This window comes from Arthrobacter sp. MP_M4 (assembly GCF_035984855.1).
Classification (GTDB): domain Bacteria; phylum Actinomycetota; class Actinomycetes; order Actinomycetales; family Micrococcaceae; genus Arthrobacter.
On sequence record NZ_JAXCHX010000025.1, the window covers coordinates 1 to 57,671 of the forward strand.

Below are 57,671 nucleotides of genomic sequence, written 5' to 3' on the forward strand. Positions count from 1 at the left end.
CGAAGAAGAACGCGATGGTCAACGGGGTGTTCCGGACAATTTCCACGTACGTCATGCTGAAGCCGCGCAGGGCCGCGGCGGGCGCGTACCCCGGCAACCGCCACACCAGGCTAGTAGCGGTTGATCGCGGGAAGTTCGGGCGCGGTCTTGATGACGGCGCCGGCGGTGGCTTCCCAGGCCTTCTTGTAAGACCCGTCCTTGGCGAAGGCTTCCAGCTGGTCATTGATCCAGTTGCGGAAAACGGTGTCGTCCTTCTTCAGACCGATGCCGTAAGGCTCCTTGGTGAACGTCTGGTCCGAGGCCAGCTTGAAGGCGTCCGGTTCCTTGTTCACGAAGCCGGCGAGGATGACGTTGTCGGTGGTGATCGCTTCAACCTGCTTGTTGCGCAGTGGCTCGAGGCAGGCGGAGTAGGTCGCGGCCGGAACCAGGACTGCTCCGTACTTCTCCACGATCGTCCCGGCCGGGGTGGACCCGGTGACGGAGCAGACGTTCTTGCCCTTGACGTCCTCCGGCTTGGTGATGGAGGTGTTGTCCTTGTTCACCATGAGCGCCTGACCGGCCTCGTAATACGGGCCAGCGAAGTCGACTTCGGTTTTGCGCTTGTCATTGATCGTGTACGTCGCCACGATGATGTCGACGTCGCCGTTCTTCAGGAACTGCTCGCGGTTTGCGGATACCGTTTCTTTCCATTCGATCTTGTCCGCGGGGATGCCAAGCTTGCCGGCGATCAACTTGCCCATTTCGACGTCGAAGCCGACGGGCTTGCCGTCGAGGCCTTTCTGGCCGAAGAGGGGCTGGTCAAACTTGGTGCCGATGACGATCTTGCCGGCTGAGGAAAGCTTCGCCATGGTGGTGTCGGCAGCGAAGCTGGGCTTCTCGGCCACGGGCGGGTTGGTGGTGGAGGAGCTGCCGCCGCAGGCGCTGAGGCTGAGAGCCAGGGCTGCGGACGCGGCCACCAGAAGGGACTTCCGTCGGGTCAAAAATGTCATGAGGACATTCCTTTCATTGGTCGGCCGCCTTGCGGCGGCCGGGATGCGATCTCGTCAGGGATCAGTGGGTCAGCAGCTTGGAAAGGAAGTCCTTCGCCCGGCTGCTCTTAGGGTTGGTGAAGAACTCTTCGGGAGTGGCGTCCTCGACGATCTGGCCGTCGGCCATGAAGACCACGCGGTCCGCAGCCTTCCGGGCGAAGCCCATTTCGTGGGTGACCACGATCATGGTCATGCCTTCCTTGGCCAACTGGATCATGACGTCGAGGACTTCGTTGATCATCTCCGGGTCCAGGGCGGAGGTGGGCTCATCGAAGAGCATCACCTTCGGCTTCATGGCCAGGGCGCGGGCGATCGCGACGCGCTGCTGCTGGCCGCCGGAGAGCTGGGCAGGCAGTTTCGGTGCCTGGTGCCCGACGCCGACGCGCTCCAGGAGAGCCATGGCGTCCTTGTCCGCTTCGGCTTTGGACATGCCTTTGACCTTGATGGGCCCCAGGGTGACGTTTTCAAGAATCGTCTTGTGGGCAAAAAGGTTGAACGACTGGAACACCATGCCGACGTCAGCCCGCAACTTGGCGAGTTCCTTGCCCTCTTCGGGCAGTTCTTTTCCGTCAATCTTGATGACGCCGTCGTCGATGGTCTCAAGACGGTTGATGGCGCGGCACAGCGTCGACTTGCCAGAACCCGAAGGTCCGATGACGACAACGACCTCGCCCTTGCGAACATGCAGGTTGATGTCCTTGAGGACGTGCAACTGGCCGTAATGCTTGTTCACGGCATCCAGGGAGACGAGGGCATCGCCGGGCACTTGAGTAGTCATAAGAAGAATCTAGCGAACATCGGCGTCTTATGACGGCAATCACTCTGAGTTCCTGGAGATCGTGATTCAAGAGATACCTGCCGGTCAGGGTCCTGGCGGCAGACTCGGGTAGTCTTCGGCGCTGCCCGGACATTTGCTGGGTGTCACCGCGCCGGTGCCGCGCCCGGAGCGGTGCGGGCGGGCATCCGCGCTACCCTGTGGGCATGAGTACCGAACCGCAGCACAACAGCGATCCGGCCGCCGCCGGAAATTCAGCCGGAAATCCAGCCGGGCAGGCAACCGGACAGGCGGGCGGCAAGGCTGCCGGAAAGGCGACCGGGCGCGCAGCCGTCGAGTCCCGCGAGACGCCGCCAGCCCCGGCGATCCGGCACAAGGGTCCGTTGGAGCTGCGGCGCAAGGCTGCCAAAGTCACAATGTCCGACCGGACCCTGCTGGACACCAAAGGACCCGGTCAGTTCGTCCACACCGACCCGTGGCGGGTCCTCAGGATTCAGAGCGAGTTCGTGGAAGGCTTCGGCGCCCTCGCCGACCTGGGCCCGGCGGTCAGCGTATTCGGCTCCGCCCGGACCCGGCCGGGCAGCCAGAACTATGAACTCGCTGTTGAAGTGGGGCGCCAACTGGCCGAAGCCGGGCTGGCGGTGATCACCGGCGGAGGGCCCGGTTCGATGGAAGCGGCCAACAAGGGGGCCGTCCAGGGCAATGGCGTGTCGGTGGGCCTCGGCATCGAGCTGCCCTTCGAACAGGGGATGAACCAGTGGGTGGACCTGGGCATCAACTTCCGCTACTTCTTCGCCCGCAAGACCATGTTCGTGAAGTACGCCCAAGGTTTCATCGTGCTGCCGGGTGGACTCGGGACTCTCGACGAACTCTTTGAAGCGATGGTCCTCGTCCAGACCCGTAAGGTGACCTCCTTCCCCATTGTCCTGATTGGCACGGCGTTCTGGAGCCCGATGCTGGAGTGGATTCAAGGCACGCTGGTGTCGGAGGGAATGATGTCCGAGGAGGACCTGGACCTGCTGCAGGTGGTGGACGACCCGGCGCTCGCCGTCGAGCTGGTGGTTGAAGGTGCCGCCCGGCACCGTAACCCCAACGGGACCGGCAACGGAAACGGGACCGGGAACGGGACCGGCAATGGGAACGGCACCGGGGACGCGGGCGGAAAGCGCGCCTGAGCGCCACGCTCAGGACCCCCCCGTCGTCTGGCACGATGGGGGAGTGAGTTTCTTCCTGGTTTTCCTTGCGATCGCGCTGGCTGGTGCCGCTTTCCTTTTCGGCACCGGCAGGGCGTCAAGAGTCTTCCGCGGACGCCGCGGAAGTGACCACGACGCGCTCGAGGCCCTCAATGACGGGTTCGACCAGCCGGTAGCCAACCTTCCGCCGGTGCTGCTGCCCGCGGAGGCGGTAGCTTCCGACGTCGACCGGCTGCGCTTTGCTGTCGGCTTGCGCGGCTACCGGATGGACCAGGTGGACCAGGTGCTGGACGAGTTGCGGGAACAGATCACCGTCAAAGACAGAAAGATCGCGGACCTTGCCGCCGAACTCGCCCGCCTCGAGCGAAAACCGGAGCAGGCTCCGTGAGCAGTGCACCCGCCAGGGCCCCGGCCCGGGCAGGTATCCGGGTAACGCGCTGGCCCTGGTGGGTGCAGGTCGCGGGACTCTATGCCGCCGCCCGTTTCATCAGTGCCTGCATCTTCATGGCCGCGGCACTGCACCAGGACGTGAACCCCTGGTTTCCCGCCAAACCGGACTACTGGTCCTTCATTAATATCTGGGACGCCCGCTGGTACGGCGAGGTCCTTCAGAACGGGTACCCGGAGGTTCTTCCCACCGACGGCGCCGGAAACGTCCAGGAGAATCCCTGGGCGTTCTACGCCCTCTTTCCTTTGCTGGGCCGGGCGGCCGCCGCTCTGACCGGCATGCCCCCGGCGTTCGCACTGACCCTCATCGCCATGCTGAGCGGCCTGGCGGCGGCACTGGTCATCTACCGGCTGTTCCGCCTCAGAGCCGGACACCGTCCCGCGCTTTGGGGAACAGTGTTTGTCTCAACTTTTCCCGTCTCGCCGGTACTCCAGGTGCCCTACGCGGAATCGCTGAACCTGTTGCTGCTCGCCGCTGCCCTGCTGCTGGTAATGCAGCGCCGCTATCTGTGGGCCGTGCCCGCGGTTGTGCTGATGTGCTTGTCCCGGCCTACCGGCGTGCCGTTCGCGGCAATGCTCGGGCTGCTCTTTCTTTTCCGGCTGCGGAAGCACTATGCCGCGGCGCGGGCGGACGCCACCCGGCTGGGACCCGCCAGCGCCGAAGCGGCGGGGCTGACAGAGGATGTGCCGCACAGCAGGACCCAGCTTTGGTGGCTCGGCGGGCTCACTGCAGTGAGCGGAGCCAGCGCGTTGCTCTGGCCCGCGATCGCCTGGGCCGTGACGGGAGACATCCGCGCGTACACCAAGACGGAAACCGTCTGGCGGGGCGAGGACCTGGTGCCGTTCAAACCGTGGTTCGACGCCGGCATCCAGCTCTTCGGACCCGTCCTGGGAGTGCTGGCACCCTTCGTTTTTGTGGCGCTTTTCGCGGCAGCCATGCTGTGCCGGCCGGTGCGGGCGCTGGGCCCGGAACTCCGGCTCTGGTGTGTTTGCTATCTGGGTTATCTGCTGGTTTTCCTGCACCCCCAGACCAGCACGTTCCGGATGCTGCTCCCGCTGTTTCCGCTGGCCCTCAGCGCCGCCGTGGTTTCCCGGTCCCGGGCGTACCGCGGCACCGTGGTCCTCATGTTCCTGCTACTGCAGATTGTCTGGATCGTGTGGCTGTGGGCGTGGGCCCCGCTGCCCGGCGGAGGCGACTATCCGCCGTGACGCGCGACACCTTTAGCGCCTGCCGCCCCAGCGCGGCGCGGCGCGTCGGAAAGTCCAACGATTAGCTACAGCCGCGTTGTTACGCGATAATAGGTGGTAAGCAAGGACAAGAAGCAAACTGAGTATATGGCCCTGATGGCACTCCATCACGGCCGCCGGGCAGCTTGATTGACTAAGCGGACGCAGCCCGGCCGGGCTGCTAAGTCACTGGACTAATGGAGGGGATATTCCTTATGGCGGCTATGAAACCACGCACCGGCGACGGCCCGATGGAAGTTACCAAAGAAGGACGAAGCTTGATCATGCGAGTGCCGCTCGAAGGCGGCGGCCGGCTCGTGGTCGAACTTAACTCCGCTGAAGCTACCAACTTGAAGGAATGCCTCGTCGGCGTTACCGAGTAGCTTCACCGAACTTTTTCACAGCGGGCGGGGTCCGTGGCCGGATGGCTGCGGGCCCCGCCCGCTGTTGTCGTTCGGGGCAGGCCGGAAACCCCCGGTGGGAGGCTGCCGGAGGCCGGCTCCCCGCTCCGCTATTTCTTGACGGCTACCAACAGACCGTCGCCGGTCGGCAGCATGGCAGACGAGAGCCGGTCATCATCACGGATGGACCTGCCCACCTGGCGGAGGATCACAGTGGTCGCCTCCCGCGCGGCAGGATTGGCAACGCGGTCCTTGTCGAGCGCGTCGTTGACGATCAGCAGGCCGCCGGACTTGAGCAACCGGATGGCCTGCTCCACATAGCCGGGATAGTTCGGCTTGTCGGCGTCGATGAAGACAAGGTCGTAGGCGCCGTCCGTCAGCCGGGGCAGGACATCGCGTGCCCGCCCGGAGATCGTCCGGGTCCGGTTGGCCGGGCTGCCGGCCTCCTGGAACGCCTCGCGGGCGGCCTTGAGGTGCTCTACGTCGACGTCGATGGTGGTCAGCACGGCCTGCGGGCCCAGGCCGCGCAGGATGCAGACACCCGAGACGCCCGCGCCCGTACCGATTTCGACTGCCGTCTGTGCTTTGGACGCGGCAGCCAGGACGGTCAGGACGGCACCGACGCCCGGACCGACCGGGTTGACGCCGAGCTCGAAGGACCGTTCGCGCGCGTGCAGCATGACCTCATCCTCGGCAGGCAGATCTTCTGCGTAGGACCAGCTCGTGGACTTATCGGCGCTCATGGATATCGCTTTCTGGGCGGCAGGGAGGATGGTTCCCTCCAGCGTACTGTGTCAGGTGCGGCCCCGAAGTCAGGCGCCCCCGCGGTGGCGGTCACAGTGCCCCGCCCTACCCGGGCTGTTGCTGTGAAGTGACGCCGGATGCCGCCGTTTCAGCCGTCGGCGGAAGGGCTGCCGGCGTCAGGAAATTCCCAGATTCTTTTGAAATGATGGTCATCCGCTCATCCGCGTGGTGATCGGCGCCGAATTCAAAGTGCAGGCGCTTGCAGCCGCAAGCACCGTCCACGGCGTAAGCACCATCCACGAGGGGAGCGGACAATGTCGATAGTGGCAGCTGTCCCTACAACTGAAGAGTCCCGGCCCGAGGCGGAAACCGAATGGGTGCGTCCCACCTGGGAAGAAGTGGTCACCAACCATTCCGCCAAGGTCTACCGCCTTGCATACCGCCTGACCGGCAACAAATACGACGCCGAGGACCTCACCCAGGAAGTTTTCGTCCGGGTGTTCCGCTCATTGGAGAACTTCAAGCCAGGCACACTGGATGGGTGGCTGCACCGGATCACCACCAACTTGTTCCTGGACCAGGCGCGGCGCAAGAGCCGCATCCGCTTCGATGCTCTGGCCGAGGACGCCGAATCCCGCCTTCCGGGGCGCGAACCCGGACCGGAGCAAAGCTTCGAGTTCAACAACCTTGATATCGACGTGCAGGCCGCCCTCGAAGAGCTTCCGCCGGACTTCCGCGCCGCCGTCGTGCTGTGCGACCTTGAAGGACTCTCCTATGACGAGGTCGCTGTCGCCCTGGGCATTAAGCTCGGAACCGTCCGCTCCCGGATCCACCGCGGCCGGACGATGCTGCGGGAGAAGCTTGCCCACCGGGACCCGCGGCCGCCGCAGTCCGCCAAGGCGTCAATCAAGCCGCGCCTGAAGATGCCGCGCATCGCCGGTCTCCTCTGAACCAGGCGATGCGTCTGCTGAAACGACTGCTGCTCGCCCTGCACCAGCGGCGCGGCCGGCATCCTGATTCGTGTGGTGAATGCCTGCTTCAGCAACGCCGGGAACGCCAATACCTGGAGCGGCTGCGCAGGGCAGATGTTCCTGCGGCCAGCGACGACCTGACCGCGCGCCTACTGGCCCGTACCGAAGAATTGGCCCGTGCCGGAGAGCCCGCACGACCGGGGGAGCCGACTGGGGCACCGCAACCGGGCGCCGCCCCACGGCGCGCGGCGCGCGTCCTTCCCCCGGCCCTTCGCGCATCCGTGGTCACGGCTGCCGGCGCAGTGGCCGCTGCGGCCCTGCTCGGCGGATCGGCCTACCTGATGGGTGCCACCCCGGCCCCGTTCCCGGCGGCGACCGGCGCAGCGGACTCCGCCCTCCTGCCGGGGGAGTCCCCGGATTCCCCGGCGGACGCCGTCGAGGCAGGGCCGGGCGCACCGGCCGGATGGAGCCTCACTGGTGAACCGGACTTCACCCCTTCGGGCTCCCTCACCGGGCAACAACTCATTGCGCTGCGCGCGGCGGGCTGGACGTGCCCTGAGCTCCGAGAACTCGGCTACCATCTGGTCTGGGCACGCAGCCGTGTGATGGCCGGCGGCGATCTCCTGGAACTGCGACTCACCGACGGACAGCACTTCGCCACCGTGTTCGAACAGCACGGCGGCACGAAACCGAACCATCCCCCTGAGCAGAACAGCGGCCAACCGGCACCCCTTAATGTCGTCACCGGCCATCTGGCACCCGCAGATGGCTTCAGTGCCGTCCCGGTAACGGCCGGGAACGGCGTCCCGGTGCCGGCGGCCGGGAGTTTGTGGGTGCATGCTGCGGCGCCCTTTGCCGCCATCTATCAAACGGACGGAACCACCTTCACGTACATCTCGGACCTGCCCCCGGAGCAGGCCGACGACGGCGTCGCGGCTCTGATCCGGGCGCGCACCGCGGCGCCGGGGACGGCGGGTACCGCCGGGCAGGGACCGGAGGGCGCCGCCGGCGGCACCGGAGGATCCGACCGCGGCGGGGCCGGTCCAGCGCCCGACTTCACTGCCCGGTTGGAGCGCGGCCTGGGCAGGATTGTGGAGATGCTGGCCCCGTGACAGCCCGATCCGGCGCGGCACGCGTCCGTGTGTCTTCGCCGAATCGTCCCCGTTCCGATTGAGAGGGTAATCTTCCTACAGTGCTTGGAATCAACGGACCGGAGTTCTTACTTCTGCTGATCATCGGCCTTCTGGTGATCGGTCCCAGTAGGCTGCCCGAATACACCCAAAAACTCGCCAATATTGTCAAGGAAGTCCGCCGGATGGCCTCCGGGGCGCGGGAGCAGATCAAGGATGAAGTCGGCATTGACATCGATGACGTCGACTGGAAGAAATATGATCCCCGTCAGTACGATCCCCGCCGGATCATCAAGGAAGCGCTGCTGGAAGATGACACCAAGCCCGTCAGCGCCGGGGCACCGGACGCCGTCGCCACCGTAGCGGCGGCCTCAGCGGCCGCCTCGGAGCGCCGGCCCGTCCGGGCGGCTGAGCGCCTTCCCGCGGGTGAGCCGGCGCCCTTCGACTCGGAAGCCACCTAGCGGGGCTGCAGTCCCAGTGCCTTTCCCTGCAGCCCGCGCGGGACCGTCGCGAGCCTCCCGGCGATCTGCAGCAGCGCCGCGGCCGCCGGCGTCTCTGGCCGGCCCAGTACCAAGGGGACTCCGGCGTCGCCGCCCTCCCGCAGCAGGATGTCCAGCGGGATCTGTCCCAGCAGCGGAACGTCCGTACCGACCGTCGCCGTCAGCCGCTCGGCCAGCACCGTGCCGCCGCCGCTGCCAAACAGCTCCATCCGGCCGCCGTCGGGCAGCTCCAGGTACGACATATTTTCGACGACCCCGGCGACGCCCTGGCCGGTCTGGGTGGCAATCGCTCCGGCCCGCTCCGCCACATCCGCTGCCGCAGTCTGCGGCGTGGTGACCACAAGGATCTGCGCTTGCGGCAGTAATTGGGCCACGGAAATGGCGATGTCGCCTGTTCCGGGCGGCAGGTCCAGGAACAGGGCGTCCAGATCGCCGAAGTAAACGTCGGTGAGGAACTGCTCCAGGGCCCGGTGCAACATGGGTCCCCGCCAGGCGACCGGCTGGTTGCCGGTGACAAACATGCCGATTGAAATGACTTTGACCCCATAGGCGACCGGCGGCAGGATCATGTCATCCACCCGGGTGGGCGCCTGGGTGATACCCATCAGTGCCGGGACGGAGAAGCCGTAGACGTCCGCGTCCACGATGCCCACGCGCAGGCCTTGCGCGGCAAGCGCACAGGCGAGATTCACCGTCACGGAGGATTTTCCGACCCCGCCCTTGCCGCTGGCCACGGCGTACACCTTGGTCAGTGAGCCGGGATCGTTGAACGGTATTCCGCGCTGCGCGCCTGCGCCGCGGAGCCGGTCCTTGAGCGCGTCGCGCTGTTCCTGCGACATGACCTTCAGGTCAACCGCGACGCCCGTGACCCCCGGCACCGCTGACAGCGCGGTTTCGCAGTCCGCGGTGATGGTTCCGCGCAACGGGCAGCCTGCGATGGTCAAAAGTACCGCAACCCTTACCTTGCCGCCGTCGGAAATCTCAACGGTGTCCACCATGCCGAGCTCCGTGATGGGACGGCGGAGCTCGGGATCGATCACGGTCGCGAGGGCGGCGTGCACAGCCTCCGCGGGTGGTGACGCTGGCGGCGTTCCCGCGCCCGGGGCGCCGGGGCTCAGGCTGCCGGCGCTTGAAATGTCAGGGCGGGCACCCTCAGGGCTGGCACTGTCCGGGGCGGCGTTCACCGGGGTGGCGTTCATGCGGGGACGGCTCAGTTCTCTGGGGAGGTGGAATGTGCGGCGGTGCCGGCGGTATCCGCCTCGGTGGCCGGCGGCTGCTCGGGCGCCGTGCGGTCCATTCGGGCCGCCTTCGGGCTGGTGTCGGATTTGACCCGGGGACTTTGCTGCGTCCGGGGGCTGCGCTGCTTGTCGCGGCGTTCCTTCAGCTTTTCCTTGACCTTGTCCCGCGGAGACTCGTGGACTCCGGCGGAGGGATCGTGGGTGCGCAGTTCCTCCTGCGCCTCGAGCATGTCCTCCAGCAGGCTCCGAAGTTCGGCGCGGACGTAGTCGCGGGTGGCGACTTCCCGCAGTGCGATCCGCAGCGACGCCAGTTCCCGGGTCAGGTATTCGGTGTCCGAGAGGTTGCGTTCCGCGCGCTGGCGGTCCTGCTGCAGGGAAACGCGGTCACGGTCGTCCTGCCGGTTTTGGGCAAGCAGCAGCAGCGGCGCGGCGTAGGAAGCCTGGAGCGAGAGCATCAGGGTCAGCAGGGTGAAGCCGAGGGCCAGGGAATCAAACTGCCAGGCCTCCGGTGCCCAGGTGTTCCAGGCCAGCCAGATGACGACGAACACCGTCATGTAGACGAGGAACTGGGGTGTGCCCATGAAGCGGGCGAAGCCTTCGGTGGTCTGGCCAAAGGCGTCCGGGTTCGGCGAGAATTTCGGGAGGATCCGCTGGCGCCCGCTCAAAGGAGTGTCGAGGCTTCCCTTGTCCGGTTTGCTGCCCGGCCGGCTTTGGGCGTTGCGTGGTGCGCTGTTATCAGCCAATGCGGCCTCCAAGCTTCCTTATCGGGACATCGTCCTCATGGGCGCGCCAGTCATCGGGCAGCAGATGATCCAGCACATCGTCAACAGTCACCGCCCCCACAAGCCGACCGTCGCTGTTGACGACGGGGAGCGAGTTGAGGTTGTAGGTGGCCAGCGTGCGGGCCACCTCGCTGATGTGGGCCAGGTCCGAGACCGGCTCCAGGGTCTTGTCCACCAGGTTTCCGAGCGGCTCGGGCGGCGGGAAGCGCAACAGTTGCTGAATATGCACAACACCCAGGAACCGGCCCGTGGGAGTCTCCAGCGGGGGCCGGGCGATGAAGATCGACGAGGCGAGGGCTGGGGACAGCTCCTCGCGTCGGACGTGGGCAAGGGCTTCGGCGACGGTGGCTTCCGGGGGCAGGATCACCGGAACCGGGGTCATCAGACCACCGGCGGTGTCCTCATCATATTCGAGCAGCCGGCGGACGTCCTCGGCGCCCTCGGGTTCCATCAGCTGGAGCAGCTCTTCGGCCTGGGCGCTGGGGAGCTCGGCGAGGAGGTCGGCGGCGTCGTCGGGGTCCATCTCCTCCAGTACGTCCGCGGCACGGTTGACGTCGAGGGCGGAGAGGATTTCCACCTGGTCGCCCTCGGGCATCTCCTGCAGGACGTCGGCCAGCCGTTCGTCCTGGAGCTCACTGGCGACTTCGAAGCGGCGTTTGTCGCTCATTTCCTGCAGGGCCTCGGCGAAGTCGGCCGGTTTGAGGTCCTCGTGGGTGGCGACGAACTGGGTGGCGGCCTGGGGCTCGGTGCGGGCGCCCTGCTGCGCGTCAGCCCAGTCGATGATCATGGTCTCATTTCGGCGCAGCCTGCTCAGCGGCGAGAGGGAATGGCCGCGGCGGACGAAGAGCTTGCTGACAAACCAGTCGCCGGAGCGGTGCTTGTCCATCGCGATGTCCTCGATGGTGGCGTCCCCGCTGCCGTCGGCGAGTGTCACCCGGCGGTCGAACATTTCGGCCACGACCAGGGTTTCGGCGCCCCGCTGCTCAAAACGCCGCAGGTTCACCAGCCCGGTGCAGATGATCTGGGTCTGGTCGATCGAGGTGATCCGGGTCATCGGCACGAAGACCCGCTTTTTCCCAGGAACTTCGACGACGATGCCCACGACGTGCGGTGCGCCCCGGGTGCCGCGCGAGAGCACGACGACGTCGCGCAGCCTGCCGAGTCGATCGCCCAGTGGGTCAAAGACATCGAGTCCGAGGAGGCGCGCAACAAACACCCGCGAAAGATTTGTGCTCACCTGTACAGGCTACCGAGTCCGCTCTCTTTTAGCTGAATTTACAGCCGGTGCCCAGCCGGATAGGTAAGAATAGGCGTATGTCAAACATTTTTGGTGCTCCCAGGGCTGGCGCCCCCAACGGCCCGGACGAGGCCCGCACTGTTCCCAAGGGGGACACTGTTGGGTCCTACAACTCCTACCTGGATGCCCAGAAGGCGGTGGATTACCTGGCGGACCAGCAGTTCCCGGTACAGATGGTTTCCATAGTCGGCAATGAGTTGAAGATGGTCGAGCGGGTCACCGGCAGGCTTACCTACCCCCGGGTGGCTCTCTCCGGGGCGCTGAGCGGCATGTGGTTCGGCCTGTTTGTGGGCATCATGCTGTCCTTTTTCTCCACGACCGACGGCGCTTTTTCGATCCTGACGTCGGTGCTCATGGGTGCGGCGTTCTTCATGCTGTTCGGCATCGTCACCTACGCCATGCAGCGGGGTAAACGGGACTTCACGTCCACGAGCCAGGTCGTGGCGACCAACTACGACGTCGTGGTTTCCTTTGAAGCGGCGAATGAGGCGCGGCGGCTGCTCCACCAACTGCCCATGACGCAGCAGGACGCCTCGGCGTCCGCCGGATCCGGCGGGTACCCCCAGCGCGACCACCAGCACCAGCCCAACCAGCACCAGCCCTACCAGCAGGGTCAGCACCCGCCGTACCAGCCGGGCCAGCAGGGCAGCGAACCCCAGCGGCCTGCGGGCTGGACAGACCCGTATGGCCAGCGGACTCCGGAAGCCGGGCAGCATGAGGCCGGGCAGCATGAGGCCGGGCGGCACGCCGGCGGTCAGCGTCCTGAAGCACCACAGCCCGCTTCACAGCAGGCCACGTCCCCGCAGCAGCCGGTGGGCTCCGCGGACGCTGCACAGACCACGGAGGAGCCCGCGAAGCCGGCCGGCTTCGCCTACCCGGACCTGCCGGACGGCCGCCCCCAATACGGGGTCCGCGTCACCGACGCCCCCAAGCAGAAACCCGGTCAAGGCGGCGAGCAGCACTAGCTGGCAGACAATGAAGGCCTCCGCCCGGTGATGATCCGGGCGGAGGCCTTCTTCGTGCCAGCTTCAACTCCGCAAGTGCCCAGTACAGCGGCGGGGCTGGCCGGCTGGAACTACGCGGTGCTGGAACTACGCCGTGTGGCCTTCCGCTTCCTGGTAAATGCCCGCCATCCAGGACTCGACGTCGGCCGCCTTGCGGGGCAGGGCGGCGCTGAGGTTGACCGGGCCGTCGGCGGTCATGAGGATGTCATCCTCGATGCGGACACCGATTCCGCGGTATTCTGCCGGAATGCCGAGGTCCTCGTCCTTGAAATAGAGTCCGGGTTCGATCGTGAAGACCATCCCCGGCGTGAGGACGCCGTCCAGGTACAGCTCGCGCTTGGCCTGGGCGCAGTCGTGCACGTCGAGGCCAAGGTGGTGGCTGGTGCCGTGCGGCATCCAGCGGCGGTGCTGCTGGCCCTCTGCGCTGATGGCCTCTTCGACGGAGACCGGCAGCAGGCCCCATTCAGCGAGGCGTTCCGCCAGCACCGTGGTGGCCGCGGTGTGGATGTCGCGGAACTTGGTCCCGGGCTGGGCGGCAGCGAAGCCTGCGTCGGCGGCGTCGAGGACGGCCTCGTAGACCTTGCGCTGGACCTCGGAGAAGGTGCCGTTGGCCGGCAGAGTGCGCGTGATGTCTGCGGTGTAGAGCGAATCCGCCTCAACACCGGCATCGAGCAGCAGAAGCTCGCCGGCGGTGACTTTCCCGGTGTTCCGGGTCCAGTGCAGCACGGTGGCGTTGTTGCCGGAGGCTGCGATGGTGTCGTAGCCGAGCTCATTACCTTCTTCCCTGGCCCGGGCGAAGAACGCCCCTTCGACGACGCGCTCGCCACGCTGGTGCGTCAGTGCCCGCGGAAGTGACTTCACCACTTCGGTGAAACCCTGCACGGTGGCGGCGACGGCGGTCTTCATCTGCTCAACTTCCCACTCGTCCTTGAGCAGCCGCAGTTCAGAGAGGGCTTCCGTTAGCTTCTCATCCAAGGCATCGAGGATGCCGAGGTCAAGGTTCTCGGGGTCCTTGGCCGTGTTGTAGCGGGCGGTGTCAACCAGGGCGTCGATGTTCTCGTCCACCTTCCGCACCAGCCGGATGGAGATCCCGCCAATTTCGGGGGCGCCGACGTTCTTGGTGATGCCAAGTTCGAGTTCACTGATGTCCGCAGTGTCCAGTCCGAGGCGGGCTTTGAACTCCGCCAGGGTGGGGCGGGCGCCGATCCAGAATTCACCGGACCGGGAGTCAGCGTAGAACTGTTCGGTGTCGCGGCCGGCCAGCGGACGGAAATACAGCGTCGCGTGGTGGTGGCCGCCGTCATCGCCCTTGCCGGCTTCGACGGGTTCCAGGATAAGCACGGCGTCGGGCTCGTGGTCCAGGCCGAGGCCGGTGAGATGCGCGAAGCCGGAGTGCGGCCGGAAGCGGTAGTCGCAGTCGTTCGACCGGACCTTCAGCGGACCGGCGGGAATGACCAGGCGTTCGCCCTTGAACTGCTCTGAGACGGCGCGGCGGCGGGCAGCGGCATGGCCGGCGACGGCGTCGCGTTCCGGGAGCTGTTCACGGACCGGGGCCCAGTTGCTGGCCATAAATGCCTTAAAAGCATCGGAACTGGGCCGCTGTGAGCGGTTGTTGACGCGCTCGTCGAGGGGTTGGGAAGCGGAGACTTGGGTGTTATCTGCATCGTTCACCGTCCCATCGTCTCACCAGCGCAGCGGCTGAGGCCAACAGGCCGGCGGGTTGGCGACATCAACGCCTTGACCCTGCGGAGCGAGGCAGGGCAGGAGCGGACGCGCCGGCAGCCGTTCCCTGGGCCGCCATTAGACTCGACGTCATGGCTGATGAATCCAGGAAGCCGTCGGTTGTTCCGGCGGTATCTCCGGCACCCAAGCGGGCCGCACACCGTCGGGCCGCCGATCACACTGCTGGCGCCGCCACTGGACTCCGGGCCGGCCGGTGCAGGTGAGAGCGCACGCCATCCGGGCCGCATTCAGTTCGCGTCTGTGGCCGATCCCGGTCTTCGCCGTGGCATTGGCCGTAGCGTCTGGTGTCGGGCTGCCGGCCCTGGACGCTGTGGTCGATGACCGCCTGCCGGAAGTTCTGCAGGTGTACCTCTTCAGCGGCGGGGCGGAGGCCGCCCGGTCCGTGCTGGAAGCCATCTCCGGGTCGCTGATCACCGTCACTTCGCTGACGTTCTCCCTCACCGTTGTTACCCTGCAGCTGGCCAGCAGCCAGTTTTCCCCCCGGCTGCTCCGCACCTTCACCAGTGACAGCTTCGTTCACTGGACCCTGGCACTTTTCCTCGGGACCTTCGCCTACTCTCTCACCGTCCTGCGCAGTGTCCGGAGTGGCACGGCGGGCGGGACCGAATTCGTGCCTGACATCGCGGTGACCGTCGCGTTCCTCCTGGCCATCGCCAGCGTCATCGGCCTCGTCCTCTTTTTGGCCCACCTCACCCGCGAAATCCGCGTAGAGACGATGATGCGGAACGTCCATTCTGAAACCGCCGCCACGATCGAGCGCGTACTTCCAACACACCCGACACCGACCGCGGGCGCAGCCGCCGCTCCTGGCGAGCCCACCGCGTCGGGCGGACAACGGGTCCTGGCCCCGTCGTCGGGCTTCCTGAATATGGTCGACGAAGCGGGGCTGGCCGCGGCGGCCCGGGAACGTGGCGCCGTGGTCCGGATCGATGTGTGGGCGGGGGACTCCCTGATAGCCGGTGTTCCGTTCGCCACGGCCTGGGCTGGCGCCGCACGGGAGCCGTTCACGTCCGCAGAGCTTGAGGACCTCACCCGGCAGCTGGCCGACGTCGTGACGGTGGGCTTTGAACGGACGAATGATCAGGATCCGGTTTTTGGATTCCGGCAATTGGCGGACGTCGGAGCCCGGGCACTCTCACCGGGCACCAACGACCCCACGACGGCCGTGCATGTCATTGGCCACCTGTCCAGCCTGCTGTGCATGCTGATGGAACGGGAGCTCCGCGACCACTTGGTCCAGGATGCGGATGGCCGGGTCCGGGCCATCGTCGCTCGACCCGGCTTTGACCATTTCCTCGCCACCGCCGTGTCGCAGATCCGCCACTACGGCATGCAGGACGTGGAAGTCGGCTTACGCCTTTTGACCCTGTTCGAAGAGGTCAACTGGTGCAATCACCTCGGCGCCCAGCGCCATGCCCTGGAGTCCCAACTGGCGGAGCTGCGCGAGAGCATCGAGCATCACCAGTACACGAGTACCGAAAAACACGCCCTGGTTGACCGGTTTGACCAGGTGCGGTCCGCGGTGGCCGCAAACGCACGCTGACCTATCAAGGTGGTTTGCAGAGCACTAACGGCTTTCGGTCCGGCCGCCCGGGACGGCCTGGCGGCGATCTACTAGGCTGGTGGGGTGAGGATAGACCTGCATGCCCACTCGAATGTTTCCGACGGTACCCAAGCGCCCGGGGCGGTGATGGCCTCCGCCGCGGATGCGGGCCTCGACGTCGTCGCGCTGACCGACCATGACTCGACGGACGGCTGGGCCGAAGCTTCCCTCGTTGCCCGCGGGCACGGCGTCGCGCTGGTTCCCGGGATGGAAATTTCCTGCCGGACGACGGAGGGCATCAGCGTCCACCTCCTCTGCTACCTGCACGACCCGGCGCACCCCGGGCTGCTGGAGGAAATCACCAAGGCCAAGGATGCCCGCTTCACCCGGGCCGAGCGGATGGTCAGCCTGCTCGCCGAGGACTATCCGCTGAGCTGGGACGACGTCATCCACCACGTAGCGCCGGGAGCCACCCTCGGCAGGCCGCACATTGCCGATGCCCTCGTCGCCGCGGGTGTGGTCGCGGACCGCAGCGAGGCCTTTGACTCGATCCTGACCTCGCACTCCCGCTACTGGGTGCAGCACTATGCTCCGGATCCCGCGCTCGCCGTGGAGTTGGTCCGCGCCGCTGGCGGGGTTCCGGTGTTCGCGCACCCGGTAGCGTCATCCCGCGGCCGGATCGTGGGGGAACGGATCTACCGGGAGATGATCGAAGCCGGGCTGGCGGGACTGGAAATCGACCATCGGGACAATCCGGAGGAGGGCAGGACCTTCTTGCGCAAACTTGCGGACCGGCACGGGCTGCTGGTCACCGGATCCTCCGACTACCACGGCGCCGGGAAACCGAACCTGCTGGGGGAGAACCTCACAGCGCCGGAAGTCCTGGCCCGAATCGAGGAGATGGGAACGGGGTCCTCCGTGGTGCGCTGAGCGGGCAGGTCGATACCCCGCCCGATTCGCTATCAGTTTTGGTTCCCAGCGGGCCGGAATAGGCTCTCGGAGTGCTAGCGCAACCGGGATCAGGTGCCCGGAAAGGCGCTGAAGCTGGCGTGCGGGGCGAGCCGCTTGGCCATCACATCAATGGCCGGCTGGTTCTGGTCCACGCAGACGAACCTGCGGTCGAGCTTCGCGGCCACGGCACCGAGGGTGCCGGAGCCGGCGAAGAAGTCCAGGCACCAGTCACCGGGTCGGCTGGAGGCCGCGACCACACGTCGGATCAGCCCCTCGGGCTTCTGCGTCGGGTAGCCGGTCTTCTCCTTGCCCGTGGGGGACACGATCGTGTGCCACCAGACGTCGGTGGGCAGCTTGCCGAGCTCACGCTTGGCTGGGGTGACGAGTCCCGGCGCCATGTAGGGCTCCCGGTCCACTTCTGCGCTGTCGAAGTGGTACTTCGCAGGGTTCTTGACGTAGACGAGGATGTTGTCGTGTTTGGTAGGCCAGCGGTATTTGGCCCGGGCCCCGTAGTCGTAGGCCCAGATGATTTCGTTCAGGAAACACTCGCGGCCGAAAATGGCGTCCAGCATAACCTTCGCGTAGTGGACCTCACGGTAGTCCAGGTGCAGGTACAAGGTGCCGTCATCCGCCAGGAGCCGCCATGCCTCCAGCAGCCGCGGTTCCAAGAACGTCCAGTAGTCACTGAACGCGTCGTCGTACTTGTGCAGGGCGCCCTTGATGGTGTCGTAGGAACGGCCTTTGAACCCGACGCGGTCGCCCGCGCCGCCGGCATTGAGCACCATCTTGGTTTCCTGGCGCTTCTGGACCCTGCCCGTGTTGAACGGGGGATCCACGTAAATGAGTGTGAAGGCGCCGTCCGGCAGCGTTGGAAGGTACACCGCGTTGTCCGCGTGCACCACCAGATTGCTGCCGTCCGGCGCCCAGACGGTGTCAGCCATAAAGGGGTTAGGCCTCGGTGCTGCTGGCCGGAGCCCCGGCCTGCGCCTCGCCGGCCACCACTTCGCCGTTATGGCGGCGGGTGCGGGTGCGGCGGCGTGCGCGGGTGGCACGGTCCACCTCGGTGGGCGCGCTGGCTGCGGCCTTGGCCGGAGCCTCGGCTGCGGGGCCCGTGGTGGCGTCAGCCTCGGCGGGACGACGGCGGCGCTCGCCCGAGCGTCCCGCGTCCTTGCTGCCGGCGCTGGCACCGCCGCCGCGACGGGTATCGCGGCTGCCGTCCCGGCCGCCGCCGGTGGTCCGGCCGCCGTCGCGGCTGCCGCCACGGGGACCGCCCGAGGTGCCGGCGTCGCGTGCGCCGCTGCGGCCGCTATCACGACCACCACTGGTCTGCCCGCTGCGTGCGGTGTTCTTCTTGCCGGTCTCGCCCAGGTCCTCGAGGAGTTCGGCGTCGACGCCGGCCAGTACCCGCTTATCGCGGGGCAGCCGGCCCTTGGTGCCGGCGGGGATGTCGAGCTCCTCGAACAGGTGAGGCGAGGAAGAGTACGTTTCCACCGGCTCGGGAACGCTCAAGCCCAGGGCCTTGTTGATCAGGCCCCAGCGGGGCATGTCGTCCCAGTCCACGAAGGTCACGGCCGTACCCTTGTTGCCGGCGCGTCCGGTGCGGCCCACCCGGTGCAGGTAAATCTTCTCGTCTTCAACGCACTGGTAGTTGATGACGTGCGTGACGTCATCGACGTCGATGCCGCGCGCGGCCACATCGGTGGCGACGAGGACATCGACCTTATTGTTGCGGAAGGCGCGGAGGGCCTGCTCGCGGGCGCCCTGGCCGAGGTCGCCGTGGATGGCGGCGGCGGCAAAGCCGCGGTCCACCAGTTCCTCGGCCACCTTGGCGGCGGTTCGCTTGGTCTTGGTGAAAATGATGGTGCGGCCGCGGCCGCGGGCCTGCAGGATCCGGGCCACTACCTCGATTTTGTCCATGCTGTGGGCACGGTAGATCAACTGCCGGATGTCGCGCTTGGTCAGACCCTCGTCGTCCGGGTCTGCGGCACGGATGTGGGTGGGCTTGGTCATGTAGCGCCGTGCCATTGCGACGACCGGGCCGGGCATGGTGGCGGAGAACAGCATGGTCTGGCGGACGTCGGGGGTGCCCGCGATGAGGGTTTCGACGTCAGGCAGGAAACCGAGGTCCAGCATCTCGTCGGCTTCGTCGAGGATAACCATCTTGACGTTCTTCAGGACGAGGTGCTTTTGCTTGTAGAGGTCGATGAGGCGGCCGGGGGTGCCAACGACAACCTCGACGCCCTTCTGCAGCGACTCGACCTGCGGCTCGTAGGCACGGCCGCCGTAAATGGTGGTGATCCGGGCGTTGCGCTTGCTGGCGGCGTTCTGAAGGTCGTTGGCAACCTGGACAGCCAACTCGCGGGTCGGCACAATCACCAGCGCCTGCGGGGCGCCCGGCGCGGGGAGCTTGTCATAGCCTGCGTCATCGGGCCCGACGACGCGCTGCAGCGCCGGGATGCCGAAGCCAAGCGTTTTGCCTGTGCCCGTCTTAGCCTGGCCGATGATGTCGTGGCCTGCCAGGGCGACCGGCAGGGTCATGGCCTGGATCGGGAAGGGGTGGGTGATACCGGCGTCGGACAGGGCTTCCACGATGTCGGCGCGGACGTTGTAGTCGGCGAACGTCTTCTCCGCGATCTCGTGCGGCTTTTCATCCGAGATAATGGTTTCTTCGGGCTCGATCGTTTCCGTTCCGGATTCGTCAGTCAGAAGCTGGTGCGTGTGCAATTCACTCACTAGGGGAGTTTCCTTATTCATTTGGGCTGCGCTGCTTGCTCAACGGGGCAGGCCGGGGGGCCGTTCCGGAGCACGCTCGGGCGCGCAGGCAATTCCAGTGGAAGCCGATCGCGGGCTATCAATTGCTGGCACTGGTGACCAGCGGGTCTGTCTCAAGATCGCGTAGGGGCGGGCTTGTTGAATTCGAAAATCATGGAAATCAACGACCGGGCATCCATATCTACCTCTCCAGTCTAGCCGCACACAGCCCGGAACCTCGACGGACACCCCCGGCGAAGCGCGGAGACCGCGTCCGGTACTCAGTCCACCAGCTCAAGGCGCACTTCGCGGGTGGCGATGTCTGAGGAGACAATCCGGACCCGGACCTGGGTGCCGGGTTCCAGCTCGCCAGGGCAACGGGCTGTCACCGCGGGCTCCGCGATCTGCACAATGCCGGCGGGACCGTTGCCGTTGCCCTGTTTCGTGCCGGCAATTCCATTGCCGTTCTTGCCATTGCCGTTCTTCCCGTTCCCGTTCTTGCCATTCCTGGCAGGCTTGGAACCGGAAATCACGACGGCGTCGAACTCTTGGCCAACGTGGTTGACCAACAGCGCCGCCTCGACCGTGTCGAGGGAGAGGCGTTCCAGCCGGGCTGCCAGCTGGTCGGATGCTGCCATGATCGGGGGAAGGGACGGCAGCGCTTCGCGTGCCCAGGCGGGAACCGACGTGCCGTTACTGAGGGCCTCGCAGATCACCAGCACAAAGCGGTCCACCAGGCGGCGCAGCGGCGCGGTGGAGTGGGCGTAGGCGGCGCCGATGGCGGCCTGGATCTCCGCCCCGGGCAGGGTTCCATCAAACGGGGTGTAGCCCGCGCCGCGGAAGAGCATGCCGGCCGAATGCACGATCGCCAATTGCCGGGGATCTGTCGGGTCGAGGGTGCGGAGGTAGTCGCCGTAGCTCGTTTCGCCGTCCCAGGGTTTGCCCAGGGCGCGGGTCTGGCGGTGGAAATGCGCCAGGGAGGCTTCATCCGGTGCGGGCATGGTGCGCAGGATGCCGACTTTCCCCTGGAGCATGATTTCCGCGGCCGCCATCCCCGTCATCAGCGAGATTTGGGCGTTCCAGTCCTCCACCGGCAACGGCGGGGCAGCCACAATCCGGTAGCCGCCGTCGGGCAATTGTTCGATTTCCTGCTCCGGCATGTTCAGGCTGGCGCCGCCGCGGAGCCGTTCCAGCTCCACCCGTTTGATCCCGACTTCCTTGAGGAGCTGAAGCACGGGTGCTGCGGTTCCGGCGTCGAGGTCGGCCTGCACCCCGGCATAGCTAAGCTTGGCGCGGCTGCGGACGGCGGCGCGGCGCACCAGCACCGAGCACACTTCGGCGGAGGCGTCCAACTCGAATTCCCAGACAAACGCCGCACACCGCTGCCCGGCCAAGAGACTGCCGGCCTCTTCGCTGATGACCTCCGGGTGCAGCGGAATCCGGCCGTCCGGAGTGTAGAAGGTTTGGCCGCGGCGGCGGGTCTCGGCGTCGAGCGCCCCGCCGGGGATGACAAAGGAGGGGACATCCGCGATGGCATAGAAAACTCTGTACCCAAATGCGGAACGATCAATGAAGAGTGCCTGGTCCAGGTCGGTGGACGATGCGGGATCAATTGTCACGAACTCGATGTGGGTGAGGTCGAGATCGAGAAGCTCGTGGCCGGCGACCGCCTCTTTGGCCTCCCGCAGAGCGTCCTCGGGAAAGGGGCCCGGCAGTTCCAGCGTGGTGCGCAGCGCGCTAAGCGCCTCGGCGAGTCGGTTCTTCTGCTGGTGGACATTCGGGGTCAGACGATGATGGGACACGAAGAACAGATTAGCTTCAATTGCGCCATTAGTCTTGGATCATGAGCACATCCCTGGCTGATCCTGCCCGTTACAACACCTTCCTGAGGGATCTCCTCGGGGTGATGGCTTACGGCGAACTTTCGGCCTTCGAACGGCTCTCTTCCGACGCCCGGTATTCACCCACCCTGCATGACCGTGCGGTGCTGGGCCGGATCGCCGTGATCGAGTTCCAGCACTACGAACTTGTCAGCGCCAAACTCGACGCCATGGGCCTGGACGCAGAAGCCGCCATGGTGCCGTTCCAGCCGTCCGTGGACCACTTTCACGAACGCACCCGGCCGGCGGACTGGTACGAATCCCTCATGAAGGCGTACGTGATCGACACTGTCTCCGCCGATTTCTACCGCGCCATTTCCCGTTACGTCGACGCCGGGACCCGCGCCCTGGTCGAGCAGATCCAGGTCGACGCGGAGGCTACCGGCGTGCTCCGGGAGCGTCTGCGCTCCGCCCTCGCCGATGACCCCCGGTTGGCGTCGCGGCTGGCCCTCTGGGCCAGGCGCCTCCTGGGCGAGGCACTGACCCAGGCGCAGCGCGTCAGTTTCGAGCACGCCTTCGTCGGCGGACTGATCGGCGCGGACGGCGAGCAATCCAAGGAACTGGTCCGCGAGTTGATGCGGGAACTCGCGGCAAACCACTCCCGCCGGATGCTTCAGCTCGGTTTGGCCGGCTGAGCGGACAGCCCGGCCTATCTCTCCGGGGCCTCAAGGGCGGCCAGCAGTGTCCTGGCGGCCTCAGTGGGGTCGTTGGCCTCGGTAATGGCGCGGACCACCACGATTCTGCGGGCGCCGGCTTCGACCACCCGCTCCACATTGCCGGCATTAATGCCCCCGATCGCGAACCAGGGCACGACACCCGCGACCTTTCCCGTGGGCTTGCCGTCGACGGAAATTTCGGCCCGACGGATAGCCTGCGCCGCATACCGGACCAGTTCGAGTCCGACGGCGGCGCTCCCTGGCTTCGTGGGGGTTTCCCACACGGGCCCGACGCAGAAGTAGTCCAGGCCTTTGCGGCCGGGGGCGGCGGCAATGGCCTCGTCCACTTGGACCGGGCTGTGAGTGGACCGGCCAATCACAGTGGCCTTACCGAGGAAGTCCCGTGCCGCCTGGAGGGTGAGATCCTTCTGCCCAATGTGGAACACGGGAGCCCTGGACAACGAGGCGAGGTCCGCCCGGTCGTTGACGGCCCAGAGCCGGCCGTGCCGGTGCGCCGCCTGGTGCAGGACCTCCAGGAGCTCCAGCTCCTCGGCCGCATCCAGCGATTTGTCACGCAGCTGGATGATGTCCACGCCACCGGCAAATGCCGCGTCCACGAAGTCAGCGAAGTCGCCTCGGTCCCGGCGGGCATCGGTGCAAAGGTAGAGGCGCGCAATGGTGTGGACGGCGTCCGGGCTCATGCTCCCAGCCTAGTTCCTGTCCGCAGGGCACCGCGGACAGGAACCTGCCGCTTTCCTGCCGGCACGGACACCGCGGATCACCCCGGACGCCGGCTGCCGGCACGCCACCCCGGACGTCGCCCCGTGAGCCCGGACCCTGCCCCGTGAGCGAATGCCGTTCGCAATAACAGGGGGTTAAACGCCCGTGACCACGCACCCGTCCGGGTGGTGGTCACGATGCGCAGGTCACGGCGCCGGGTTGGCGGTCAGGCGCGAAGGATGCCTGTCAGCCTGGCGGTGTCCCGGCTGGTGCGGGTTTTTCCCAGGTACAGCACGGCGGCGACCGCCGCGGCCGTGCCGAGAACAATGGGCAGCACCCACGGGATCCAGGTCAGCCCCGGCTGGTAACCAAACCCTGCGGCCATGAAGACAATCCGGCCCAGCATCCCGACCGTCAGCGCCACTCCGGCCGGCACTGCCATGCCGTACTTGGCATGCCGTTTGTCGTTGGCCCAGACCACAAAGCCTGCCGCCACGGTCGCCAAGGCAACCACAATCAGGGAAAGCATGTTCTGACTCCTCACGAATCGGGGGCTGTCCGTTACACAGCCGGGACGGCTGCGGACGGAGATCGAGGGCGTAGTGGAGAGCGCCGAAACCTAGAGCGCGCCGAAACCGACCCGGCGCACTTCCTCGGCGCCGATTTCTACGTAACCCAGCACGTTCGCGGGAATAATAATCTGGCGGCCCTTCTCATCCGTCAGCCGCAGCTCGGTGCCGTTCGCTATGGCCTCGCCTACGACCTTGGCTACGGCGTCAGCCTCCTGGGACGATTCCAGGACAATTTCGCGGCCGATATTCTGAATGCCGATCTTTACTTCCACAGCAAGGCCTCCCAGCCAATCAAGGTTCTTCGGGTGTTATCTCTATTTGTAGTCTAGGTTTCCTTGGGGAAGCGGGAGATTCCGCGCCAAGCTAAACGGTAGATCAGGTCACTGGCTACATCGAGGTCCAGATTGCCGTCCGTTTCCAGCCAATACCGGGCACTGACCTGCGCCATTCCGGCAAGCCCGCGGCCCAGCAGTTGGGATTCCAGTTCAGGTAACTTGGTGTCCTCGGCGATGACGCGGGCGACGGCGTCTGCGAAGGTCTTGTTGAAGGCTTCCAGCCGGGCGCTGACGTCGGCATCGTTGACGAGGTCCGACTCGAAGACGAGGCGGTGGGCCTGATCATCACTGGCGATGAAACGGAAGTAGGCGCGCATGACGGCCTGTACGCGTTCGTCGTTATCCGTCGTGGAGTTCAGGGCACCCAGCAACAGCCCGATCAGTTTGCTCAGCTGGCTGTCCAGCAGCGCCATATACAGATCACGTTTTGACGGGAAGTGCTGGTACAGGACGGGCTTGCTGACATGGGCGGTCTCGGCAATTTCGTCCATCGCTGCACCGTGGTAGCCGTTGGCAACGAAAACCTCCTGGGCCGCCGCCAGCAGCTGGGCCCGGCGTTCATCACGGGGAAGCCGCGCCGAACGCTGCCCGCCGCGCGCCGGTGCGTCCGGTGACTTTCCGGCGCGACCCCGCTCAACCGGTGCCTGATGAACCACTGTCGGCCTTCTTTCGCTTGCAGTTACGTCCACTTTACGTGCCGGTAATATGACCTGGCGGTATCTTCGGGCATAGATTGAAGTATGGCTTCCAAGTTCACCCCCGACGCAGCACCCGCAACCCCGGAAACGGCGTCTGGAGTGCCCGGACCGCTGGTGGCACCGGCCGACGCCCTGAGCCCGGATGAGGTGCAACGCTACTCCCGGCACCTCATCATTCCGGAGATCGGCTCGATCGGGCAACGCCGCCTGAAAAACGCCAAAGTCCTCGTCATCGGTGCCGGGGGGCTCGGCTCGCCCGCCCTGCTGTATCTGGCGGCCGCCGGCGTGGGCACCCTGGGCATCGTCGATGACGACACCGTGGACTTGAGCAACCTTCAGCGACAGGTACTCCACGGCGTCGCTGACGTGGGACGGCTCAAAACTGAATCGGCCCGGGACGCCATCGCCGCCCTTAATCCGCTCGTGGACGTCCGGTTACACAACGTCCGGCTGGATGCCTCCAACGCCTTGGAACTCTTTGCCGGCTACGACCTCATCCTCGACGGTGCCGACAACTTCGCCACCCGCTACCTCGTCAACGACGCCGCGGCGATCCTCGGCAAGCCCTACATCTGGGGTTCGATCTTCCGCTTCGACGGGCAGGTCAGCGTGTTTTGGGAACAGTACGGGCCCACCTACCGGGACCTTTACCCGGAGGCGCCGCCCGCGGGTTCGGTGCCGTCCTGCGGTGAAGGCGGCGTATTCGGGATGCTTTGCGCGGCCGTCGGCTCCCTCATGGTGACCGAGGCCGTCAAGCTGATCACTGGCGTCGGTCGTTCACTGCTGGGCCGGGTGGCTCTCTTCGACGCCCTCGGCGGGACTTGGCGGGAAATCCGGGTTTCCCGCGACTCCGAGGCCGTGCGCATCACGGAGCTAACAGATTATGAGGCCTTTTGCGGCATCACCCCTGCCGCCGAAGCGGGCAAGGAGCACACGGTGACGGCGACGCAACTGGCAACGATGCTGGCCTCCCGCACCGCCGGGCTCAGGGATTTCGAACTAGTGGACGTCCGGGAAACCGGGGAACACGAGATTGTCCGGATCGAAGGGGCGGTGCTCATTCCGCAAGGCCGGATTCTGGCCGGTGAAGCCTGGCAGGAGTTGCCCCAGGACATGGATATTGTGTTCCACTGCAAGGCCGGAACCAGGTCCGCGGCAGTCCTCGCGGCCGCACGTGCCGCCGGCTACGAGCGCGTCAGCCACCTCGACGGCGGAATCCTTGCTTGGGTGCGTGACGTAGAGCCAGAAAAACCGGTCTACTGACCCGCCGATACATACCCTCTGGAAAGGCCACCCACATGAGCGATGAGAAGAAGATGACACCGCAGCACAAGATCGGCTCCGGCTTCGGGCGGGACTCTACCGCGGCAGACGTTATAGCCGGAATTGACCTGCACGGTAAGACTGCGGTTGTCACCGGCGGCTATTCCGGCCTGGGACTGGAAACCGTCCGGGCGCTGGCGTCAGCGGGTGCTGCCATAGTGGTGCCGGCCAGGCGGCCGGATCATGCCCGCGAAGTCCTGGCCGCGGCCGGTCTGGCGCCGGGTGTCCCCGGCGGCGACGTCAGTGTGGCCGCGATGGACCTGGCCGACCAGGCCAGCGTGAAAGCTTTTGCCGCCGGCTTCCTGGCCTCGGACCTCCTGGGCGCGAGCGGCAGCCTGGATCTCCTCATCAACAACGCTGCGATCATGGCCAGTCCGGAGCAACGCGTCGGCCCCGGCTGGGAGTCGCAGTTCGCCACTAACCACCTGGGACACTTTGCCCTTGCCAATCTCCTCTGGCCTGCGTTGGCGGCCGGGTCCGGAGCCCGGGTCGTGGCACTGTCATCCACCGGGCACAAGCTCTCGCCGGTCCGTTTCAACGACATCAACTTCGAGAGCGGCTACGACAAGTGGCAGGCGTATGGGCAAGCCAAGACAGCCAATTCTCTGTTTGCCGTGCAGCTGGATGCGCTCGGCAAAAATTCCGGGGTCCGTGCCTTCGCGGTTCACCCGGGCGGAATCATGACAGAACTCCAGCGCCACCTGCCCAGGGAAGAGATGATCGCCTCCGGCTGGATGGACGAGGCGGGAAATGTCGACGCGCGTTTCAAAACCCCCGCCCAGGGCGCAGCGACGTCCGTCTGGGCCGCCACGTCACCGGCGCTCCATGGCATGGGCGGCGTCTACTGCGAGGACTGCGACGTTGCGGAGCCCACTGTCGTGGGCTCGCCCGAGGCCAGGGTCCGGGGTGTGGACGCCCACGCCGTGGACCGCGCCGATGCCGCCCGGCTGTGGACGCTTTCGGCGGAGCTGACGGGCATCGACGCGTTCGGCAGCTAGCTTTCCGGGTCCAGGGACGGAAAGCTGCTTCAGGCCGCGGGTTGGTACTTTGCGGGTAGAGGGTCGGCGGGGTGTTCCTGGTCGGGGTCCGGGCCGGGGTCCGGCGGCAGTCCCGTGTCCAGCTCCGCGTCTAGGTTCCAGCCCTGTTTCTCGGGCGGTGGCGGGTTCCAGCCCGGATCGTCGCCTCGTGGCGGGTTCCAGCCCGGATCGTTGCCTGGTGGCGGGGTCCTGCCCGGATCCTCGTCCGTCGGCGGGGTCCTGCCCGGATCGTCGCCTGGTGGCGGGTTCCTGCCCGGATCGTCGCCTGGTGGCGGGTTCCTGCCCGGATCGTTGCCTGGCGGCGGGTCCCAGTCCAAGTCCGTGTCGTGTTCCTCGTCCGCGGGCGGTGTCCGGCCCTGGCCCTTGTCCAGTGGCGGCCCCGGGTTCGTTTGCGGGTCCGGGGTCTGAGCTGCCGGCGACCCCCGGTCCGGGGGCTGGGTCAGGGCTGCGAGGATGGCCGGCCAGGGCGGTGGTTCCCAGTCCTGGGATTCGCTGGGGTACCGCCGTCCCATCGGGGACGTCCATCCGGGCGGGTGGTCTTTGCTGGCCCCGGTGGGTGTCCAGGCCGAGGCGTGTTTGAGGTGGTGGTGTTTGCGGCAGGGCTGGCCGAGGTTCGTGATCCCGGTCGTGCCGCCGTCGGCCCAGGCCAGCAGGTGGTCCGCCTCGTTATCCAGGGAGGCGTTGTTACAGCCCGGGAACGGGCACTTCCCGTCCCGGAGCCGCAGCCAGCGCCGCTGGGCTCCGGTGAGCCGGTAACTGCTCCGGCCGATCTCCAGGGGTGCACCGTCGCGGGGGTCGATCAGGACCCGGTGGAAGGAGCCGGCTCCTTCTGCGATCAGGCGCCGGGCCATGGAGGGCGGGATCGGACCGTAGCCGTCCAGGGTGGCGGGCTCTTCGGTGGCGCCCAGCAGGGACAGGACGGGGACGGTGATCAGGACCTGCGCCCGCGGCGACGGCACACCCCATGTCCCCGCAGCACCCACACCCCCGCTACCCGCACCCGGACCGCCCGCAGCGCCGGGGTCGCCGGCGTCGCCGGTGGTGGTGCCCGCCAGGAGCCAGGCCGCGGTGATGTCGGCGCGGAGCTGGGTCAAGGTCCTGGTCTCCGCCGGGCCCTGGAGGGCGCGCGCGGCGGTGGTGGCCCGGTCCCAGGCCGCGGACGCGGTCACGGCCGGGAGGTAGGCCGAGAACCAGGCCATGCCGTCCCGGTCCGGGCTGAACTCCACCCGCCGGTCCGCGACGCAGGTAGCGTGCCGGGCCTCGATACTGACCGGGTGGTGGCGTTCGCGCCAGGTCCGGGCTTTGGCCCGGAACCGGCCCGGGACGAGGTCCCCGGCCGGGCAGCCCCGGGCCGGGTTAGGCGCCGCGGGATCCAAAAAATGCGCTTCCAGCCCGGCCGTCCCTCCCCGGTCCAGGCCGGTGGTCTCCCCGACCATGACCCGGGCGTGCTGCCAGGACAACTCCCCGGCCTGCAACGCCGCCAGCGTCAACGGCAACCCCGAGCACAGTGCCCGGGACTCACAGATCAAGGCCCCGGCAGCGCGTTCGCTGACCGTCAACACGCACGCGACCTCCGCCACGACGGCCATCTCCCACGCGGTGCGCTGCTGCGGCGAAACCGCCGGCGGGGCCAGCGCCTCCGCGGCCCGGACATACTCACCGGTCAACCTGACCTTCACCGCCGCGGCCCCAGCCTCCAACCGCGCCACCTCAGCCAACCCCTCCAGACACGCATCCGCGACGTCCCGCAACGGATCCCCACCCACACCGTTGGCAGACGCTGAGTCCCGCCCCGCACCGCCCGGATCCGCGGAACCCGGCCCGCCACCGGACAGGCCCGCCCCGAAGATCGCGGCAAGCGCCGCAACAGAACCGGCGACGGCACCCACCGCCTCCACGCACTCCCCGCTCAAAGCTTCCCCGCTCTTCACACTTTCAGACTAAACCGGGGCACCGACAATCCTGATCCAACCGCAAGAGAGCGGCGAGGGAGGCGGTGTGTGGACCACACGTGGAAGTGTTTCACTCGTTGAGTAGGTGCCTCCATCGGCAGGGAACCGAGGACGGCAGGCCGAAACTGGCACTTCATGGGTCTAACCGCGCACTAAGTTCCGGCCATGCCTGCGGCGTCGGCCAGCGCTGGAAAATTGCCGGACCGGCCGCGGCTCAGACCCAGCGAAACGGCCTGCTTAAGCGGTCTCCCGCGCGCCACCCAGCGTCTGATGGTCAACCGGGCACTCAGCCACGGCGGCCGGCACCGAGGGCTGTTCCACCGTGATGCCGTAGAGCGCCTCGAGGGCGGCAACGTAGTCTTCCTGCTGGCCGTTACTTGCGAGCTCGCGGGCTCGGACCGTGGGAACGTGGAGAAGTTGCTTGACCATCCGGCGGAGCGCGAATTCGACTTCTTCCGCTGCGGCGGTGCAGCCGTGGCGGGCCCGGACCTTTTCCATCTCCGCGTCGAGGACGTTCATGGTGTGCCGGCGGAGCGCGACGATGGCGGAGTCCACCGAACGGGCCTCACGCTCCTGCTCGAACGTGCTGGCCGCACCAGCCACAATCGTGCTGGCCTGGGCCAGCGATTCGGCCTGCTCCTGCGGGGCGGCCAGCCGAACGGATTCGAGCGTCAGCAGTTCCACGCCCTCGAGCCCGCCGATGGCAGGATCAAAATCGTGAGTGAGAGCCAGATCGATGGCGATCAACGGCTGCTGCGAATCCGCCCGCACCAGGGCCAACTCCGCAGCCTCGACGCGGGTGTCGGCACCACTGCAGCCGATCAGGACGTCGGCGGCAGCGACCGCGGCCGGGAGGCTTTCCCCATCGAGTGCGGTCCCGCCGCGGGTACTGACGAAACCGGCAGCCCGGCCGGAGGAGGAGTATACCGACACGTCCGTGCAGCCCCGCTCACGCAGCAGCGACATGGTGGCTCCGGCGTAGGCCCCGGTGCCGAACACCACGACTTTCTTCGTGGACCAGTCCGGAACCTCGGAAAGCTCGGTGGCGAGATCCAAGGCAACGGAGACCACTGACAGGCCCCGGGCTCCCAGTGCGGTCTGTGCTCCCACGTCCTTGGCGGTCTTCGACGCCGCTTGGAACAGCCGGACGAGGCCCGAACTTGCTGTGCCTTCGTGCTGGGCCGTGATGAGGGCGCGGCGCACCTGACCGGCGATTTCGCGCTCACCAACGACGGCAGAGTCAAGGCCGGAGCTGACAGAGAAGAGATGCCGGGTGACGTCTGCGCCTGTGTGGGTGTTGAAGGACCGGGCGACGAGCTGTTCGTTGAGGCCGGTGGAGCCGCTGAGCTGGCCGATAAGGGCCGCGCGGGCGTCTTCGACGTCGTCCGGGCGGGCGGCCTCACCGTAAATCTCGAAGCGGTTGCAGGTGGAAAGCACAATGGCACCCGTCACGGCCGGTGAACCGGCAAGGGCGGATGTGGCGAGCTCTGAAGCACCGGTGCTCAGTTGAGCAACGGTCTCGAGGTCGATGTCGGCGTGGGTCGCCACCAGAGAAAATAGAACCACAGCAGGTCAAGCATAGCTTTTTCGTGCCCGCGTAGAACAAATTTCCCCAGTGGAACCGGACACGCCCGACTGTGATTCCGCTCACCACCCGCCCGGTAGGTGGGTGTGCGGGCGTCCAGCGTTATCTTTTAGGCCCGATTTTCGGCACAATCAAAGGCATGACTCCTCGCGCTGCGGCAACTCCTGATCTCTCCGGCCTCGACGCAGGGCACCCGTTGATGGACGGGCGCACCGCGGATTCGCCGCTCATCACCGCCTACCGCGGCGGCAAGCCCTCCCGCCGTCCGGTGTGGTTCATGCGCCAGGCCGGCCGTTCGCTCCCTGAGTACCTCAAGGTACGCGAGGGGGTCGCGATGCTGGATTCCTGCCTGCGCCCCGAGCTGGCGTCCGAGATCACCCTCCAGCCCGTGCGCCGCCACGACGTTGACGCTGCCATCTTCTTTTCCGACATCGTGATACCGCTTAAGCTGGCGGGCGTCGGCGTTGACATCGTTCCAGGCGTGGGGCCCGTGCTGGAGAAGCCTGTCCGCACGGCAGCCGATGTTGCCGCCCTGCCCCAGCTGACCTGGGAATCCCTTGAGCCCATCCGCGAAGCCGTCCGGCTCACCGTGGCGCAGCTGGGCAAGACCCCGCTGATCGGCTTTGCCGGCGCACCTTTCACGCTCGCGGCGTACATGGTGGAAGGAAAGCCCTCCCGCGACCACCTCGGACCGCGCACCATGATGCACGCCGACCCGGAGACCTGGACGGCCTTGGCAAACTGGGCAGCGGACGCCTCGGGGTTGTTCCTGCGCGCGCAACTGGCAGCGGGAGCCTCCGCCGGCCAGCTGTTCGACTCCTGGGCCGGTTCTCTGGGCCTGGCCGACTACAAGAAATTCGTCGCTCCAGCCTCCGCGCGTGCCTTGGACCACGTCCGGAACCTCGGTGCCCCGCTGATCCACTTCGGCACCGGGACCTCGGAACTGCTTGTTGCCATGCGCGACGTCGGTGTCGACGTTGTCGGGGTGGACTACCGGTTGCCGCTCGATGAAGCCAACCGCCGGTTGGGTGGCACGGTGCCGCTGCAGGGCAACATCGACCCGGCACTCTTGTCCGCACCCTGGGAGGTTCTGGAAGCCCACGTCCGGGCGGTGATCGCGGCGGGCGCCGCGGCCCCCGGCCACGTGCTGAACCTGGGTCACGGCGTGCCGCCGGAAACGGATGCGGCCGTGCTCACGCGCGTCGTCGAACTCATCCACTCGATTTCCCCGGAGTAGGCGCATGGAGGCACCCCGCGGCGGCGCTGCGGAGAATGCACCGCAGACCGCGGTGGTAGTGGGTGGTGGCATCTCCGGCCTGCTCGCGGCCCGGGCTCTGGCCAGGGCAGGCATCCGCACCACGGTGCTAGAGGCCTCCGAAGCCTGGGGCGGCTGCGTCGGCAGCCACGTTGTGGCCGGCCTGACCCTGGACAGCGGTGCCGAGTCCTTCGCGACCCGTTCCTCCGCCGTCGCAGACCTCGCCACCGAGTTGGGTCTCGCCGCCCAGATCGTCGCACCGCAGCCGGGCGGGGCCTGGGTCCAGCTGCCCGAGGGCCCACGCGAACTGCCCCGCACCGGAGTTCTCGGCATTCCGGCGAACCCTTGGGATCCGGAAGTCCGCCGCACCCTCGGCCTTTCCGGAACGCTCCGGGCATCGCTCGACAAGCTCCTGCCAGCCAACATCGGCACCACGGCAGAGGCCACGAGCGTGTCGGCTCTGGTCCGCACCCGGATGGGTCGCAGAGTACTGGAACGGCTGGTGGCCCCAGTCGTCGGCGGGGTCCACTCCGCGGATCCGGACGTCCTCGACGTCGACATGGTGGCACCGGGCCTGCGCTCCGGCATCAAGGAACATGGCTCCCTCGCCGCCGCCGTCGCTGCGCAACGGCGCGGCGCCCGGGCCGGCGGCGCCGGGGGAGAGGGCGCCGCGCCGCCGGCACTGCAAAAGGCTGGATCCGCCGTCGCCGGGCTGCGCGGCGGGATGCACACCCTCATCACCGCCCTGCTGACCGAGGCCCGGCGCGGGGGCGTGACGCTGCTCAATGGCACCAAGGCCGACTCGGTGGAGCGGACCGCCGACGGCTGGCGGGTCACCTCCGGAGACACAGCGCGCGACGCCGGGCTGCTGGTTGTCGCCGTGGACGGCCCGGCCGCCGTCGGGCTGCTGTCCGGCGCCCTGCCGGAACTTGCCGGCCTCCGCCCCGAGGCCGGACCCGACGTCAGCCTCGTCACCCTCGTGGTGGACCTGCCCCGGCTCGACGCCCGGCCGCGCGGCACCGGTGTCCTGGTCGCACCGCAAAGCCTGGGGATCCAGGCCAAAGCCCTTACCCATGCGACCGCCAAGTGGCAGTGGCTGCTGGACCAGACCGGTCCCGGAACCCACGTCGTCCGGCTCTCCTATGGACGCGGAGATGCCCGGCACGGAGCCACGGCTCGGCCCGAGCCCGGCTCCGAGGCAGAACTGTTCCTGGCCGCGCTGCAGGACGCCTCAGAGCTGCTGTCCGTTCCGCTCACCGCCGGGGATGTCATCGACTGGGATGTGGTGCGCTGGGGCGGCGCCCTGCCCTTCGCATCGCTGGGGCACAAGCGCCGGGTCGCCGAGGTTCGCCGTATCTGCGCGGCGGACGGCACGCTGGCCGTGGTGGGTGGATGGCTGTCCGGCAACGGCCTGGCCGCGATCGTCGCTGATACGCCGAACCAGGTCCGGCGCCTGATCGCCTGAAGGGTGCCGGCTGCCCGGCCGCTGCCTGCCGGGCAGTGTAATCCCAGCGGCTCACACCGGCTCGAATGTGAAATAAAGCACTTCTACGGCTTGTAGAAGTGCGTGATTTCGACTTAGCAGGAGCAAGGGGGCAGACTGGTATCTATGAGCCACACTTCTGCCGAAACTGTCACTAAAACTGCATCAGCCAGCGAAGAATCAGGCGAGCAGTTCTTCACACTCTGGACGGTTTTCAAGCGGACCGCCGGCGTTCTCCGCAGCAGCGAGGCTGCCGGGGAATTCGAGGCGCTCACGGCCCGCCTGGCGGAAGCCGGCGTAGTCCACCGCGGCAGCTACGACGTCTCGGGGATGCGAGCCGACGCGGACATCATGGTCTGGCTGCATGGTTCCGAGCCCGAAGCCCTCCAGCGAGCCGTCCGGGACATTCGCCGCAGCAAACTGTTCACCGGCACCGATATCGCGTGGTCCGCCATGGGCGTGCACCGGGAGGCCGAGTTCGCCAAGAGCCACACTCCCGCTTTCTCCCGCGGCGTGGAACCGGCAGAGTGGCTCTGCGTCTACCCGTTTGTCCGTTCTTACGAGTGGTACCTGCTCCCCGACGCCGAACGTGGCGCAATGCTCCGGGACCACGGCCTGCTGGGCCGGGACTTCCCGCAGGTCATCGCCAACACGGTGTCCTCCTTCGCCCTTGGCGACTGGGAATGGATCCTCGGCCTGGAAGCCCCCGAACTCGTGGACCTCGTGGACCTGATGCGCCATTTGCGCGCCACTGAAGCCCGCCACCACGTCCGCGAAGAAGTCCCGTTCTACACCGGCCGCCGGGTCAACGCAGCCGAGATCGCCGAGGTCCTCTCATGAGTCCGCTGAATCCCCAAGACGCCCACACCGCCGTCAACGAGGTCACCCAGGCGGGCCGGATGGCCCCCAAGGCCTACGACGCCGTGCTCCTGGCCTCCTTCGGCGGCCCGGAAGGTCAGGATGACGTCCTTCCGTTCCTGCGCAACGTCACCCGCGGCCGGGGCATCCCGGACGAGCGCCTCGAAGAGGTATCGCACCACTACCGCGCCAACGGCGGGATCAGTCCGATCAACGCCCAGAACCGGGAGCTCAAGGCCGGCATTGAGTCCGAACTCGCCACCCGCGGAATCGAACTCCCGGTCTTCTGGGGCAACCGCAACTGGGCGCCGTACATCCCGCAGACCCTCCAGGACATGTACGACGCCGGGCATCGCAAAGTCCTGATGATCACCACCAGCGCCTACTCCTGCTATTCCAGCTGCCGCCAGTACCGCGAGGACATCGGCATCGCCCTGACGGACACCGGTCTCGACGGCAAGCTTGAGGTGGACAAGGTCCGCCAGTACTTCGACCACCCCGGCTTCGTGGAGCCGTTCGTCGAGGGCACCGCCGCCGGCCTGGCCGACGTCCGCGCCCAGCTGGCCGCCGCAGGCACCCCGGACGCGCCGGTGCACATCCTGTTCGCGACCCACTCGATCCCCACCCGCGACGCCGAAGCCGCCGGCCGTTCCGAGGGCGAACCGCGCCACTTTGATGAGGACTCCGCCTATGTGGCCCAGCACCTCGCCTCCGGCACTGAAGTCATCCGCCGGGTGGAAGCCGCCACCGGTGACACCGCACCGTGGACCCTTGTCTACCAGTCCCGCTCCGGCGCCCCGCACGTGCCGTGGCTTGAACCTGATATCAACGACGCCATCGAAGAATTGGCCGGCCAGGGCGTCAAAGGCATTGTGATCGTGCCGCTGGGATTCGTCAGCGACCACATGGAAGTAGTTTGGGACCTCGACACCGAGGCCCTGGAAACCTGCGCAAACCTGGGTGTTGCTGCAACCCGCGTCCCCACGCCGGGTACGCACCGCAAGTTCGTCGCCGGACTCGTGGACCTGATCAGCGAACGGACTGCAACGAACAATATCGCCGACCGCCCGCACCTGACCAAACTCGGGCCCTGGTACGACGTCTGCCGCCCGGGCTGCTGCGCCAACTTCCGCGGCGAGAAGCCCACTATCGCGGGAGCCGATACCACCATCGGCACCGGCCATGACCCCTACCCGGCGACCGCCGCTGCCACCACCGCGTCGGCGGCGGATCAGGACACACCGTGAGCGTGCGGATCGGTACCCGCGCCAGCAAGCTGGCGCTCACCCAGACCCAACAGACCGCGGACCAGCTGACCGCCGTCGGCGGCTTCCCGGTGGAACTGGTCCACATCCGGACCGACGGCGACGTCCTCACCGGATCCCTGTCCCAGATGGGCGGCACCGGCGTCTTCGTCGCCGCCCTTCGCGATGCCCTGCTGCAGGATAAATGCGACGTCGCCGTGCACTCGCTCAAGGACCTCCCTACCGGGGCGGCTCTCGGGCTGACACTCGCGGCTACACCCAAGCGGGTAGACGTCCGTGACGTGCTGTGCGCCCGCGACGGACTCAAGCTCGCGGACCTGCCCGCTGGAGCCACTGTCGGCACCGGCTCGCCGCGGCGCGCCGCCCAGCTCCGGGCCGCCCGTCCGGACCTGGACATCCGCGATATCCGCGGCAACGTGGACACCCGGCTCGGGCGGGTCCCCGGCTTGCCCGGGAACAGCACCGACGCCGTCGTCAACGGCAAAAGCTGCGACCTCGACGCCGTTGTGCTCGCCGCCGCCGGATTGCAGCGGATCGGCCGGCTCGACGCTGTCAGCGAATTCCTTGGGACCGAGGTCATGCTGCCAGCGGCCGGGCAGGGCTCTCTCGCCATCGAATGCCGCTACGCCGACGCGCCGCGCAAGGGGGGCTCCACCGAAGGGTCGCAAGGTGTGCTGGCACAGGCCCTCGCCGCCCTGGATGACCCCGATACCCGGCTGGCAGTCACGGCAGAGCGGGCGCTGCTGGCCCGGTTGGAAGCCGGCTGCGCCGCACCTGTGGGCGCCTACGCCCAACGAAAGGGCAACTTGTTGCACCTCGAAGCAGTGGTCTGCGCCGTTGACGGAACGGCCACTGTCCGGGACGAGAAATCCACGGACGGACTCACCGAGGTCGGGGCAACCCTGCTCGGCATTGAGCTCGCCGAAGTCCTGCTGGCCCGCGGCGCAGCCGACATCGCAGACCTGGCCGCGTCCTGAGCCAGGGATCCCGATACTTCCTGGAAAGGCACGGAGCCGCGGAACGGCGCCGCGCCATCTTGGCGCGGACATGAGGGCGCCGGCGGGCGCCAAGGTCCTCGTGGCCCGCAGCCCGGATCGCGCTGCCGAGCTCGTCTCCGCCCTGCGCGGCGCCGGCGCCGAGCCGCTGCTGTTGCCATTGATCGACTTCGAGCTCGCCAGCGACCAGCACTCGCTGGATGTCGCCTTTGACGCCCTCGGCGCCGGTGCTTATAACTGGTTGGTGGTCAGCAGCGTCACCGCGGTCCAGGCGCTCGAGGTCAAGGCCGCCGACCGGGGAAGCACGCTGAGCAGTTGGCTCCCCGGCAGCCTTCTGGTCGCCACCATCGGGCCGGCCACCCGCCGTTTCCTCGAATCCCGGGGCATCGCCGTCGACCTGGCGCCCACCAGGCAGCAGTCCGGCGCCGGACTGATCGATATCTGGCCCCCGCACCAGGGCACCGTCCTTCTGCCGCAGGCCGATATCGCGGACCCCCGGCTCCGCCGCGGGCTTCGGGCACGAGGCGCCTTCGTCCAGGCCGTGACGGCGTACCGCACCGTGGACTATCCGGCGGACGCCGGCCGCAGCCTTGCTGCCGCCCTGCCAGCGCAGCTGCCGTGCGGGGCGGACCCGGAAAATGACGCCGTCGTCCTCACCCCGGCCCAGGCGCGAATTGAAATCAGCACCGGCCGGCTCGATGCCGTCGTCGCTGCCTCCCCAAGTGCCGCCCGGCGCATCCACGCGGATCTGGCCCCGCTGGGCGGCTGCCGGTTCGTCGCCATCGGACGGTCCACCGCCGCCGAAGCGGAGTTCCTTGGCCTCACAGTGGCGGCCGTCGCGGAGAAGCCAACCGCTTCCGGGCTGGTGGCCGCCGTCGTGCGGTCCCTGGCACGCCAGCCGTCACCCCATCATCAGCCAGTCACCGAGCCCCCTGCAAAGGACACCCCATGAGCTTTCCCACCCATCGTCCCCGCCGGCTTCGCACCACCCCGGCCATGCGCCAGCTGACGGCCGAATACCGACTCTCCGCCTCGGAATTGATCCTTCCCGCCTTCATCCGTGAAGGCCTGGCCGAGCCGAACCCGATCGCCTCGATGCCCGGCGTGCAGCAACACACCACCGACAGCCTCAAGCGCGCCGCGCGCGAGGCCGTGGAGCTCGGCGTCGGCGGCATCATGCTCTTCGGAATCCCCGCGGTCCGCGACGCCACCGGCGCCGCCTCGCTGGACCCCGACGGCGTCCTGAACAAAGCGATCCGCGACGTCCGGGCCGAGGTGGGCGACGAACTGGTCATCATGAGCGACGTCTGCCTCGATGAATTCACCGACCACGGGCACTGCGGGGTCCTGGACGCCCACGGCTACGTGGACAACGACGCCACCCTGGAAATCTACGGCCGGATGGCAGTGGCCCAGGCCGAGGCCGGAGCCCACGTCCTCGGCCCGTCCGGAATGATGGACGGCCAAATCGCAGTAATCCGTCAGGCCCTTGAGGACGCCGGCCACGCCACCACCGCCGTCGTCGCCTATGCCGCGAAATACGCCTCGGCGTTCTACGGCCCGTTCCGTGAGGCCGTCGATTCGCAGCTCACCGGCGACCGGCGCACCTACCAAATGGACGCTGCGAACCGCCGCGAAGCGCTCCTGGAAGTCGAACTGGACCTCGCTGAAGGCGCCGACATGGTCATGGTCAAGCCGGCCATGAGTTACCTGGATATTCTGGCCGACGTCGCTGCCATGAGTCCCGTACCGGTGGCCGCCTATCAGATCTCCGGTGAGTACTCCATGATCGAGGCCGCTGCGGCGAACGGCTGGATCGACCGGCAGGCCGCGATCACCGAATCGGTGCTGGGCATCAAGCGTGCCGGAGCCAACATGGTCCTCACGTACTGGGCCAGCGAACTCGCCGGCTGGCTGAAGGAGTCCTGATGCACTCGATGACAACGCCGGATCCAGCCTCCGAATCGAACCCCACCGCCCCCGTGGGCCCGGATCGCGTCCTGCTGGGCCTTAACACCTTCGGCGACGTCGGGGTCTTCCCCGACGGGCACCCGGTTCCACACGCACAGGTGCTGCGCCAACTGCTGGAACAGGCTGAACTCGCTGATCAGGTGGCTCTGCATGCCTTCGGGGTGGGGGAGCATCACCGTCGCGACTTCGCGGTCTCCGCTCCCGAGGTGTTTCTCGCCGCCGCGGCCGCCCGGACCAAACACATCCGGCTCGGCTCAGCCGTGACGGTCCTGAGCTCCGATGACCCCATCCGCGTCTTCCAGCGCTTTTCCACCGTGGACGCCATCTCCAACGGCCGGGCCGAGATCATGCTTGGCCGGGGCTCCTTCGTGGAGTCCTTCCCGCTTTTCGGACTCAACCTGGCCGACTACGAGGTCCTGTTCGAGGAGAAGCTTGAGCTCTTCGACAAGGCCCGGGCCCAGGAGCCTATTCACTGGGAAGGCCGGACCCGGCCGCCCATCAGCGGCCTCAGCGCCTACCCGCCGCTCGAACACCACCTGCTGCCCGCCTGGATCGGCGTCGGCGGAACACCCGAATCGGTGCTGCGCTGCGCCGAATACGGTTATCCGATCATCTTCGCCATCATCGGCGGACAGCCGAAGTCCTTCGCGCCGTTGGCCAACCTCTACCGCGAAGCGATGGCGAAATACGGCCACCCGATGCAGCAGATCGCCACTCATTCGCCGGGCCACGTTGCTGCCACGGACGAGGAAGCCCGGGAAGAATTCTTCCCCCACTGGCTCGGCCAGCGCAACCAGATCGGCGCCGAGCGCGGCTGGGGCCCGGGCAACCGGGCCGAGTTTGACGCCCTGTGCACCCCGGAGGGTGCCCTGTACGTGGGGTCCTCGGAGACCGTCGCTGCGAAGATCGCCCTGCTGAAAAATAACCTCGGCGTAGACCGGTTCGACCTTAAGTACAGCAACGGCACCCTGCCGCACACAGCGATGATGCGCTCCATTGAGCTGTTCGGCACGGAGGTGGCCCCCCGGGTGGCTGCCCTGCTGGCCGCCGGCGTACCGCAGAACTGAAAGGATAGGATCCATGACTTCCAGCCACCCTCGCAACGAGGAACTTTTCGACCGCGCCCGCAAGCTCATGCCGGGCGGCGTCAACTCGCCGGTCCGTGCGTTCGGCTCCGTCGGCGGGACCCCGCGGTTCATGGTCTCCGCCGCCGGCCCCTACCTGACCGATGCCGACGGCGCGGAGTATGTGGACCTGGTCTGCTCCTGGGGCCCGGCGTTGCTGGGCCATGCCCATCCGGCCGTCCTCGCCGCCGTGCACGCCGCCGTCGACCGCGGACTGTCCTTCGGCGCATCGACGCCGGACGAGGCCAACCTCGCCGCGATTGTCCAGGAACGCGTTCCGGCCGCCGAACGCGTCCGCATGGTCTCCACCGGCACCGAGGCGACCATGACCGCCGTCCGGCTGGCCCGTGGCTTCACCGGCCGGAACCTCATCATCAAATTTGCCGGCTGCTACCACGGCCACCTCGACGGGCTGCTCGCCGCTGCCGGCTCCGGTCTGGCCACGCTCGCGCTGCCGGGCTCCGCCGGCGTCACCGCCGCCACAGCCGCTGAAACTCTGGTGCTGCCCTACAACGACCTCGCCGCTGTCGAGGCCGCCTTCGCAAAACACGGGGACCACATCGCCGCCGTCATTACCGAGGCGGCGCCGGCCAACATGGGCGTCGTCACGCCGGGCGAGGGCTTCAACGCCGGGTTGTCACGCATCACCCGGGAGCACGGTGCCCTGCTGATCCTCGATGAAGTCCTCACCGGCTTCCGGACGGGATACGCGGGCTACTGGGGACTCACCGGCGGCTCAGCCGACGCCGCGGAGCCCTGGACCCCGGACCTGCTGACGTTCGGCAAGGTCATTGGCGGCGGGATGCCGACGGCGGCCCTCGCCGGGCGCGCCGAGGTCATGGACTACCTCGCTCCACTGGGGCCGGTTTACCAGGCCGGGACGCTCTCCGGCAATCCCGTGGCGATGGCTGCCGGCGTCGCAACGCTGACCCACGCCACCGCCGAGGTCTACGCCTTCGTCGATGCCCGCTCCCTGGAGCTCTCCACCGCCCTGTCCGGGGCGCTGGACGCGGCCGGGGTGGACCACTCGATCCAGCGTGCCGGGAACCTGTTCTCCGTGGCGTTCGGCACCTCCGCCAGGGGCGTGCACAACTACGACGACGCCCAGGGCCAGGAAGTATTCCGCTACGCGCCCTTCTTCCACTCCATGCTGGACTCGGGGGTGTACCTGCCGCCGTCGGTCTTCGAGGCCTGGTTCCTCTCCGCCGCGCACGACGACGCTGCCATGAACAGGATCTTCGACGCCCTGCCCGCTGCCGCCAAGGCTGCGGCCGCCGCAACGGCGTAACCCGGCGCTGCAACAATCGGCTCTTGAAGCCGTAGCCGTTCCGGCGCGGTCGTTAAAACACGTTGGGCACCCGCAGCGGCGGGTGCCCAACGTGGTTAAGGTTGTTTGTCAGCGGCCTAGAGGACGTCCGACAGGAAGCCCTGGAGCCGTTCCGTCCGCGGGTTCGTGAAGAGCTGCTCCGGCGGACCGGACTCCACGACGACACCGGCATCCATGAACGTCACGGTGTCCGAGACGTTGCGGGAGAAGCCCATCTCGTGCGTGACCACAACCATGGTCATGCCGCCCTTGGCGAGATCGGCCATTAGCGACAGCACGCCCTTGACGAGCTCCGGATCAAGAGCGGAGGTGGCCTCGTCAAAGAACATCACTTCCGGCTTCATGGCCAGCGCCCGCGCGATTGCCACGCGCTGCTGCTGGCCGCCGGACAGATTGGCTGGCCGGGCGTCTGCTTTGTGTTTGAGCCCAACGAGGTCGAGCTGTTCCAAAGCTTCGGCCCGGGCCTGTTCTGCCGGAAGTTTGCGCAGTTTGCGCAGCGCGAGGGAGACGTTGTCCACCACGGTCTTGTGCGGAAATAGGTTGAACTGCTGGAACACCATGCCGATGCGCTGGCGCAATTCATCCGGGTTGTCCTGGAGTACTGACCGTCCATCCAGCAGGATGTCACCCTTATCCGGTTCGATCAGGCGGTTCATCACCCGGAGGAGCGTTGACTTGCCGGAGCCGGACGGACCGATCACCGAAGCGGTGGTGCCCTTTTCAACCTGAAGGTCGATACCGCGGAGGACATGGTTGGAGCCAAAGGACAGGTGCAGGTTCTTGCCGGTCAGCGAACCTGAGGCGAATTCACTCATGGCTGTGCTCCCTTCCCGATCAGGGCTGCGGCGTCGTCAGGCTGCTTTTTCTCCGGACGGCCCGTGCGCAGGCGGTTATCGATGTAGTTGACCAAGTGGGTGAGCGGAACGGTCAGAATCAGGTACATGAAGGCCGCGGCGATCAACGGCGAGAGATTCCCGGTGTTGGCTGCGGCATCGTTGCCGATGCGGAAGATCTCGCGCTGGCTGGCCAGCAGGCCCAACAGGTAGACCAGGGACGAGTCCTTGATCAACGAGATGAACTGGTTGACCAGGGCCGGGAGCACCCGGCGGATCCCCTGCGGAATCACCACGAGGCGCATCGAAGATCCGTAGCTGAATCCCAGCGCCCGGGATGCCTCCATTTGTCCCTTCTCCACGCTCTGAATGCCTGAGCGGAAGATCTCGCCAATGTAAGCCGCTGCCATGAGCGTCAAGGCGAAAATGGCGAGCGGAAACGGGTTGGTGGATCCGGTCGTCAACCGGACCAGAGGTCCGAGCCCGATTCCAATGAGCAGGATGACCACAATCGCGGGGACGCCCCGGAAGATGTCCGTGTAAATCCGGGAAAGCCAGCGAAGGGCGGTGATCCGGGACGTGCCCATGACGGCCAGGATCATGCCCAGGATGCACCCGAGCACGCCCGAGGAAACCGCCAGAAGGAGGGTGTTGGGCAGGCCGACAGTTACCATCTTCGGGATGACTGATGCCATAGCCTCCCAGTCAAAGAAGGTCTTCAGGAGTTGATCGAGTGCATCCATGGACTAGGACTTCGGGACGGTGACAGCCTTGGAACCCGGGGACCACGTGGCCGGGGTCTCGCGGTCCGGGTACCATTCCTTGGTCAATTTGGACCACGTTCCATCGGCAATGACCGCGTCGAGGCCTGAATTAAGGGCATCGATGAGCGGCTGGTTCTCCGAGTTCACGGCGTAGGCGGTGAAGTTCTGGGTGTTCACGACGGACTCGGCGATGACGGTTCCGTCGCCTTCCTTGACCTGGCCGGTAGCCTGCTGTGAGGGGGCCACCCAGGCGTCCACCTGGCCGTTTTTCAGGTTGGCGTAGGCGGTGTTGTAGTCCTCAAAGCGGACAGGCTCGATCTGCAGGGTGTTGGTGACGTAGTCGTCCTGCACAGTCCCCTGGACGACGGCGATGCGGGTGTCCTTCGTCAGGTCCGCGAACCCCTTGATTTTGTCGTCCTTTTTGGCAACAACCGCCATGTAGCCGAAGTCGTAACCATTGGTGAATCCCACGGTCTTGCGGCGTGCGTCCGTTGTGGAGATCGAGGAGGAGCCGAGGTCGAACTGCTTGTTCTGGACCTGTGAGAGCAGGGAAGCGAAGCCGGTGGATTTGAACTCGACCTTGAGGTCCAGCTTGTCCGCGATGGCCCTCAACAGTTCATTGTCGTAGCCGGTGAATTTTCCGGAGGAATCAATGAAGATGTTCGGCGGGGCGTCGGACAGCGTTCCGACGGTAAGAGTGCCCTCGCTGATGAGGCCCAGGTTGGACTTCTCGACCTTGTCCACCGGGGTGACGTCCTTGGTGGTGTACTTGTCCAGCGAGGTCTGGTCGCTGCCGGCGAGGGCATCGGTGGGGGACGCTGACGGCTGGCCGGATCCGCCGCCGCAGGCCGCCAGGGAGACGGCTACTGCAATCGCCACAGGAAAAGTAGTCAGCCACTTCTTGGCTTTGGATTTCATCACGCGAATCACTTTCGTCGAAAGGTAAAGGGGCCGCGGAGAGACGATGCATCTCGCTCCGGCCAGGGCTTGAAAAGCCCAGAGGGCAGGTAAGCCGCGAAATATAATTGTGGCATCCGACCCCGGACCCGATTCAACTCGAATTTCCGCGCAGTCAAAAGTGCATGAAGAGAATTTTCGTCGCGGTACACGCTGGCTCACCCGCCAGCTGAGGCGCTTAGCCCGGGTCCGGCGGAACGAATCGCGCGCGTCGTTGTTGCCCTGACCGGCCTCCCGGCATGTGACGTCCATCGCAATCGCTGGAGAAGGGGACCAGGACGGTCTATTTACGGCATCCCGCGACGAAACGTGTCGTATTAAGACAGGTCTTAGAAATCTCCGCGGCTGGCATCCTCGGGCGGCAGCACCGGCCAGTCGCCCTCGATCACGGCGGCAGGCTTGGTCTTGCGAAGGTACGTCTGGAAGTCGGTTGCCTGAGCAGAGGCCCACTCGATCTGCAACTGGTGCAAATGGGTGGCCGGCATCCGGAGCTTGGGAAACTTCCCGGCCATGGCATCGAGCATGCGCAGGGTGGCCAGGGCATCGGCGGCCGAGGTGTGGGCATTGTCCAGGTCCACCCCGTATTCCTCGCAAAGAGCCGTCAGGGTGCGCTTGCCCTTGCGGTACCGGTCCACTTGCTTGTTCATGATGTAAGGATCAAGTACGGGGAAACGCGTCAGCTGTGGCACGCCGTAGCGGGCCGACTCGGCGGCGAGCACGGTGAAGTCGTAGCTGGCGTTGAAGGCGATCACCGGAACGCCGGTGTCGAAAAGCTCCTGGAGCACCGCGGCGACCTCCCGCGTCACGTCGGCGGCGGGGCGGCCTTCGTTGCGGGCCCGTTCCGTGGTGACGCCGTGGATGTCACTGGCCTCGGAGGGGATCTCAACCCCCGGATCGGCGAGCCACTCGTGCTCCTGGATGATGCCGCCGTCGGAGTCCACCACGGTGATGGATGCCGTGACAATCCGCGCGGCGCGGGAGTTCCGGCCGGTAGTTTCGAGGTCGAAGGCTGCGCGGGGGAGGGAATTCCAAGTGCTCATGCTGCAACGCTACCTGCTGCCACAGACAAGTTTGTGTCGCCACCCGGCCGGTAGGCTTGAGCCATGAAGTTGGCGTATGTGGAGGCGGTGCTGGACGTGGTCGCGCTGATCCCCGCAGGCGCCGCAGTGGCATACGGTGACGTCGCAGAGCTTCTCGGTACAGGCGGTGCCCGGCAGGTCGGCTCCGTGATGAGCCACCACGGCAGTGCAGTTTCCTGGTGGCGGGTCCTGAAGGCCAGCGGCGACGCGCCGCCCGGGCACGAACGTGAGGCCCTCACCCGGTACATCCTGGAAGGCACCCCCCTGCTGGGGAACTATGCCGGGTACCTTCACCACGGTGACGGGCGCTGGCGGGTGGATCTGATGACCGCGCGGTGGGCGCCGACGGACGGTGAATTCGACCGGATTGACGCGGTAGCCGAACGGCTCGAACGCACGTCCCGAAAACTGTCGGTCCCCGATGATGAAATGACTGTGTGAGTATTCCGAGCAAGAACATTCCCGGCAAGAACACTCCGAGCAAGAACACTCCGGGCAAGAACACTCCGGGCAAGAACACTCCTGGCAAGAACGTTCCGAGCAGGAACACCGAGTCCCGCCCGCCCACAACCAGCCTCCGCCTCCTTCCGCCTCGCGAACTGCACAACGCGGTTCCCGTGCTGACGGCGGACCAACTCGCCGCCGTCGACGTCCCGCACGGCTCCGGCCCGGTCCTTATCCCCGGTGCGCCGGGAACCGGCAAGTCGACGGTGCTCGTTGAGGCCGCCGTCCGGCGCGCACAGCGGGACGGGCTCGATCCCGAACGCATGCTCATCCTCGCCCCGAACCGGCTTGCCGCCGACTCGCTCCGGGACCGCTTTACCGCGCGCCTGGACCGCAGTCTAAGTACGACGCCGGCACGCACTTGGGCGTCGTACGCCTTCGACCTGATCCGCCGCGCCAAGGCGGAGGGGATCCTGCCGTTGCCGCGCCCGCCGAAGCTGTTATCGGGTCCGGAACAAGACCTCATCATCAAGGAACTCCTCGAAGGCCACGCCCAGCCCGGACTCGAGCTGCCCTGGCCGGAAGACCTGGGCGCTGCCCTGCAGACCCGGGGGTTCCGGCAGGAAGTCCGCCAGCTCTTCGACCGGATCATCGAGTCCGGACGGACCGCCGAGGACCTTGTGGTCCTGGCACGGCGGTGCCGCCGGCCGGACTGGGTCGCCGCCGCCGCGCTGTACGCGGAGTACCGCGATGTGCTGGATTTGCGGATGCCGGAATCCTTCGATCCAGCCGGCATCATCACCGCAGCCCGGCAGATCTTCCAGGACGAGCCGGACTTCCTCGCTGCTGAACGCGATCGGCTCCAGCTGATCCTGGTCGATGACATGCAGGAGGCCAACCCGGCAGTCTTTGAACTGCTCGCGGACATCGCCGCGGGCAAGGAGGCCCTGATCACGTCATCACCGGATACCGTGGTCCAGGGGTTCCGTGGTGCCCGCCCGGACCTCGTCGCGGAGCTTCCGCGGTTGCTTGCCCCGGCCGGGGGCGGCGTCCTCGAGCGGCCACTCCGGACCGCCCACCGGCACGCCCCCGCGGTCGCGGAGGCTTGGCTCGCCGTCGCAAGCCGGATTTCCAGCCGCGCCGGCGGCCAGGCCGCGCGCAGGCTGGAGCAGCCGCAGGAAAGGGAGCAGCCGCAGGAAAGGGAGCAGCCGCAGGAAAGGGAGCAGCCGCAGGACGGGGACCAGTTCCTGGAAGGGAAGCAACCCGCGCGCACCGTCGATGGATCCGTCGAAGCGCACCTGTTGCCCTCACCGGTGCACGAGTTGCGCTACGTGGCGCAACGGATCCTGGAAGCCCAGCTGCAGGACGGCCGCGAACTCGGGGATATCGCCGTGATCGTGCGCAACGGCGGCCAGCTCAGCCAGCTGCAGCGTTACCTCGCCGGGCAGGGCATCCCGGTCCGGATCCCCGTGGCCGAATCCGCCGTCCGTGACGAGGTCGCCGTCCGGCCCCTGCTTGATGCCTTCGCCGTGGCTCTGGACCCGGCGGTGCTGGGCCCGGAGGCGGCCGTGGCGCTGCTGACCTCGCGGATCGGCGGGGCAACCGCCATTGAGCTGCGGCGCCTGCGCCAGTCGCTGCGCCGGGAGGAGCTCCTCGGCGGCGGCGGCCGCACCAGTGACGTGCTCCTCGTCGAGGCGCTGCTGGAACCGGGGGCCCTGGCCACTCTCGGCATCGAAGGGCATTCCGCGCGCCGGATTGCCCGCATGATCAAGTCCGGCCGGGACGCTGCCCAGGCCCCGGGTGGCAACGCCGAAACGGTGCTGTGGGCGCTCTGGAAATCCACCGGACTGGCCTCACGCTGGACCGAGGCGGCCCTGGCAGGAGGACCCTCGGGTGCCCGGGCAGACCGTGACCTGGACGCCATGATGGCCCTCTTCCATACTGCCGAGCGCTATGTCGATCAGTTGCCCGGCTCCGGACCCGAACAGTTCCTTGAGTACCTTCTCAGCCAGGAACTCCCCATGGACACCCTCGCCGCACGGGCCCAGCTGGAGGACGCTGTCGAACTCATGACACCTGCCAGCGCCGCCGGCAGGGAGTGGCCCGTCGTCATCGTTCCCGGCCTGCAGGAAGGCGTGTGGCCCAATACCAGGCTCCGCGGCGAGCTGCTCGGCAGCACGTTGTTTGCGGACGCCGTGGAGCACGGCGTGGAGTACGCGCTGCAACTGGACCCGCTCAGCAGGCTGCGCGAAATCCGTTACGACGAGTTGCGCAGCTTCTCCACCGCAGCGTCCCGGGCCAAGCAGGTGCTGATCTGTACCGCCGTGTCCTCCGAGGACGACCAGCCGTCATCGTTCCTGGATTACGTGGCGCCGCTGGGCCCGAACCAGGACCGGCGCGGCTTCACACCGGTGGAGCGCCCGCTCACCCTGCGTGCCCTCGTCGCCGAACTGCGCCAGTACGCCCAGCTGGACGCCGGCACCCCCGAGGCACTCGAGGCCAGCACCGTACTCGGCGCCCTGGCTGCGGCAGAACCGCCCGTGCCCGGCGCGCATCCCGGAAGCTGGTGGGGCCTGGCACCGCTGTCCACAGACGAACCCGTCGTTCCGCCCGGCGGCACCGTTTACGTCTCGCCGTCAAAGGTGGAAACCGTGCAGAAGTCGCCACTGGACTGGTTTGTCCAGGCCGCCGGCGGAGAAGCCGCCACCGACTTTGCCCGGAGCTTGGGCACCCTGGTCCACGCCATCGCCCAGGACCTCCCCGATGCCTCCGGCGGCGAATACGTCGCGGAACTCGTCCGCCGCTGGCCGGCGCTCGGAATGAAAGACAACTGGGAAGGCAAGCTGGACTTCCAGCGCGCCGAAACAATGGTCCGCAAACTCGCCCAGTACGTGCTGGTCATGCGCAGCGAAGGCCGGTCGCTGGTCGGCGTCGAGGTCGATTTCGAAGTCAAGCTCCCGGATCTAACGGCTCCCAGCGGAAACACGAGCGCGGACACCGGCGCCGACGGTGAATCCTGGCCGGGCCGCCAAGCGGTGCTGCGTGGCCAGGTGGACCGGCTGGAGATCGACGCCGAGGGCCGGCTCGTCGTGGTGGACCTCAAGACCGGCAAGCGGCAGCCCGGCAAGGCCGACCTCGATCGGCACCCGCAGCTGGGGGCCTACCAGGCCGCCGTGCTGGCCGGGGGTTTCGCCGGACCCGACGACGGCCCGCCGCCCCTGCCCGGCGGGGCTGTCCTCGCCCAGCTCGGCACCACCACCAAGAGTCCCGGCATCCAGGCCCAGCCGCCGCTGGACCCCGCGGAAAACTGGGCCCTGGACATGGTGGGCGACGCAGCACATGTCATGTCCGGGAGCACCTTCGAGGCACGCCACGATCCGTCCAAGGGTGGCCACGGTGGCCACGGCTGCCGCCTTCCTGAAGTCTGCCCGCTGTGCCTGCGGGGAAAGCAGGTAACAGAATGAGCCCCGAAATAACACGTCCCGCAGCCCTTCCCGCCCCCAGGTTCACTCCTGAGGAGCTGTCCGCTCTACTGGGGGAGAAGAACAGCCCTACCGCCGAACAGTCGCACATCATTTCTTCGCCGCTCGAACCCCGGCTTGTCATCGCCGGCGCCGGCTCAGGCAAGACCGCCACGATGGCCGACCGTGTGGTGTGGCTTGTCGCCAACGGCTGGGTCCGGCCTGAGGAAGTCCTCGGCGTGACCTTTACCCGGAAGGCAGCCGGTGAGCTTGCCACCCGGATCCGCGCCAAGCTGGCCGCGCTGCAACGCATCGCCGGAGCCGACACCCAGAATCAGATGTTTCCCGCCGGGCAGCTTAGTTCCGACGCGCTCGAACCCAAAGTCTCCACTTACCATTCCTATGCCAGTGGAATCGTGTCCGACTACGGCCTCCGGCTCGGCGTCGAACGCGATGTCGTCCTGCTGGGCGGCGCCCAGTCCTTCCAGCTGGCGAGCGAGGTCGTGGAGGCCTTCGACGGCGAGTATGAGCACTTCCGCTCCGCCAAATCGACACTGGTCAAGGCAGTCATCCAGCTCGCCAGCGAGTGCGCGGAGCACCTCCAGGACCCCGCCGCAGTCCGCGGCTGGCTGCTGGAGCGGGTCGCCGAGTTCGAGGGGCTGCCCTACCTCGCCACTGCCAAAAGGAATCCCAGCCAGGCCGTCGGCGAGCTGAGCGGCCTGTTGCGCACGCGGGCGAGTGTTGCGGAAATGGTGGGCCGCTACACGGACGCCAAGCGCGCCCGGGGCGCACTGGACTTCGGCGACCTCGTAGCCCTCGCCGCCCGCGTCGCCAACGAGGTCCCAGTCGCCGCGGAAACCGAACGCCAGCGGTACAAGGTGGTGTTACTCGACGAATTCCAGGACACCTCCCATGCCCAGCTCGTCCTCTTCTCCCGGCTGTTCGGTGACGGCCACGCGGTCACCGCAGTAGGGGATCCCAACCAGTCCATCTACGGCTTCCGCGGTGCCTCTGCCGGCCAGCTCTTTCACTTCGTCCGCGAGTTCCCGGTGCGGCTTGGGAACGATGATGACGCCGGTGCCGAGGGAACGGACGTTACTGCCGGAACGGGCGGCACGGATGACGGCGGCGATGCGCACCGCCCCGCTCGCTTCGCCGTCGCACCGACGTCGTACCTCACCACTGCGTGGCGCAACGGCCGGAACATTCTTTCCGCCGCCAACGTCATTTCGGAGCCGCTCAGCAGGGCTGCTGCCCACACCGGCCCGGCCGGCGCGAGGGATACAGCCGGAAGCGTCGAGGTCCCGCCGTTGCAGCCGAGCCCGGCCGCAGTGCAGGGCCGGGTGGTCATGGGCCGCTTTGGCACCGACGAGGACGAGGCGGCGGCCATCGCGGATGACGTCCTGAAGTTCCGGGTCACTGATTTCAACGGCTCGGCCGCCGAGCCCGAGCCTCCCGCGATGGCGGTGCTGTGCCGCCGGCGGGCGCAAATGGAATGCATCCGCCGCGAATTCGAGGTGCGGGGCATCCCCTACGAGATCGTCGGCCTCGGCGGTCTGCTGGACACCCCTGAGATCGTTGACCTCGTTGCCACCCTGAGGGTCCTGGCAGATCCGGGCCGCTCCGATTCGCTGATGCGCCTGCTTGCCGGGGCGCGCTGGCGGATCGGCCCCGCGGACCTGATGGCCCTGCGGGACTGGTCAAGCTTCCTCGCCCGGCGCCGCGGCCGCCCCGGAACCGACGCGGCCGACGACGACGGCGCGGAGGCGGCGGTGATCGAGGGCGACCTCACCGACGCCGCCAGCCTGGTCGAAGCCCTGGACTGGTTGCCGCGGGAAGGCTGGATCTCCGCGAACGGCCGCCAGCTCAGCACGGAAGGGCTCGATCGGCTCGGCCGGCTGGCCTTGGAGCTTCGGCAGCTCCGCGGCTACATGGGCGATGACCTGACAACCCTGCTCGGGGAAGTGGAGCGGGGCATGCTCCTGGACATCGAAGTGGCGGCACGGCCCGGAACCAGTATTCATCAGGCCCGCCGCAACCTGGACGCATTCCAGGACGCTGCTGCCGGGTTCCTGCACACCTCGCAACGTGTCGACGTCCTCGCCTTCCTGGCCTGGCTGGAGGCCGCAGCCGCCGAGGAAAACGGCTTGGAAGCCGCGGCGCCGGACGTAAATCACGAAGCGGTCCAGCTCCTGACGGTGCACGCCTCCAAGGGTCTGGAGTGGGACGTCGTGTTCGTGCCCGGGTTGAACGCCGGCGCCTTCCCCAGCAGCCGGGACTCGCGGTGGAGCAGCGGCAGCGCTGCTCTGCCCTGGCCGCTGCGCGGGGACCGCGCGGACCTCCCGCAATGGGACCTGGAACATCCGGACCAGAAAGGCTGGCTCGACGCCGAGAAAGAGTTCAAGTCCGCAGTCCAGGTCCACGGTGCGGCCGAGGAACGGCGGCTCGCTTACGTGGCCTACACCCGGGCCAAACACGTTCTCTGGGTCTCCAGCGCTGCCTGGGTGGGCTCCCGTGCGGGAATGGCAGACATGTCGCCCTTCCTGGCTGAACTGGAGGTGCTCGTCGCGCACGGTACCGCCGAAATCCACCCGCTGTCCGTCAGCGAGGACTCTTTGCCGCAGGAGAGCCCGCTGACCTCGGAGCTGTCCGTCGCGGGATGGCCGTACGATCCGCTCGAGGGGCCCACCGATCCCCGCTCGGGAGCCAGACTGCGCCTGGTCCCCGGCCGACGGGCGGCCATGGAGTCAGCCGCTGCACGGGTGCTTCGCTCCCTCGACCCGGAATTGCTCCCTGCTGCCGCCGCCTTCGGTGCCGGCACGGCAGGGCAGGAAAAGCGCCGGGGTTTACGCGGCCCCGCTGGCGGCTGGATGAACGAGGCCGCCACCTTGCTGGAACGCAGATCCCGCCGGACCGCCGGGCAGGATGTGCACCTGCCGAGCCACATATCGGCGTCAACCCTGGTGGATCTGGAGGACGACGCCGGTTCCGTCGTTGCGCGGCTGCGCCGTCCCGTCCCACGCGAGCCGGGAATGTCTGCCCGCAAAGGCACCGCCTTCCACGCCTGGGTGGAGGAATACTTCGGTGCTGCCGGCATGCTGGATCTCGGTGAGGCGGCAGGCTCGGATGATTACATCGACGCAGCGTACGGTCTGGACAGCATGGTGGAGACGTTCCGCCGGTCCGAGTGGGCCAACCGGGCCCCGGCCTACGTAGAGGTGCCGGTGGAGACCCGGATCGGTGACGTGGTGGTCCGCGGCCGGATCGACGCCGTGTTTCGTGATGCCGACGGCGGCTGGGACCTGGTGGATTGGAAGACCGGCCGGAGACCGTCCGCCGGCCAGCTGAAGACGAAAGCCGTCCAGCTGGCCGTGTACCGGCTCGCCTGGTCGCGGTTAAAGGACGTCCCGCTGGATCAGGTGAGGGCAGCGTTCTATTACGTGGCTGACGACGCCGTGGTCCGGCCGCATGATCTGGGCTCCGCGGCTCGGCTGGAACAGATCGTCGAGGCTGCCCTGGGAACCGGCTAGCGAGACTTCGGCGGGACCACCGGGAGCGAAGTCGTGGAGGTGTCATTGGCCGGAGAAGGCGTCTCTGGCTCGCGGTCCGCTTCGTCGTCGGGGATGGCCGTCACGGAGACATTGGAAACCTTGGTGCTGCCTGTCCTTGGGGAGTCAGTCGCTGAATCGTCAGCGGCGGTGTCGCCGGCAGCCGGTAAGTTAGCTCCGGTCGCTCCGGCGTCCTCCCTTGCTTCGTCGCCATCTGCCCGGCCCTCTTCAGCCCGGCCTTCGTCAGACCGGCCTTTGTCAACCTGGTCTTCGTCCGACGTTTCAAGCGGAATCGGTGCTACCTGGACGGCGGGCATTGCGGCGCTGGAGGGAACAGCGGCAAGCCCTGTCACTGAGTCCGGCGCCAAAAGCGCCACCTTGCTCACGGCCGGAACAGGGTGGTCCGGTCCTGAGGCCTGCCCGGCAGGCTGAGCTGACGGGCCGGCGGCCGGGCCGGAGGCCGGCGTTGACGGGGGGACGGGCTGAGGGAGAGGTTCAATGCTGATCGGCTGCCCGCCGTATTCTGCAACGTCCTCGGCCAGTGCGGAGAGCATCGACTCTGCCTCGCTGATCATGTTGTGGTCCCCTGTGGCGATTCCCTTCACCAGGTACTGGGCCAGAGCGAATTCAGCCGAGAGTGCCGCGCGTCGCAGCAGGTGCGCGTCGGGCACGTCCCGCCGGGACGAGGTGTAATGCGCCAGCACGTTGTCAACGAACTCCTGGTCGTTGGATGCGACCAGCCACGCCATGTCATCAGCCGGGTCGCCAATCCGAAGATCGGTCCAGCCGGTTACGGCAGTCACCCGGTCGCCGTCGACCAGCAGATTGTCCTCGTGAAGGTCCCCATGGACGACGCACGGATTGAAACGCCACAAGGAGACGTCTTCCAGGGCATGTTCCCAACGCCGGAGAAGGAGCGGCGGAATTTTGCCGGTGGTCGCGGCCTGGTCCAACTCGTTGAGACGCCGTTGGCGGAACTCATTGGGGGTGTAGCTCGGCAGGTCCGCGTTGCTGACCAGCGAGTGGGGCAAGTCATGGATGGCGGCCATGGCCGCGCCGATTTCGCGTGCCACAGCCGGTGACGCAGCACCGAGTTCCTCGACGGACCGGGTGGAGCCGGCCAAGTGGGAGTACACGAAGGTGGTCAGCGGGCCCTGCCGGACGGTTCCGGCCACGGTGGGCATCAGGAACGGAAGCTCGGCCCGGATGCCGGGGACAAAGGCGCGCAGTACGAGGAATTCCGTTTCCAACCTGGCGCTCGCTTCGGCGTGGCGGGGCGAGCGGACGCGCCATCGCTTCCCTTCGGAATCCAACAGGAGAGCCGAGTCGAAGTCTGCCGGATCGTCGGGCGCTGAACTGACGGCGGTCGGGGTTAGTCCGGGGACCGCCGCGGTTGCCACAGCTGCCAGTTCGATGGGGTTTCTTCTTCTCACTGTTCCACGGTAGGTTGAGCGGCGCCCAAGACGGCGATGCACCACGGCGAGTCTGAAAGATCGGGAATAATTACCGGCATGGGACGCGGCTGCCCTGCTGGTGGGTCGCCCGAGGTGGTGCCCGTGCTAATGCCCACATACGCCCGGCCAGAATGTCAATTGTCAGCGGGAGTCAGTACGGTGGGAACATGAGTCTTGCGGAGTCTGGATCACCAAAGAACACAGCATCAAAGAGCACAGCATCAAAGAGCACGGCCTCAAACAGCACAGCCTCAAACGACACAGCCTCAAGCAACACAGCCTCAAGCAACACAGCCTCAAGCAACGCAGCACCAAAGAATATGTCCCCCGGGAACCGACCACGCGGAGTGGGGTCCGCTACACCGCAGGCCGGCCCCGCCGCGGGCCTGCTGGAGGACACTGTCCTCCCGGTGCGGTCAACGCTGATTGACCGTGGCTCAGCTGCACGGGTGAAGCCCGGAATGCTGGCGGAACTCCTAAGCTCCGGCAGCGCGCGGGCCATGGTGTTGTCCGGCCGGCAGGCCCTGATCAACGGGAGCAACCTGGTCCTGCTTGACGCGGCCGAGCTCGCCAAGCACCTGCAGGGCACGGCCTACGCCCCGGACCACGTGATCTATCTCGGCTCAGCCCTTCCCGGCGCGGACCTTCCGGCAGGCACGCAGCTGGTGCTCTTCCTCCTGCCGCAGCAGTTCGAGGTCCGGGCCGAGGAATTTGAAGCCCATGTGGCCGGTATCCCCGAAGGGGCGCAGTGGGCGGGGTTCCGCGATGTCGCCGCCGCCTTGAGCCCCACGGACACCGCTCTCTTTGTCGAGGCGAGCGCCATCGCCAATTGGCATGCCACCCACATCCACTGCCCGCGCTGCGGCAGTGCCACCGTGCCGGAGGCGGGCGGCTGGGTGCGCCGGTGCCCCGCGGACGGCTCGGAGCATTACCCGCGCACCGATCCGGCCATCATTGTCACAGTCGTGGGCCCGGACGGCCGGTTGCTGCTCGGTGGCGGCGGGCCGCTCGATGCCCGGAACTTTTCGACCCTCGCCGGCTTCGTTGAACCGGGGGAGACGCTGGAACAGGCAGTGGTCCGCGAAATCGGCGAGGAAGTCGGCGTCAAGGTCACCGCATGCCAGTATCTCGGTTCCCAGCCGTGGCCCTTCCCGGCCTCCCTCATGCTGGGATTTACAGCCACCACCGCTGATTCCACAGCCACGCCCGACGGCATCGAAGTCACCCGGGCGCGCTGGTTCAGCCGGAGCGAATTGCAGGAGGCGGTCCTCAGTGGCGAGATCGTCATCTCCAGCAGGCTGTCCATCGCCCGCGCCCTCATCGAACACTGGTACGGCGGCATCATCCACGACCGGGTGGGCGGCGTATGAGGCTACCGTGACGCCCTCCGGCAGCAGCCTCACCGCGCATCCTGAACCGCGGCGCATCCACCGCACACCCTCGAACGACTGAGCAGCAACAGTGAACACAGATCTTTTCCAGTCCAGCGCCTCCCCGGCCGGCCAGCCTGACGACGGCCAGCCAGACGACGGCGGGCCCGCGCCGGACACCCGCTCCCTCGAAGAGCGCATCCTCGGCGGACTCGACGCGGAACAGCGCGAAGTTGCCAGTACCCTGCAGGGCCCGATGTGCGTGCTGGCGGGTGCCGGTACCGGCAAGACCCGCGCCATCACGCACCGCATCGCCTACGGGGTGCACTCCGGTGTCTACAGCCCGCAGCGGCTCCTGGCCGTCACCTTCACCTCCCGGGCGGCCGCCGAAATGCGCAGCCGCCTCCGCGACCTCGGCGTCGGCAACGTTCAAGCCCGCACCTTCCACGCTGCCGCTCTGCGCCAGCTCCAGTTCTTCTGGCCCCAGGCCGTTGGCGGCGTCCTGCCCAATCTGCTCGACCACAAGGCCCAGATGATTGCGGAGGCCGCCCGGCGGTTGCGCCTCAGCACCGACCGCGCCTCGATCCGCGATCTGGCCTCCGAGATCGAGTGGGCCAAGGTTTCCATGCTGACGCCCGCCAACTACTTGGAAAAGGCGCAAGGCCGCGGCGCTCCGGGCGGCTTCGACCTGACCGCCGTCGCCCGGGTCTTCCAGTCCTACGAGGACGTCAAGACTGACCGGAACGTCATCGACTTCGAGGACGTCTTGCTGATCACCGTGGGCATCCTGCAGGAAGACCCCAAGGTCGCCGCCACCGTCCGCGAGCAGTACCGCCACTTCGTCGTCGACGAGTACCAGGACGTTTCGCCGCTGCAGCAGCGGTTGCTGGAACTGTGGCTGGGAGGCCGTGACGAACTCTGCGTCGTCGGTGATGCCAGCCAGACGATCTACTCCTTCACCGGCGCGTCGCCCAAGCACCTCCTAGGCTTCAAAGCCCAATACCCTGAGGCGACGGTGGTCAAACTGATTCGCGACTACCGCTCCACTCCGCAGGTGGTGGGGCTGGCCAACGGGCTGCTTGCCGGCAGGCGCAGCGGTGGTCCCGTCGCCGACGCTGCCTGGGCCACGCCGCTGCAACTCGTGGCGCAACGCCCGCCCGGACCGGTGCCGCAATTCACGGAATGCTCCGACGACGAGGCCGAGGCCGCCACCGTGGCCGTCAAGGTGCGCGAGCTGCTCGACGCCGGCACCCCGGCCAGCCAGGTTGCCGTGCTGTTTCGCACCAACGGCCAGTCCGAGGCCTATGAGCAGGCCCTGGCCTCCGCCGGGATTGGCTACCAGCTGCGCGGCGGGGAGCGCTTTTTTGCCCGGAAGGAAGTCCGCGATGCCATCCTGCAATTGCGGGTTGCCACGCGGGCCGTCGCCGAAACCGCCAGCCCCGAGCCGTTGGGCCAGCTGGTCCGGGACATCGTCGCCTCGCTCGGTTACACGGACGCCGCCCCGCACAGCGGTGGCGCGTTGCGGGAACGCTGGGAATCACTCGCGGCGCTCGTCGCCCTGGCCGACGAACTGGTGATCAGCAGGGGAGTGCAGTTCACCCTCTCAGACTTCGTCAACGAGCTGCAGGAACGCTCGCTTGCCCAACACGCCCCGACCGTGCAGGGCGTCACCCTGGCCTCCTTGCACGCTGCCAAGGGCCTCGAATGGGACGCCGTGTTCCTCGTCGGACTGAGCGAGGGGCTCATGCCGATCTCCTTCGCCGACAGTTCGGAGTCCGTGGACGAGGAACGCCGCTTGTTGTACGTCGGCATCACCCGGGCCAGGGAACACCTGTTCCTGTCCTGGTCCAGTGCGAGGACCCCGGGCGGGCGGGCCAACCGGAAGCCCTCGCGGTTCCTCGACGGGCTGCGGCCCGACTCGGTGGCCAGCTCCGCGGTCCGCGGCAAAGGCGCAGCCCCGCGGCGCAAGGCGGCCGTTCCGGCCACGTGCAGGGTTTGCGGAACCATGCTCACCTCCGGCGCCGAACGCAAGGTGGGCCGGTGCAACCAATGCCCGCCCAGCTACGAGGAACAAACGTTCGACGCTCTCCGGCAGTGGCGCAAGGACGTTGCGCTCGAGGCTGACGTTCCGGCGTTCGTCGTGTTCACCGACGCCACCTTGACCGCCATTGCTGAAGCGCGGCCGGACTCCCTCGAACAGCTCGCCACCCTCCCCGGGGTGGGCCCGTCCAAATTGGAGAAGTACGGCGAGGCAGTGCTGGCAGTGCTGGTTGAAAGCACCACGCTCTGATGGCCGGAGACGGATCCACACGGCCCGGCGGTCATGCGGGCAACACCACAGCGCCGGCAGCCACACCGCTGACCACAGCCGACGGTGCGCCAGTGGAGGTGCGGCGCTCCGCCCGCCGCCGCCGGACCGTTGCCGCATTTTGGGAGGACGGCACCGCGGTGGTCGCCATCCCGGCCTCCTTTAACCGCGCCCAGGAGCGCGAGTGGGTGCACCGGATGCTGGAGAAGCTCCGGCTCCAAGGGGAGCGGAGAACCCGGGGGACCGGATCGCAGCGACCCCGCAGTGATGCCGGCCTGGCCGCTCACGCCGCGGCTCTTTCGGGTCGGTACCTCGGCGGCCGGGCCGTGCCGTCCTCGGTTCGCTGGGTGGGCAACCAGAACTCACGCTGGGGATCTGCGACGCCGTCGACCGGGGCCATCCGGCTCTCGGACAAACTCCGGCCGATGCCGCAGTGGGTCATCGATTACGTGCTGTTGCACGAGCTGGCCCACCTGCTCGTCGCCAGTCACAACGCTGCCTTCTGGCGGCTGCTTGAGGCTTACCCCGAAACCGGCCGGGCCAAGGCCTTCCTGGAAGGCGTCTCGTTTGCCACGTCCCGGGGGCTGGCTTCCGGCAGCGAGGAAGACGACCTGGACGACGGCGCGGCCGCCGTCAGTTGACCCTGCCCTTGCCGTCGCTCAGTTGAAGCCCGCGGCTAGGACTGGGGCTTG

The 57,671-nt window shown here is 67.2% G+C and carries 50 protein-coding genes (1 of these 50 running past the window's edge); 28 read left to right on the forward strand and 22 right to left on the reverse strand.

Going from position 1 to position 57,671, the window contains the following annotated elements; genetic code table 11:
• Window positions 1–110 precede the first annotated feature (110 nt).
• A complete protein-coding gene (locus RCH15_RS15615; RefSeq protein WP_326961581.1) occupies window positions 111–989 on the reverse strand; it encodes a glutamate ABC transporter substrate-binding protein in 879 nt (292 codons plus the stop codon).
• A gap of 61 nt (window positions 990–1,050) precedes the next feature.
• Entirely contained in the window at window positions 1,051–1,806 is a 756-nt protein-coding gene (locus RCH15_RS15620; RefSeq protein ID WP_326961582.1) for an amino acid ABC transporter ATP-binding protein, read from the reverse strand.
• 197 nt (window positions 1,807–2,003) lie between these two features.
• Here RCH15_RS15620 and RCH15_RS15625 point away from each other — a divergent pair, with 197 nt between their 5' ends.
• From RCH15_RS15625 to RCH15_RS15640, 4 genes are all read left to right on the forward strand, one after another.
• Complete coding sequence (locus RCH15_RS15625) at window positions 2,004–2,978, forward strand: TIGR00730 family Rossman fold protein (protein WP_442784525.1); 975 nt, start codon at window positions 2,004–2,006, stop codon at window positions 2,976–2,978.
• Between the two features lie 43 nt (window positions 2,979–3,021).
• Window positions 3,022–3,384 carry a DivIVA domain-containing protein gene (locus RCH15_RS15630; RefSeq protein WP_326961584.1) on the forward strand — a complete coding sequence of 121 codons (363 nt, stop codon included), beginning with the start codon at window positions 3,022–3,024 and terminating at the stop codon, window positions 3,382–3,384.
• A complete protein-coding gene (locus RCH15_RS15635; protein WP_326961585.1) occupies window positions 3,381–4,652 on the forward strand; it encodes a hypothetical protein in 1,272 nt (423 codons plus the stop codon). Before RCH15_RS15630 ends, RCH15_RS15635 begins: the two co-directional genes overlap by 4 nt.
• A gap of 233 nt (window positions 4,653–4,885) precedes the next feature.
• Window positions 4,886–5,053, forward strand: coding sequence for a DUF3117 domain-containing protein (locus RCH15_RS15640; protein ID WP_069949162.1), 168 nt, complete (start codon window positions 4,886–4,888; stop codon window positions 5,051–5,053).
• Window positions 5,054–5,181: 128 nt separating this feature from the next.
• Here RCH15_RS15640 and RCH15_RS15645 read toward each other — a convergent pair whose 3' ends face one another.
• Entirely contained in the window at window positions 5,182–5,814 is a 633-nt protein-coding gene (locus RCH15_RS15645; RefSeq protein ID WP_326961586.1) for an O-methyltransferase, read from the reverse strand.
• A 315-nt stretch (window positions 5,815–6,129) separates the two neighbouring features.
• Here RCH15_RS15645 and sigE point away from each other — a divergent pair, with 315 nt between their 5' ends.
• The 3 genes from sigE to RCH15_RS15660 all read left to right on the forward strand — a co-directional run bounded on the left by sigE (window position 6,130) and on the right by RCH15_RS15660 (window position 8,377).
• Window positions 6,130–6,765, forward strand: coding sequence for an RNA polymerase sigma factor SigE (gene sigE, locus RCH15_RS15650; protein WP_326961587.1), 636 nt, complete (start codon window positions 6,130–6,132; stop codon window positions 6,763–6,765).
• Window positions 6,766–6,773: 8 nt separating this feature from the next.
• A complete protein-coding gene (locus tag RCH15_RS15655) occupies window positions 6,774–7,898 on the forward strand; it encodes a hypothetical protein (protein ID WP_326961588.1) in 1,125 nt (374 codons plus the stop codon).
• 80 nt (window positions 7,899–7,978) lie between these two features.
• A complete protein-coding gene (locus tag RCH15_RS15660; RefSeq protein WP_326961589.1) occupies window positions 7,979–8,377 on the forward strand; it encodes a Sec-independent protein translocase TatB in 399 nt (132 codons plus the stop codon).
• Here RCH15_RS15660 and RCH15_RS15665 read toward each other — a convergent pair.
• From RCH15_RS15665 to RCH15_RS15675, 3 genes are read right to left on the reverse strand one after another with little or no spacing between them, the layout of a single operon-like run.
• Window positions 8,374–9,615, reverse strand: a complete 1,242-nt coding sequence (locus tag RCH15_RS15665; protein ID WP_326961590.1) for an Mrp/NBP35 family ATP-binding protein — start codon at window positions 9,613–9,615, stop codon at window positions 8,374–8,376. The genes RCH15_RS15660 and RCH15_RS15665 overlap by 4 nt on opposite strands.
• Window positions 9,616–9,626: 11 nt before the next feature.
• A complete protein-coding gene (locus RCH15_RS15670) occupies window positions 9,627–10,409 on the reverse strand; it encodes a DUF1003 domain-containing protein (protein ID WP_326961591.1) in 783 nt (260 codons plus the stop codon).
• Window positions 10,390–11,673, reverse strand: coding sequence for a magnesium transporter MgtE N-terminal domain-containing protein (locus RCH15_RS15675; protein ID WP_326961592.1), 1,284 nt, complete (start codon window positions 11,671–11,673; stop codon window positions 10,390–10,392). Before RCH15_RS15675 ends, RCH15_RS15670 begins: the two co-directional genes overlap by 20 nt.
• A 77-nt stretch (window positions 11,674–11,750) precedes the next feature.
• Here RCH15_RS15675 and RCH15_RS15680 point away from each other — a divergent pair, with 77 nt between their 5' ends.
• Window positions 11,751–12,698, forward strand: coding sequence for a general stress protein (locus RCH15_RS15680; RefSeq protein WP_326961593.1), 948 nt, complete (start codon window positions 11,751–11,753; stop codon window positions 12,696–12,698).
• 126 nt (window positions 12,699–12,824) lie between these two features.
• Here the strand turns inward: RCH15_RS15680 and RCH15_RS15685 are convergent, their stop codons facing one another.
• A complete protein-coding gene (locus RCH15_RS15685; protein WP_326961594.1) occupies window positions 12,825–14,408 on the reverse strand; it encodes an aminopeptidase P family protein in 1,584 nt (527 codons plus the stop codon).
• A gap of 271 nt (window positions 14,409–14,679) precedes the next feature.
• Between RCH15_RS15685 and RCH15_RS15690 the strand changes: the two genes are divergently transcribed.
• Together RCH15_RS15690 and RCH15_RS15695 are read left to right on the forward strand one after the other, a co-directional pair.
• On the forward strand, window positions 14,680–16,023 hold the full coding sequence (locus RCH15_RS15690) for a DUF2254 domain-containing protein (protein ID WP_326961595.1): 1,344 nt from the start codon (window positions 14,680–14,682) through the stop codon (window positions 16,021–16,023).
• 84 nt (window positions 16,024–16,107) lie between these two features.
• Window positions 16,108–16,953 (forward strand): PHP domain-containing protein, encoded by an 846-nt coding sequence (locus RCH15_RS15695; RefSeq protein WP_326961596.1) that lies wholly within the window; start codon window positions 16,108–16,110, stop codon window positions 16,951–16,953.
• A gap of 89 nt (window positions 16,954–17,042) precedes the next feature.
• Here the strand turns inward: RCH15_RS15695 and RCH15_RS15700 are convergent, their stop codons facing one another.
• The 3 genes from RCH15_RS15700 to RCH15_RS15710 form a co-directional block, all read right to left on the reverse strand.
• Window positions 17,043–17,915, reverse strand: coding sequence for a DNA-methyltransferase (locus RCH15_RS15700; protein WP_326961597.1), 873 nt, complete (start codon window positions 17,913–17,915; stop codon window positions 17,043–17,045).
• A 7-nt stretch (window positions 17,916–17,922) separates the two neighbouring features.
• The gene (locus tag RCH15_RS15705) at window positions 17,923–19,707 is read right to left on the reverse strand and encodes a DEAD/DEAH box helicase (protein WP_326961598.1); all 1,785 of its coding nucleotides are present in this window, start codon (window positions 19,705–19,707) and stop codon (window positions 17,923–17,925) included.
• 299 nt (window positions 19,708–20,006) lie between these two features.
• Window positions 20,007–21,527, reverse strand: a complete 1,521-nt coding sequence (locus RCH15_RS15710) for an RNB domain-containing ribonuclease (RefSeq protein WP_326961599.1) — start codon at window positions 21,525–21,527, stop codon at window positions 20,007–20,009.
• Between the two features lie 41 nt (window positions 21,528–21,568).
• Between RCH15_RS15710 and RCH15_RS15715 the strand changes: the two genes are divergently transcribed.
• Window positions 21,569–22,240: a ferritin-like fold-containing protein gene (locus RCH15_RS15715; protein WP_326961600.1), complete on the forward strand. Its 672-nt coding sequence runs from the start codon at window positions 21,569–21,571 to the stop codon at window positions 22,238–22,240.
• Window positions 22,241–22,254: 14 nt separating this feature from the next.
• Here the strand turns inward: RCH15_RS15715 and thiE are convergent, their stop codons facing one another.
• The 4 genes from thiE to RCH15_RS15735 form a co-directional block, all read right to left on the reverse strand.
• Window positions 22,255–22,962: a thiamine phosphate synthase gene (gene thiE / locus RCH15_RS15720; protein ID WP_326961601.1), complete on the reverse strand. Its 708-nt coding sequence runs from the start codon at window positions 22,960–22,962 to the stop codon at window positions 22,255–22,257.
• Between the two features lie 245 nt (window positions 22,963–23,207).
• A complete protein-coding gene (locus RCH15_RS15725; RefSeq protein WP_326961602.1) occupies window positions 23,208–23,510 on the reverse strand; it encodes a hypothetical protein in 303 nt (100 codons plus the stop codon).
• Between the two features lie 90 nt (window positions 23,511–23,600).
• Complete coding sequence (locus RCH15_RS15730) at window positions 23,601–23,825, reverse strand: DUF3107 domain-containing protein (protein WP_326961603.1); 225 nt, start codon at window positions 23,823–23,825, stop codon at window positions 23,601–23,603.
• Between the two features lie 53 nt (window positions 23,826–23,878).
• The gene (locus RCH15_RS15735; RefSeq protein ID WP_326961604.1) at window positions 23,879–24,544 is read right to left on the reverse strand and encodes a TetR/AcrR family transcriptional regulator; all 666 of its coding nucleotides are present in this window, start codon (window positions 24,542–24,544) and stop codon (window positions 23,879–23,881) included.
• Between the two features lie 84 nt (window positions 24,545–24,628).
• Here RCH15_RS15735 and moeB point away from each other — a divergent pair, with 84 nt between their 5' ends.
• Window positions 24,629–25,849: a molybdopterin-synthase adenylyltransferase MoeB gene (gene moeB / locus RCH15_RS15740; protein WP_326961605.1), complete on the forward strand. Its 1,221-nt coding sequence runs from the start codon at window positions 24,629–24,631 to the stop codon at window positions 25,847–25,849.
• Window positions 25,850–25,884: 35 nt separating this feature from the next.
• Window positions 25,885–26,907: an SDR family NAD(P)-dependent oxidoreductase gene (locus tag RCH15_RS15745; RefSeq protein WP_326961606.1), complete on the forward strand. Its 1,023-nt coding sequence runs from the start codon at window positions 25,885–25,887 to the stop codon at window positions 26,905–26,907.
• Window positions 26,908–26,936: 29 nt separating this feature from the next.
• On the opposite strand, the gene RCH15_RS15750 is transcribed toward RCH15_RS15745, so the two are convergent.
• Window positions 26,937–28,877, reverse strand: coding sequence for an HNH endonuclease signature motif containing protein (locus RCH15_RS15750; RefSeq protein ID WP_326961607.1), 1,941 nt, complete (start codon window positions 28,875–28,877; stop codon window positions 26,937–26,939).
• Window positions 28,878–29,135: 258 nt separating this feature from the next.
• Entirely contained in the window at window positions 29,136–30,464 is a 1,329-nt protein-coding gene (locus RCH15_RS15755; RefSeq protein WP_326961608.1) for a glutamyl-tRNA reductase, read from the reverse strand.
• A gap of 158 nt (window positions 30,465–30,622) precedes the next feature.
• Here RCH15_RS15755 and hemE point away from each other — a divergent pair, with 158 nt between their 5' ends.
• The 9 genes from hemE (at window position 30,623) to hemL (ending at window position 40,722) form a co-directional block, all read left to right on the forward strand.
• Entirely contained in the window at window positions 30,623–31,720 is a 1,098-nt protein-coding gene (gene hemE / locus RCH15_RS15760; RefSeq protein ID WP_326961609.1) for a uroporphyrinogen decarboxylase, read from the forward strand.
• A 4-nt stretch (window positions 31,721–31,724) separates the two neighbouring features.
• A complete protein-coding gene (hemG, locus tag RCH15_RS15765) occupies window positions 31,725–33,203 on the forward strand; it encodes a protoporphyrinogen oxidase (protein WP_326961610.1) in 1,479 nt (492 codons plus the stop codon).
• Between the two features lie 144 nt (window positions 33,204–33,347).
• Window positions 33,348–34,061: a hydrogen peroxide-dependent heme synthase gene (gene hemQ / locus RCH15_RS15770; RefSeq protein ID WP_326961611.1), complete on the forward strand. Its 714-nt coding sequence runs from the start codon at window positions 33,348–33,350 to the stop codon at window positions 34,059–34,061.
• A complete protein-coding gene (locus RCH15_RS15775) occupies window positions 34,058–35,326 on the forward strand; it encodes a ferrochelatase (protein WP_326961612.1) in 1,269 nt (422 codons plus the stop codon). The genes hemQ and RCH15_RS15775 overlap by 4 nt, the downstream gene beginning before the upstream one ends.
• The gene (gene hemC / locus RCH15_RS15780) at window positions 35,323–36,321 is read left to right on the forward strand and encodes a hydroxymethylbilane synthase (RefSeq protein WP_326961613.1); all 999 of its coding nucleotides are present in this window, start codon (window positions 35,323–35,325) and stop codon (window positions 36,319–36,321) included. The genes RCH15_RS15775 and hemC overlap by 4 nt, the downstream gene beginning before the upstream one ends.
• 70 nt (window positions 36,322–36,391) lie before the next feature.
• Entirely contained in the window at window positions 36,392–37,291 is a 900-nt protein-coding gene (locus tag RCH15_RS15785) for a uroporphyrinogen-III synthase (protein ID WP_326961614.1), read from the forward strand.
• Entirely contained in the window at window positions 37,288–38,268 is a 981-nt protein-coding gene (gene hemB, locus RCH15_RS15790) for a porphobilinogen synthase (RefSeq protein ID WP_326961615.1), read from the forward strand. Before RCH15_RS15785 ends, hemB begins: the two co-directional genes overlap by 4 nt.
• A gap of 8 nt (window positions 38,269–38,276) precedes the next feature.
• On the forward strand, window positions 38,277–39,377 hold the full coding sequence (locus RCH15_RS15795; protein ID WP_442784526.1) for an LLM class flavin-dependent oxidoreductase: 1,101 nt from the start codon (window positions 38,277–38,279) through the stop codon (window positions 39,375–39,377).
• Between the two features lie 13 nt (window positions 39,378–39,390).
• The gene (hemL, locus tag RCH15_RS15800) at window positions 39,391–40,722 is read left to right on the forward strand and encodes a glutamate-1-semialdehyde 2,1-aminomutase (RefSeq protein WP_326961617.1); all 1,332 of its coding nucleotides are present in this window, start codon (window positions 39,391–39,393) and stop codon (window positions 40,720–40,722) included.
• A 116-nt stretch (window positions 40,723–40,838) separates the two neighbouring features.
• Here the strand turns inward: hemL and RCH15_RS15805 are convergent, their stop codons facing one another.
• The 4 genes from RCH15_RS15805 to RCH15_RS15820 all read right to left on the reverse strand — a co-directional run bounded on the left by RCH15_RS15805 (window position 40,839) and on the right by RCH15_RS15820 (window position 44,355).
• Window positions 40,839–41,576: an amino acid ABC transporter ATP-binding protein gene (locus RCH15_RS15805; protein WP_326961618.1), complete on the reverse strand. Its 738-nt coding sequence runs from the start codon at window positions 41,574–41,576 to the stop codon at window positions 40,839–40,841.
• Window positions 41,573–42,337 carry an amino acid ABC transporter permease gene (locus tag RCH15_RS15810; protein ID WP_326961619.1) on the reverse strand — a complete coding sequence of 255 codons (765 nt, stop codon included), beginning with the start codon at window positions 42,335–42,337 and terminating at the stop codon, window positions 41,573–41,575. The genes RCH15_RS15805 and RCH15_RS15810 overlap by 4 nt, the downstream gene beginning before the upstream one ends.
• A 3-nt stretch (window positions 42,338–42,340) precedes the next feature.
• Window positions 42,341–43,276: an ABC transporter substrate-binding protein gene (locus RCH15_RS15815; protein ID WP_326961629.1), complete on the reverse strand. Its 936-nt coding sequence runs from the start codon at window positions 43,274–43,276 to the stop codon at window positions 42,341–42,343.
• Between the two features lie 368 nt (window positions 43,277–43,644).
• Window positions 43,645–44,355 carry a 3'-5' exonuclease gene (locus RCH15_RS15820; protein WP_326961620.1) on the reverse strand — a complete coding sequence of 237 codons (711 nt, stop codon included), beginning with the start codon at window positions 44,353–44,355 and terminating at the stop codon, window positions 43,645–43,647.
• A gap of 63 nt (window positions 44,356–44,418) precedes the next feature.
• Between RCH15_RS15820 and RCH15_RS15825 the strand changes: the two genes are divergently transcribed.
• The 3 genes from RCH15_RS15825 (at window position 44,419) to RCH15_RS15835 (ending at window position 51,829) form a co-directional block, all read left to right on the forward strand.
• Window positions 44,419–44,835, forward strand: coding sequence for an MGMT family protein (locus RCH15_RS15825; RefSeq protein WP_326961621.1), 417 nt, complete (start codon window positions 44,419–44,421; stop codon window positions 44,833–44,835).
• Between the two features lie 158 nt (window positions 44,836–44,993).
• Window positions 44,994–48,302, forward strand: a complete 3,309-nt coding sequence (locus RCH15_RS15830) for an ATP-dependent helicase (protein WP_326961630.1) — start codon at window positions 44,994–44,996, stop codon at window positions 48,300–48,302.
• On the forward strand, window positions 48,299–51,829 hold the full coding sequence (locus tag RCH15_RS15835) for an ATP-dependent helicase (RefSeq protein ID WP_326961622.1): 3,531 nt from the start codon (window positions 48,299–48,301) through the stop codon (window positions 51,827–51,829). The genes RCH15_RS15830 and RCH15_RS15835 overlap by 4 nt, the downstream gene beginning before the upstream one ends.
• On the opposite strand, the gene RCH15_RS15840 is transcribed toward RCH15_RS15835, so the two are convergent.
• On the reverse strand, window positions 51,826–53,280 hold the full coding sequence (locus tag RCH15_RS15840) for a macrolide 2'-phosphotransferase (RefSeq protein ID WP_326961623.1): 1,455 nt from the start codon (window positions 53,278–53,280) through the stop codon (window positions 51,826–51,828). The genes RCH15_RS15835 and RCH15_RS15840 overlap by 4 nt on opposite strands.
• A gap of 341 nt (window positions 53,281–53,621) precedes the next feature.
• Here RCH15_RS15840 and nudC point away from each other — a divergent pair, with 341 nt between their 5' ends.
• From nudC to RCH15_RS15855, 3 genes are all read left to right on the forward strand, one after another.
• Window positions 53,622–54,671: an NAD(+) diphosphatase gene (gene nudC / locus RCH15_RS15845; RefSeq protein ID WP_442784524.1), complete on the forward strand. Its 1,050-nt coding sequence runs from the start codon at window positions 53,622–53,624 to the stop codon at window positions 54,669–54,671.
• A gap of 199 nt (window positions 54,672–54,870) precedes the next feature.
• Window positions 54,871–56,961, forward strand: coding sequence for an ATP-dependent DNA helicase UvrD2 (locus tag RCH15_RS15850; protein WP_326961631.1), 2,091 nt, complete (start codon window positions 54,871–54,873; stop codon window positions 56,959–56,961).
• Window positions 56,961–57,620, forward strand: a complete 660-nt coding sequence (locus RCH15_RS15855; RefSeq protein WP_326961625.1) for a YgjP-like metallopeptidase domain-containing protein — start codon at window positions 56,961–56,963, stop codon at window positions 57,618–57,620. The genes RCH15_RS15850 and RCH15_RS15855 overlap by 1 nt, the downstream gene beginning before the upstream one ends.
• A 35-nt stretch (window positions 57,621–57,655) precedes the next feature.
• On the opposite strand, the gene RCH15_RS15860 is transcribed toward RCH15_RS15855, so the two are convergent.
• A protein-coding gene (locus RCH15_RS15860; protein ID WP_326961626.1) for a zinc-dependent metalloprotease crosses the window boundary here: on the reverse strand, window positions 57,656–57,671 show its end. It continues 1,445 nt past the right edge of the window; only the last 16 of its 1,461 coding nucleotides appear in the window; its start codon lies off the right edge, out of view; the stop codon is at window positions 57,656–57,658.

Excerpts from the sequence above, each read along its gene's own strand:
- RCH15_RS15680 (WP_326961593.1), top strand. The coding sequence starts at position 11,751 with ATGTCAAACATTTTTGGTGCTCCCAGGGCTGGCGCCCCCAACGGCCCG.
- RCH15_RS15835 (WP_326961622.1), top strand. The coding sequence starts at position 48,299 with ATGAGCCCCGAAATAACACGTCCCGCAGCCCTTCCCGCCCCCAGGTTC.
- hemE (WP_326961609.1), top strand. The coding sequence starts at position 30,623 with ATGACTCCTCGCGCTGCGGCAACTCCTGATCTCTCCGGCCTCGACGCA.
- nudC (WP_442784524.1), top strand. The coding sequence starts at position 53,622 with ATGTCCCCCGGGAACCGACCACGCGGAGTGGGGTCCGCTACACCGCAG.
- RCH15_RS15855 (WP_326961625.1), top strand. The coding sequence starts at position 56,961 with ATGGCCGGAGACGGATCCACACGGCCCGGCGGTCATGCGGGCAACACC.
- RCH15_RS15620 (WP_326961582.1), bottom strand. The coding sequence starts at position 1,806 with ATGACTACTCAAGTGCCCGGCGATGCCCTCGTCTCCCTGGATGCCGTG.
- thiE (WP_326961601.1), bottom strand. The coding sequence starts at position 22,962 with ATGAGCCCGGACGCCGTCCACACCATTGCGCGCCTCTACCTTTGCACC.
- sigE (WP_326961587.1), top strand. The coding sequence starts at position 6,130 with ATGTCGATAGTGGCAGCTGTCCCTACAACTGAAGAGTCCCGGCCCGAG.
- RCH15_RS15725 (WP_326961602.1), bottom strand. The coding sequence starts at position 23,510 with ATGCTTTCCCTGATTGTGGTTGCCTTGGCGACCGTGGCGGCAGGCTTT.
- RCH15_RS15815 (WP_326961629.1), bottom strand. The coding sequence starts at position 43,276 with ATGAAATCCAAAGCCAAGAAGTGGCTGACTACTTTTCCTGTGGCGATT.
- RCH15_RS15820 (WP_326961620.1), bottom strand. The coding sequence starts at position 44,355 with ATGAGCACTTGGAATTCCCTCCCCCGCGCAGCCTTCGACCTCGAAACT.
- RCH15_RS15615 (WP_326961581.1), bottom strand. The coding sequence starts at position 989 with ATGACATTTTTGACCCGACGGAAGTCCCTTCTGGTGGCCGCGTCCGCA.
- moeB (WP_326961605.1), top strand. The coding sequence starts at position 24,629 with ATGGCTTCCAAGTTCACCCCCGACGCAGCACCCGCAACCCCGGAAACG.
- hemQ (WP_326961611.1), top strand. The coding sequence starts at position 33,348 with ATGAGCCACACTTCTGCCGAAACTGTCACTAAAACTGCATCAGCCAGC.
- RCH15_RS15775 (WP_326961612.1), top strand. The coding sequence starts at position 34,058 with ATGAGTCCGCTGAATCCCCAAGACGCCCACACCGCCGTCAACGAGGTC.
- RCH15_RS15825 (WP_326961621.1), top strand. The coding sequence starts at position 44,419 with ATGAAGTTGGCGTATGTGGAGGCGGTGCTGGACGTGGTCGCGCTGATC.
- RCH15_RS15805 (WP_326961618.1), bottom strand. The coding sequence starts at position 41,576 with ATGAGTGAATTCGCCTCAGGTTCGCTGACCGGCAAGAACCTGCACCTG.
- RCH15_RS15640 (WP_069949162.1), top strand. The coding sequence starts at position 4,886 with ATGGCGGCTATGAAACCACGCACCGGCGACGGCCCGATGGAAGTTACC.
- RCH15_RS15785 (WP_326961614.1), top strand. The coding sequence starts at position 36,392 with ATGAGGGCGCCGGCGGGCGCCAAGGTCCTCGTGGCCCGCAGCCCGGAT.
- RCH15_RS15745 (WP_326961606.1), top strand. The coding sequence starts at position 25,885 with ATGAGCGATGAGAAGAAGATGACACCGCAGCACAAGATCGGCTCCGGC.
- RCH15_RS15700 (WP_326961597.1), bottom strand. The coding sequence starts at position 17,915 with ATGGCTGACACCGTCTGGGCGCCGGACGGCAGCAATCTGGTGGTGCAC.
- RCH15_RS15665 (WP_326961590.1), bottom strand. The coding sequence starts at position 9,615 with ATGAACGCCACCCCGGTGAACGCCGCCCCGGACAGTGCCAGCCCTGAG.
- RCH15_RS15715 (WP_326961600.1), top strand. The coding sequence starts at position 21,569 with ATGAGCACATCCCTGGCTGATCCTGCCCGTTACAACACCTTCCTGAGG.
- hemG (WP_326961610.1), top strand. The coding sequence starts at position 31,725 with ATGGAGGCACCCCGCGGCGGCGCTGCGGAGAATGCACCGCAGACCGCG.
- RCH15_RS15795 (WP_442784526.1), top strand. The coding sequence starts at position 38,277 with ATGACAACGCCGGATCCAGCCTCCGAATCGAACCCCACCGCCCCCGTG.
- RCH15_RS15810 (WP_326961619.1), bottom strand. The coding sequence starts at position 42,337 with ATGGATGCACTCGATCAACTCCTGAAGACCTTCTTTGACTGGGAGGCT.
- RCH15_RS15655 (WP_326961588.1), top strand. The coding sequence starts at position 6,774 with ATGCGTCTGCTGAAACGACTGCTGCTCGCCCTGCACCAGCGGCGCGGC.
- hemB (WP_326961615.1), top strand. The coding sequence starts at position 37,288 with ATGAGCTTTCCCACCCATCGTCCCCGCCGGCTTCGCACCACCCCGGCC.
- hemL (WP_326961617.1), top strand. The coding sequence starts at position 39,391 with ATGACTTCCAGCCACCCTCGCAACGAGGAACTTTTCGACCGCGCCCGC.
- RCH15_RS15645 (WP_326961586.1), bottom strand. The coding sequence starts at position 5,814 with ATGAGCGCCGATAAGTCCACGAGCTGGTCCTACGCAGAAGATCTGCCT.